The 56313-nt window shown below is 66.4% G+C and carries 52 protein-coding genes and 6 tRNA genes (2 of these 58 running past the window's edge); 40 read left to right on the top strand and 18 right to left on the bottom strand.

The window, feature by feature from the left end; genetic code table 11:
* The 8 genes from PV764_RS03995 to miaB all read right to left on the bottom strand — a co-directional run.
* Positions 1–670 carry the 5' portion of a magnesium and cobalt transport protein CorA gene (locus PV764_RS03995; protein ID WP_019185854.1) on the bottom strand. Its footprint begins 329 nt before the window's first position, so only the first 670 of its 999 coding nucleotides appear in the window; its start codon is at positions 668–670; its stop codon lies beyond the left edge, outside the window.
* Positions 671–685: 15 nt separating this feature from the next.
* On the bottom strand, positions 686–1942 hold the full coding sequence (locus PV764_RS03990) for a DUF4105 domain-containing protein (protein WP_421116216.1): 1257 nt from the start codon (positions 1940–1942) through the stop codon (positions 686–688).
* Positions 1943–1950: 8 nt separating this feature from the next.
* Complete coding sequence (locus PV764_RS03985; RefSeq protein WP_019185852.1) at positions 1951–2832, bottom strand: HlyC/CorC family transporter; 882 nt, start codon at positions 2830–2832, stop codon at positions 1951–1953.
* A 64-nt stretch (positions 2833–2896) separates the two neighbouring features.
* Positions 2897–3490: a hypothetical protein gene (locus PV764_RS03980; RefSeq protein WP_046272008.1), complete on the bottom strand. Its 594-nt coding sequence runs from the start codon at positions 3488–3490 to the stop codon at positions 2897–2899.
* 82 nt (positions 3491–3572) lie between these two features.
* Positions 3573–4259 carry a hypothetical protein gene (locus PV764_RS03975; protein WP_019185850.1) on the bottom strand — a complete coding sequence of 229 codons (687 nt, stop codon included), beginning with the start codon at positions 4257–4259 and terminating at the stop codon, positions 3573–3575.
* 55 nt (positions 4260–4314) lie between these two features.
* Entirely contained in the window at positions 4315–4800 is a 486-nt protein-coding gene (ybeY, locus tag PV764_RS03970; RefSeq protein WP_019185849.1) for an rRNA maturation RNase YbeY, read from the bottom strand.
* On the bottom strand, positions 4797–5783 hold the full coding sequence (locus PV764_RS03965; protein WP_070426995.1) for a PhoH family protein: 987 nt from the start codon (positions 5781–5783) through the stop codon (positions 4797–4799). The genes ybeY and PV764_RS03965 overlap by 4 nt, the downstream gene beginning before the upstream one ends.
* 228 nt (positions 5784–6011) lie before the next feature.
* A complete protein-coding gene (gene miaB / locus PV764_RS03960) occupies positions 6012–7475 on the bottom strand; it encodes a tRNA (N6-isopentenyl adenosine(37)-C2)-methylthiotransferase MiaB (protein WP_026070191.1) in 1464 nt (487 codons plus the stop codon).
* A gap of 119 nt (positions 7476–7594) precedes the next feature.
* On the opposite strand from miaB, the gene PV764_RS03955 reads away from it, so the two are divergent.
* The 6 genes from PV764_RS03955 to PV764_RS03930 all read left to right on the top strand — a co-directional run bounded on the left by PV764_RS03955 (position 7595) and on the right by PV764_RS03930 (position 12749).
* Positions 7595–8551: a lytic transglycosylase domain-containing protein gene (locus tag PV764_RS03955; protein ID WP_319623842.1), complete on the top strand. Its 957-nt coding sequence runs from the start codon at positions 7595–7597 to the stop codon at positions 8549–8551.
* 171 nt (positions 8552–8722) lie between these two features.
* A complete protein-coding gene (petA, locus tag PV764_RS03950; protein ID WP_070426998.1) occupies positions 8723–9343 on the top strand; it encodes a ubiquinol-cytochrome c reductase iron-sulfur subunit in 621 nt (206 codons plus the stop codon).
* A gap of 2 nt (positions 9344–9345) precedes the next feature.
* Positions 9346–10605 (top strand): cytochrome b, encoded by a 1260-nt coding sequence (locus tag PV764_RS03945; protein ID WP_019186260.1) that lies wholly within the window; start codon positions 9346–9348, stop codon positions 10603–10605.
* 37 nt (positions 10606–10642) lie between these two features.
* Positions 10643–11344 (top strand): cytochrome c1, encoded by a 702-nt coding sequence (locus PV764_RS03940; protein ID WP_390328394.1) that lies wholly within the window; start codon positions 10643–10645, stop codon positions 11342–11344.
* Positions 11345–11504: 160 nt separating this feature from the next.
* Positions 11505–12140, top strand: coding sequence for a glutathione S-transferase N-terminal domain-containing protein (locus PV764_RS03935; RefSeq protein WP_019186262.1), 636 nt, complete (start codon positions 11505–11507; stop codon positions 12138–12140).
* A 165-nt stretch (positions 12141–12305) separates the two neighbouring features.
* Entirely contained in the window at positions 12306–12749 is a 444-nt protein-coding gene (locus PV764_RS03930) for a ClpXP protease specificity-enhancing factor (protein WP_019186263.1), read from the top strand.
* A 232-nt stretch (positions 12750–12981) separates the two neighbouring features.
* On the opposite strand, the gene PV764_RS03925 is transcribed toward PV764_RS03930, so the two are convergent.
* The 4 genes from PV764_RS03925 to PV764_RS03910 form a co-directional block, all read right to left on the bottom strand.
* Positions 12982–13338: a DUF3301 domain-containing protein gene (locus PV764_RS03925; protein ID WP_046273727.1), complete on the bottom strand. Its 357-nt coding sequence runs from the start codon at positions 13336–13338 to the stop codon at positions 12982–12984.
* Between the two features lie 84 nt (positions 13339–13422).
* A complete protein-coding gene (locus PV764_RS03920; RefSeq protein ID WP_046273719.1) occupies positions 13423–14538 on the bottom strand; it encodes a DUF2272 domain-containing protein in 1116 nt (371 codons plus the stop codon).
* Between the two features lie 95 nt (positions 14539–14633).
* Positions 14634–15491, bottom strand: coding sequence for a carboxylating nicotinate-nucleotide diphosphorylase (nadC, locus tag PV764_RS03915; RefSeq protein WP_046273718.1), 858 nt, complete (start codon positions 15489–15491; stop codon positions 14634–14636).
* Positions 15488–15757, bottom strand: coding sequence for a Trm112 family protein (locus PV764_RS03910; protein WP_019186189.1), 270 nt, complete (start codon positions 15755–15757; stop codon positions 15488–15490). Before PV764_RS03910 ends, nadC begins: the two co-directional genes overlap by 4 nt.
* A gap of 59 nt (positions 15758–15816) precedes the next feature.
* On the opposite strand from PV764_RS03910, the gene purE reads away from it, so the two are divergent.
* Complete coding sequence (gene purE, locus PV764_RS03905; protein WP_019186188.1) at positions 15817–16320, top strand: 5-(carboxyamino)imidazole ribonucleotide mutase; 504 nt, start codon at positions 15817–15819, stop codon at positions 16318–16320.
* Positions 16317–17465, top strand: coding sequence for a 5-(carboxyamino)imidazole ribonucleotide synthase (locus PV764_RS03900; RefSeq protein WP_046273717.1), 1149 nt, complete (start codon positions 16317–16319; stop codon positions 17463–17465). The genes purE and PV764_RS03900 overlap by 4 nt, the downstream gene beginning before the upstream one ends.
* Positions 17466–17590: 125 nt before the next feature.
* Here the strand turns inward: PV764_RS03900 and PV764_RS03895 are convergent, their stop codons facing one another.
* Positions 17591–18172 (bottom strand): superoxide dismutase, encoded by a 582-nt coding sequence (locus tag PV764_RS03895; protein WP_019186186.1) that lies wholly within the window; start codon positions 18170–18172, stop codon positions 17591–17593.
* 162 nt (positions 18173–18334) lie between these two features.
* Here PV764_RS03895 and grxD point away from each other — a divergent pair, with 162 nt between their 5' ends.
* The 11 genes from grxD (at position 18335) to PV764_RS03840 (ending at position 31929) form a co-directional block, all read left to right on the top strand.
* On the top strand, positions 18335–18655 hold the full coding sequence (gene grxD / locus PV764_RS03890) for a Grx4 family monothiol glutaredoxin (protein ID WP_019186185.1): 321 nt from the start codon (positions 18335–18337) through the stop codon (positions 18653–18655).
* Positions 18652–19392: an SDR family NAD(P)-dependent oxidoreductase gene (locus tag PV764_RS03885; protein ID WP_019186184.1), complete on the top strand. Its 741-nt coding sequence runs from the start codon at positions 18652–18654 to the stop codon at positions 19390–19392. The genes grxD and PV764_RS03885 overlap by 4 nt, the downstream gene beginning before the upstream one ends.
* A 431-nt stretch (positions 19393–19823) precedes the next feature.
* Entirely contained in the window at positions 19824–22982 is a 3159-nt protein-coding gene (locus PV764_RS03880; RefSeq protein WP_037554124.1) for a TonB-dependent receptor, read from the top strand.
* Positions 22983–23280: 298 nt separating this feature from the next.
* On the top strand, positions 23281–24669 hold the full coding sequence (gene ppnN, locus PV764_RS03875) for a nucleotide 5'-monophosphate nucleosidase PpnN (protein ID WP_421116215.1): 1389 nt from the start codon (positions 23281–23283) through the stop codon (positions 24667–24669).
* A 162-nt stretch (positions 24670–24831) separates the two neighbouring features.
* Positions 24832–25347 (top strand): GspH/FimT family pseudopilin, encoded by a 516-nt coding sequence (locus PV764_RS03870; RefSeq protein ID WP_026070246.1) that lies wholly within the window; start codon positions 24832–24834, stop codon positions 25345–25347.
* Positions 25344–25826 carry a type IV pilus modification protein PilV gene (gene pilV / locus PV764_RS03865; RefSeq protein ID WP_019186180.1) on the top strand — a complete coding sequence of 161 codons (483 nt, stop codon included), beginning with the start codon at positions 25344–25346 and terminating at the stop codon, positions 25824–25826. Before PV764_RS03870 ends, pilV begins: the two co-directional genes overlap by 4 nt.
* Positions 25823–26992 (top strand): PilW family protein, encoded by a 1170-nt coding sequence (locus PV764_RS03860; protein ID WP_019186179.1) that lies wholly within the window; start codon positions 25823–25825, stop codon positions 26990–26992. Before pilV ends, PV764_RS03860 begins: the two co-directional genes overlap by 4 nt.
* A gap of 1 nt (position 26993) precedes the next feature.
* Entirely contained in the window at positions 26994–27512 is a 519-nt protein-coding gene (locus PV764_RS03855; protein ID WP_046273716.1) for a PilX N-terminal domain-containing pilus assembly protein, read from the top strand.
* A gap of 10 nt (positions 27513–27522) precedes the next feature.
* A complete protein-coding gene (locus PV764_RS03850; RefSeq protein WP_421116214.1) occupies positions 27523–31332 on the top strand; it encodes a pilus assembly protein in 3810 nt (1269 codons plus the stop codon).
* A gap of 59 nt (positions 31333–31391) precedes the next feature.
* Complete coding sequence (locus PV764_RS03845; RefSeq protein ID WP_070427008.1) at positions 31392–31784, top strand: type IV pilin protein; 393 nt, start codon at positions 31392–31394, stop codon at positions 31782–31784.
* Between the two features lie 68 nt (positions 31785–31852).
* A tRNA-Asn gene (locus PV764_RS03840) sits at positions 31853–31929 on the top strand.
* Between the two features lie 69 nt (positions 31930–31998).
* On the opposite strand, the gene PV764_RS03835 is transcribed toward PV764_RS03840, so the two are convergent.
* Positions 31999–32529, bottom strand: a complete 531-nt coding sequence (locus PV764_RS03835; protein WP_019183382.1) for a GspH/FimT family pseudopilin — start codon at positions 32527–32529, stop codon at positions 31999–32001.
* A 154-nt stretch (positions 32530–32683) separates the two neighbouring features.
* Here PV764_RS03835 and uvrB point away from each other — a divergent pair, with 154 nt between their 5' ends.
* The 3 genes from uvrB to PV764_RS03820 all read left to right on the top strand — a co-directional run bounded on the left by uvrB (position 32684) and on the right by PV764_RS03820 (position 35628).
* A complete protein-coding gene (gene uvrB / locus PV764_RS03830) occupies positions 32684–34714 on the top strand; it encodes an excinuclease ABC subunit UvrB (protein WP_421116213.1) in 2031 nt (676 codons plus the stop codon).
* Between the two features lie 107 nt (positions 34715–34821).
* Positions 34822–34896 (top strand) — tRNA-Val (locus PV764_RS03825).
* Positions 34897–35163: 267 nt separating this feature from the next.
* A complete protein-coding gene (locus PV764_RS03820; RefSeq protein ID WP_037553184.1) occupies positions 35164–35628 on the top strand; it encodes a hypothetical protein in 465 nt (154 codons plus the stop codon).
* Here the strand turns inward: PV764_RS03820 and PV764_RS03815 are convergent.
* Complete coding sequence (locus tag PV764_RS03815; RefSeq protein ID WP_046273726.1) at positions 35571–37160, bottom strand: MASE1 domain-containing protein; 1590 nt, start codon at positions 37158–37160, stop codon at positions 35571–35573. The genes PV764_RS03820 and PV764_RS03815 overlap by 58 nt on opposite strands.
* 539 nt (positions 37161–37699) lie before the next feature.
* Here PV764_RS03815 and PV764_RS03810 point away from each other — a divergent pair.
* The 10 genes from PV764_RS03810 (at position 37700) to PV764_RS03765 (ending at position 48721) form a co-directional block, all read left to right on the top strand.
* On the top strand, positions 37700–39949 hold the full coding sequence (locus PV764_RS03810; RefSeq protein WP_421116212.1) for a DNA internalization-related competence protein ComEC/Rec2: 2250 nt from the start codon (positions 37700–37702) through the stop codon (positions 39947–39949).
* A 3-nt stretch (positions 39950–39952) separates the two neighbouring features.
* Positions 39953–40627: a MotA/TolQ/ExbB proton channel family protein gene (locus PV764_RS03805; protein ID WP_019183377.1), complete on the top strand. Its 675-nt coding sequence runs from the start codon at positions 39953–39955 to the stop codon at positions 40625–40627.
* A gap of 3 nt (positions 40628–40630) precedes the next feature.
* Positions 40631–41053 (top strand): ExbD/TolR family protein, encoded by a 423-nt coding sequence (locus PV764_RS03800; RefSeq protein ID WP_019183376.1) that lies wholly within the window; start codon positions 40631–40633, stop codon positions 41051–41053.
* On the top strand, positions 41050–42798 hold the full coding sequence (gene msbA / locus PV764_RS03795; RefSeq protein ID WP_070427011.1) for a lipid A export permease/ATP-binding protein MsbA: 1749 nt from the start codon (positions 41050–41052) through the stop codon (positions 42796–42798). The genes PV764_RS03800 and msbA overlap by 4 nt, the downstream gene beginning before the upstream one ends.
* Positions 42798–43820, top strand: coding sequence for a tetraacyldisaccharide 4'-kinase (lpxK, locus tag PV764_RS03790; protein WP_019183374.1), 1023 nt, complete (start codon positions 42798–42800; stop codon positions 43818–43820). The genes msbA and lpxK overlap by 1 nt, the downstream gene beginning before the upstream one ends.
* 66 nt (positions 43821–43886) lie before the next feature.
* Positions 43887–44660 (top strand): 3-deoxy-manno-octulosonate cytidylyltransferase, encoded by a 774-nt coding sequence (kdsB, locus tag PV764_RS03785; RefSeq protein WP_019183373.1) that lies wholly within the window; start codon positions 43887–43889, stop codon positions 44658–44660.
* A 46-nt stretch (positions 44661–44706) separates the two neighbouring features.
* On the top strand, positions 44707–46122 hold the full coding sequence (locus PV764_RS03780) for a nhl repeat protein (protein ID WP_046273708.1): 1416 nt from the start codon (positions 44707–44709) through the stop codon (positions 46120–46122).
* Positions 46119–47966 (top strand): excinuclease ABC subunit UvrC, encoded by a 1848-nt coding sequence (gene uvrC, locus PV764_RS03775; protein WP_019183371.1) that lies wholly within the window; start codon positions 46119–46121, stop codon positions 47964–47966. The genes PV764_RS03780 and uvrC overlap by 4 nt, the downstream gene beginning before the upstream one ends.
* Before the next feature lie 9 nt (positions 47967–47975).
* On the top strand, positions 47976–48599 hold the full coding sequence (pgsA, locus tag PV764_RS03770) for a CDP-diacylglycerol--glycerol-3-phosphate 3-phosphatidyltransferase (protein ID WP_019183370.1): 624 nt from the start codon (positions 47976–47978) through the stop codon (positions 48597–48599).
* Between the two features lie 46 nt (positions 48600–48645).
* Positions 48646–48721, top strand: a tRNA-Gly gene (locus tag PV764_RS03765).
* Between the two features lie 89 nt (positions 48722–48810).
* On the opposite strand, the gene PV764_RS03760 is transcribed toward PV764_RS03765, so the two are convergent.
* Positions 48811–49155: a hypothetical protein gene (locus PV764_RS03760; protein WP_421116211.1), complete on the bottom strand. Its 345-nt coding sequence runs from the start codon at positions 49153–49155 to the stop codon at positions 48811–48813.
* A 207-nt stretch (positions 49156–49362) separates the two neighbouring features.
* Between PV764_RS03760 and PV764_RS03755 the strand changes: the two genes are divergently transcribed.
* The 7 genes from PV764_RS03755 (at position 49363) to PV764_RS03725 (ending at position 54626) form a co-directional block, all read left to right on the top strand.
* Positions 49363–49438 (top strand) — tRNA-Gly (locus PV764_RS03755).
* Between the two features lie 146 nt (positions 49439–49584).
* Positions 49585–49660, top strand: a tRNA-Gly gene (locus tag PV764_RS03750).
* Positions 49661–49737: 77 nt separating this feature from the next.
* Positions 49738–49811, top strand: a tRNA-Cys gene (locus PV764_RS03745).
* A gap of 132 nt (positions 49812–49943) precedes the next feature.
* Positions 49944–51443, top strand: coding sequence for an ATPase domain-containing protein (locus tag PV764_RS03740; protein WP_102788285.1), 1500 nt, complete (start codon positions 49944–49946; stop codon positions 51441–51443).
* Positions 51433–53487 carry an ATP-binding protein gene (locus PV764_RS03735; protein ID WP_421116210.1) on the top strand — a complete coding sequence of 685 codons (2055 nt, stop codon included), beginning with the start codon at positions 51433–51435 and terminating at the stop codon, positions 53485–53487. Before PV764_RS03740 ends, PV764_RS03735 begins: the two co-directional genes overlap by 11 nt.
* A 151-nt stretch (positions 53488–53638) precedes the next feature.
* A complete protein-coding gene (locus tag PV764_RS03730; RefSeq protein ID WP_284128100.1) occupies positions 53639–54100 on the top strand; it encodes a BLUF domain-containing protein in 462 nt (153 codons plus the stop codon).
* 277 nt (positions 54101–54377) lie between these two features.
* Positions 54378–54626: a hypothetical protein gene (locus tag PV764_RS03725; RefSeq protein ID WP_019183363.1), complete on the top strand. Its 249-nt coding sequence runs from the start codon at positions 54378–54380 to the stop codon at positions 54624–54626.
* Between the two features lie 54 nt (positions 54627–54680).
* Here the strand turns inward: PV764_RS03725 and PV764_RS03720 are convergent, their stop codons facing one another.
* Positions 54681–55766, bottom strand: coding sequence for a 4Fe-4S dicluster domain-containing protein (locus PV764_RS03720; protein WP_284128099.1), 1086 nt, complete (start codon positions 55764–55766; stop codon positions 54681–54683).
* 2 nt (positions 55767–55768) lie between these two features.
* Positions 55769–56062, bottom strand: coding sequence for a hypothetical protein (locus PV764_RS03715; protein WP_019183361.1), 294 nt, complete (start codon positions 56060–56062; stop codon positions 55769–55771).
* A gap of 182 nt (positions 56063–56244) precedes the next feature.
* On the opposite strand from PV764_RS03715, the gene PV764_RS03710 reads away from it, so the two are divergent.
* Positions 56245–56313: the 5' end (the start) of a group III truncated hemoglobin gene (locus PV764_RS03710; protein WP_019183360.1), read on the top strand. It continues 375 nt past the right edge of the window; 69 of the gene's 444 nt are visible here — the first part of the coding sequence; the start codon lies at positions 56245–56247; the stop codon falls past the right edge of the window.

The raw sequence follows: 56313 nt of genomic DNA, 5'->3' as shown, positions 1-56313 counted from the left end.
CCAGGTCACCCTGGTAGCGCTTGATCTGCGAGAGCATGTCCTGCAGCGGCGCCACGGCCATGCGCATCTTGTTGAGCTCGCGCTTGAGCTCGTACAGGCGCACCACGGTGTGGCGTTTGTAGTTGTCGGAGAAGATGTCCTTCTCCAGCAGTTCCAGCGTGTCGCGGTAGCGCTGGGTGATCGGCAGGTAGTTGTCGACCACGAAATCCAGCACCGCGTACAGGCAGTACGAGGGCCCCATGGTGCGCAGCAGCTCCGGCTCGCGCTCCACGCGGGCGCGCGGGGCGGCATAGGAGAGCGACGCGCCGTGGCGCACCGTGACCAGGAAGCGCGGGCCGAGAAAGGCGTGCGTTTCGCCGTAGCGGATCCGCTCGTCCACCATCTGCGCGGTGGTCACCACCACGAACAGCGAATTGCCGTAGGCCTCGACCTTGGGCCGCTGGTGCGCGTTGCGGGCGTCCTCGATGGCCAGCGAATGCAGGCCGAATTCTTCCTGCAGTTTCAGCAGCACGCTGTCATCGGGCTCGTACAGGCCGACCCAGACGAAGCCGTTGTCGCTGGCGATCACATCGCTGATCGCATCCAGGCTGATGTCGTGGCGTTTGCCCTGGTCATCGTAGTGAACGCAGTTGATGACGCAGGCGGGGTTATCGGGTGTGACGGTATCCATGGCGGGCATCGTGCGTCAGCGGCCCGTGACGGGCAGGTCACGGCGGCCCAGTGCCCATGCCAGCGCCACGTGGATCGGCAGCAGCAACACGATCCACTGCAGGTTGTACTGCGCCTGCAGGGTCAGCCAGTGCAGCACCAGCCCCAGCAGGGACAGCCCGGCCACCGCCCACAGCACGATCCGGAACCACGCGCGCGGCACGCGGCCACGCAGCAGGGTGACCGCGGCGGGGACAAGCAGCAGGCACAGCGGCGAGAGCTGCAGCAGGTTGCGGTTGGCCCAGGCGGCCTGGTGCGCGCTGAAGCCCCACAGGTAGGTCAGCAGTGCGCCGCCAATACCGCAGAACAGCCAGAACGGCAGCACGAGGCCACCAAGCAGACGACGCCGGCGCCGCAGTGCGACCACGCCTGCGGCAGCGATCAGGCCGCACAGCAGCCACGGCCACCAGCGGCGGGGAGACTCGCTCGGTTCCGGCGCGATCCGGTGCGGCAGCAGTTCCTGCTCGGCCTGCACCAGCGGGCGCCCTTCGCTGTTGCGGACCTGGCGCAGCGCATCGGCCAGGCGCATCGGGACGAACGCTTCCTGCCAGCGCGACAGTGGCTGGTCGGCAAACGGGCCCAGGCCGATATCGAAGCCCAGCCACATCCACGGCGAGGGCGAGGCCAGGCGTACCGATTCACTGCGGTAGGTGTTGCCGCGCGAGCGCCCCGACAGCTGCGAATGCAGGCCGCCACCGAGGGCACCATCGATCGCATCGCGGACCATGGTGGCGCAGTTGGCGGTGTAGTAATCGTAGTGGTAACGCGCGTTTTCCGGCTTGGCGCGCTCGGCCAGCGATTCGGCCAGGGTGCGCGCCTGCACGGGCGTCAGGTCCAGCCACTGCACGCTCGCGCCGCGGCCGCTCTCCTGGTAGTAGGACAGGTCCTGCCCGAGTGGCAGCGCGACCAGGTAGTACATCATGTCGCCGCGCACGAAGTTGCCGATGAAATCGGACTCGCTCGGGTCGAAGTAACCGAAGTTGTAGGAGGTTGCTTCGCCAGTGACCGGATCGACCACCACCAGCGCGTCATGCCCGAAGCGTTCGAAGAAAATCTCGCCCGGCTGCATGGTGACCACGCCGATGCGCGGCGCCCCGCCGGCAGGTGCCGCGGTGGCGGGCGCGGGCGCGGCATCCCGCGCGGCCAGCGCCCCGAACGGCAGGCTCGCCATCGCAAGCAGCGACAACACGAACAACAGGCGGCACAGCGACCACCGATTCAAAGGGGGCCGCATGGCGTGGGTCAATCCTCGTTTTGGGTGTCGGGCGGCAGCACGGTCACGTGGAACGCCTGCACGCGGCGGGCATCGGCACGCGCCACCCGGAACACGAAGCGATCCAGGGTGAGCTCATCGCCGGTTTCGGGCAGGTGCCCGATCGCCTCGGTGACCAGGCCACCGATGGTGTCGTAGTCATCGTCGGGGAAGGTGGCACCGAAGCGCTCGTTGAAATCCTCGATCGCGGTCAACGCGTCGACCACGTACTGGCCATCGGCCTGGATCGCGATCTGCGAGGTGTGGTCCTCGGCCTCGTCATGCTCGTCGTCGATCTCGCCGACGATCTGCTCCAGCACGTCCTCGATGGTGACCAGCCCGGCGACACCGCCGTATTCGTCCACCACGATGGCCATGTGGTTGCGCGAGAGCCGGAACTCCTTCAGCAGCACGTTGAGCTTCTTGGCCTCGGGGATCAGTACCGCCGGGCGCAGCAGCTCACGGATGTTGGCCGGCCCGTTGTCGGCGACCACGCCACGCAGCAGGTCCTTGGCCAGCAGGATGCCGAGGATGTCGTCCTTGTTGTCGCCGTGCACCGGGAAGCGCGAATGGCCGGATTCGACCACCTGCTTCATCAGTTCAAGGAAGGGGGCTTCGACCGGCAGGGAGACCATCTGCGAGCGCGAGATCATCACGTCGCCAACGGTGAGCTCGGCCACCGAAATGGCGCCTTCCATCATCCGCAGCGTGTCCGCGGCGATCAGGCCGTCTTCGTGCGCGGTGTGCAGTACCGCCACCAGCTCGTCGCGGGTGTGGGGTTCGCCGGAGAAGGCAGAGGTCAGGCGTTCGAGCCAGCTGCGCTTCTTTTCATTGTGCTCCTGCGCGGAGCTACTACTGTCGTCTTCAGACATCTCTGGAAAAAAGGCACCCGGCAGGCCGGGCGTTGGATTTAGTCTATCAGGATGCGAGGGCCTGTCAGCGCCTCGCCGCCGCCGGGTTCACGCCCGGCGAGGGGGCCGCGGTGGGGCTGGCCGGCGGTGTTTCCTCCTCCGGCGGCAGGTCCAGGCTGTAGGTGCAGCCGGCCAGGGTCTTGCCCGGGTGGGAGTTGACCGTGGACAGGCTCAGGATCACCGATTCGATCAGGGCCTCGCCGGTCCGCGGGTCGGTCACGTCGCGGCTGACCAGCTCGCGCCCGGCCATGAATTTCCGGGGGGTGTCCACGCCGTCTTCCAGGGCCAGGCGCTTGGCCAGCGGGCGCGGGTCGGCCAGGTCCAGGATGGCCATGATGCTGGCCCCGGCGACGGCGATGTACTCGGCGCGCTCGCCGAACACCGTGATCGGCGCGGCCAGGCGGAATTCGGTCATGAACTGGTTGGTCTGCGGCAGCGGCTGCAGGCCGTTGGCGACTGCCTTGAGCGGGTCGGCCACGACCGGGGCGACCGCCTCGTAGTCGCTCACGCGCTGGCGGCATTCGATCAGGGCGGGCAGGTCCAGCGGTGGCGCTTCGGCGAAGGCCGGGGCGGAAAGCACGGCCAGCAGGGCCAGGCAGGCAGATCGCAACGGGGTCATCGGAACAGGTCCATCAACAAAGGCGTGCAGCGCACGGACGCGGCGTCGATCATAGCGGGGGGCGGCCCGCCATGGCAGGCCGTCAGCGACGGCGCAGCAGCCAGCGCACGGTGGCGGTGAAGGTGACCACCGCGATCCCCGCCGCACACAGCAGCAGCACCACCGCACCCAGGTGGATCAGCGCGGGGGCGCCGGCGGTGGAGGCGACCAGTCCGCGCCCGAATACCAGTGCGAAGGCGGCGGCAAGCACGAACAGCAGGGCGACCTGCACCGGCCGGGCACGGAAGGTCGCCGATTGGGCCGGTCGGGCACCATCGCGCCGCGACCAGGCATACAGCGTCCGCCACCCCAGGGGAGCGGCCAGCGCGGCCGCCAGGCCTGACCAGGCCACCACGCTGAAGCCGGTGGCGGTGAGCGTTGCCCCGCCCGGGTCGGCCAGCAGATGGGGCAGGGTCAGGCCCGCGAACAGGCACGTGAGGGTGCCACCGATGAACACGGCCGCTGACAGCGCCGCCAGCCGGCGGGTCCAGCTCGCGGACAGCGGCGCGCGCCGCTGCCGGGCCGCCCACCAGCTGCGTGACGGCGCCAATGACAGCAAGGCGATCACCGCCGACAGCGCCAGCATGCCCATCCGGATGGCGCCGGGATCACGCCCCGCCGGGGCCAGCGCGGTCAGGCCTGGCGCGCCCAGGGCGGAATACACCCCCGCCAGCAGGGACAGGGCGAGCAGTACGGGGCCCAAGGCGGAGCGTCGATCAGGCATCGGCATGGCGGCATACATCCTTGTATGGCGAAGACATCAGCAAGCGCAGCGCAGGGGGGACTCAGCGCTCGCCGGCATACGGATCGGCGATGCCGAGTTCGGCCAGGATGTCGCGCTCGAGCTGTTCCATGGCATCGGCTTCCTTCTCGTCCTCATGGTCCCAGCCGAGCAGGTGCAGCACGCCGTGCACGGTCAGGTGCGCGTAATGGGCGTTGAGCGCCTTGCCCTGTTCGTCGGCCTCGCGGGCAACCACCGGGGCGCAGATCACCAGGTCGCCCAGCAGCGGGAACTTCACGCCCTTGGGCAGGCCCTCCGGCAATTCAGCGGGGAAGCTGAGCACGTTGGTCGCGTAATCCTTGCCGCGGTAATGCCGGTTCAGGGACTGACCTTCCTTGGCATCGACCAGGCGGATGGCCAGATCGGCCTCGCGGATGCGGCCTTTCAGGGCCGCGGCCACCCATTTGCGGAAGCTCACCGCCGACGGCAGACCCGCGCGGGGCAGGGCGTAATTGATGGCGACGTCCAGGCGTACGGGACCACGGGTCATGGGTTCGCTCCGGGTTGGACCTGTTGCAGATCGCGGCGATCGTAAGCGCTGACGATGCGCGCCACCAGCGGATGACGGACCACGTCGCGCGCTTCGAAGAAGGTGAAGCTCACGCCCTCGACATCGCGCAGGACCTCGATGGCATCGCGCAGGCCGGATTTCACGTGCTTGGGCAGATCGGTCTGGGTGAGATCGCCGGTGACCACCGCAGTGGAGCCGAAGCCCAGGCGGGTCAGGAACATCTTCATCTGTTCGACCGTGGTGTTCTGCGCTTCATCCAGGATCACGTACGCATCGTTGAGGGTGCGCCCGCGCATGTAGGCCAGCGGCGCGATCTCGATGACGTTCTTCTCCAGCAGTTTGATCACTTTTTCCACGCCGAGCATTTCATACAGCGCGTCGTATAGCGGGCGCAGGTACGGGTCCACCTTCTGGCTCAGGTCGCCGGGCAGGAAGCCGAGCTTTTCGCCGGCCTCCACCGCCGGGCGGACCAGGATCAGGCGCTGCACGCGCGCTTCGTTGAGCGCTTCCACCGCACTGGCCACGGCCAGGAAGGTCTTGCCGGTACCGGCCGGGCCGATGCCGAAGTTGATGTCATGGGTGGTGATCTGGTGCAGGTAACGGGCCTGGTTGGCGCCCCGACCGCGCACGGTGCCGCGCTTGACCTTGATCGCCACCTCCTGGGCCTCGTAGGCGCGTTCTGCCACCTGCTCCACGTTGGCCTGGTTCAGGCGCAGGTGGATGGCATGGCTGTCGAACACCACGTCGCCGGCTTCGGCGTACAGCGCTTCGATCAGGGCCTGCGCATCGGCGACGACGGCCTTGGGGCCGGTCACGCGGAACACGTGCCCACGGTTGGCGATTTCCACGCCGAGTTTGAGTTCCACCTGACGGAGATGTTCGTCGAACGGGCCGGCCATGTTGGCCAGGCGCTCGTTGTCTTCCGGGGTGAGGGTGAAGTCGCGTTGTGCGAGTGCGGTCATTGCGTCCGGCGGCCGCCGGTCCAGCCGACCGGGCCGCAAGCTGGGAAAGGGAGAACAGGGTAGCGCGGGTGTCGGGCCGCCGCTACTTTTCCACATCGCCTGTGCAGTGCCGGTGCAGCAAGCTGTGGATAGCTGCGCGCAGCCCTAGTGCGGCAACGGGTCTGATGGCGTGATCAAAAAAGCATCACGCCGGGGGCGCGCCGTGGTCCGGCGCGCGCGATGCCTTGCTCAGTCCGCCGTCACCATCCGCGCGCGCAGCGAATTGCTGTACGCCTCGGTGATCACCACATCGACGAACTGGCCGACCAGGCGCGGGTGCCCCGGGAAATTCACCGAGCGCATGTTCTCGCTCTTGCCGGTCAGCTCGTTCGGGTTGCGCTTGGAGGGGCCTTCCACCAGCACGGTCTGCACGGTGCCGACCATCTTTTCGGAGATGGCCGCGGCCTGCTCGTTGATCCGGGCCTGCAGGCGCGACAGGCGCGCGTGCTTTTCCGCATCGGGGGTGGTGTCTTCCAGATCGGCAGCCGGCGTACCCGGGCGGCGCGAATAGATGAAGGAGAAACTCTGGTCGAAGCCCACGTCTTCGATCAGCTTCATGGTCTTTTCGAATTCGGCATCGGTCTCGCCCGGGAAGCCGACGATGAAGTCCGAGCTGATCGAGATGTCCGGGCGCACCGCGCGCAGCTTGCGGATCTTGGACTTGAATTCCAGCGCGGTATAGCCACGCTTCATCGCCGAGAGTACGCGGTCGCTGCCGGCCTGCACCGGCAGGTGCAGGAAGTTGGCCAGCTGCGGCACATCGCGGTAGGCATCGATCAGCGAGTCGCTGAACTCCAGCGGGTGCGAGGTGGTGAAGCGGATCCGGCCGACCCCGTCGATCTCGGCGATGGTGCGGATCAGCAGCCCGAGGTCGGCGAACTCGCCGTCGCCATACGGGCCACGGTAGGCGTTGACGTTCTGGCCGAGCAGGTTGATTTCCAGCACGCCCTGCGCGGCCAGCTGCGCCACTTCCACCACCACGTCCTCGAACGGGCGGCTGACCTCGGTGCCGCGGGTGTAGGGCACCACGCAGAACGAGCAGTACTTCGAGCAGCCTTCCATGATCGACACGAATGCGGAGGCCCCCTCGGCACGCGGCTCGGGCAGGGCGTCGAACTTCTCGATCTCCGGGAAGCTGATGTCCACCTGCGACCGGCCCGATTCCCGGCGCTGGCGGATCAGCTCCGGCAGGCGGTGCAGGGTCTGCGGGCCGAACACCAGGTCAACGTGCGGGGCACGCTTGATGATCGCTTCGCCTTCCTGCGAGGCCACGCAGCCGCCGACGCCGATGATCACGCCACGGCCGTTGTTCTTCAGCGCCTTCCAGTAACCGAGCTGGCTGAACACCTTCTCCTGGGCCTTCTCGCGGATGGAGCAGGTGTTCATCAACAACACGTCGGCCTCGGCCGGGTCGTCGGTGAGTTCCAGCCCTTCGGCGGCGGCGAGCACGTCGGCCATCTTGGTCGAGTCGTACTCGTTCATCTGGCAACCGTGGGTCTTGATGTACAGCTTGCCGCGCACCGGACCGTTCACCTGCGGCTTGGTGCCGGGCAGGGGGAGCAGGTCGGGGCGGGGGGCGGAGCTGGGCGGAGCGGAGGCAGGCAAGGCAGAACCGGCCGAAGTCGGCGCGGTCGAAGCTGGCGTCCCGGTCATGGCGCTTATTCCAGTCGGGTGGGCGGGCAGGCAGCCGGTTGGCTGCGGTGAGCAGGCCATTGTAGCCGGGTCGGGCGCCCCCCTTGGCAATCCCCGGGGAATTGGGGACACTCCCGCTCATGAAGGGGATGTTGGGGATCGCTGCGCTGGCCTTGGCTGCGCTGACCGCTATGCCGGCCAGTGCGGGCACCCTGTACAAGTGTGTTGGCAGCGACGGCATTCCCAGCTATGTGAGCAAGCGCGTGGCCGGGGCCAGCTGCAGTGTGATCAGCAGCTACCGGCCCGACCGCGGCGCGGCGCCTCGCCGGGCCGTGGCAGCGCCGCCCGCGCCGGCCCCGGCGGCCCCGATCGCCCGCGCGGCGCCAGCGCCGGCCCGGGCCGATACCGCCACCGCGGCGACCGCGATCAACCCGGCCCCGGCACCGTCCCCCGTCCCGGCCACGGTGCTGACCGCGCCCTCCGCCCCGGCGGCGGCTGGCAACAAGGCTGGAAAGGTCCGCAGTGGCCAGCTGTACGCCTATATGAAAGACGGCGTGCGCCATTACACCAGCGCACGCCCGAGTGGGGTCGCCAGCCTTGGCCAGGTCCGCACCATCCACTACAGCTTCATCGAGCGCTGCTACGCCTGTGGCGCCAACCCGGCGGTCAACTTCGGCTCGGTACGGCTCAACACCACGGCCTACCAGAGCGAGATCGCCGCTGCGGCCCGCGAGTTCGGGGTGGAAGAGGCGGTGGTCCGCGCGATCATCCATGCCGAATCGGCCTACAACCCGACCGCGCTCAGCCGGGCCGGCGCGCAGGGGCTGATGCAGCTGATGCCGCCAACCGCGCGCCGCTTCGGGGTCAGCGATTCCTTCGATGCCTCGCAGAACATCCGCGGCGGCGTGCAGTACCTGTCCTGGCTGCTCAAGCGCTTCAACGGCGATCTCACCCTGGCCGCGGCGGGCTACAACGCCGGCGAGGGCGCGGTCGACCGCCATGGTGGCGTGCCGCCTTACAGCGAGACCCAGTATTACGTGAAGCGGGTGGCTCTGTTGGCCGACCGCTACCGCGGCGCCGTGGCCAGCCATCAATGACCCATGGCGCCGGTGGTGCCTGATGCCGTACTGTCGGGGTAATGTCGTTCCGTAGGACCGCGTTGTGTGGCCGACTTCGGTTCAGCTACACTCGCGGCTGATTCAATGTGGACTGGCCCCCACCGGTCTGCTGGCAGCCTCAAGCTACCTAAATCAATATCGGAGTGCCGGATGGCCAACGATGGGGTAAACGATCCAGTCAACACTGGACGTCGGCGGTTTCTCTCAGCAACCACTGCGGTGGTCGGAGCGGTCGGCGTCGGATTTGCAGCGGTACCGTTCATCAAGTCCTGGAATCCCAGCGCCCGCGCCAAACTGGCCGGTGCCCCGGTGATTGCCGACATCAGTGCGCTCCAGGAAGGCCAGCGTCTGGTCATGGAGTGGCGTGGACAGCCGATCTGGATCGTCAAGCGCTCCAAGGCCATCCTCGATGCGCTGCACGGGCTGGACGGCCGCCTCAAGGATCCCGGATCGGGCGAGAAAGAACAGCAGCCCGAGTACGTGCTCAAGCAGAATCCCGAATTCCGCTCGATCAAGGCCGAGGTCTCGGTGCTGGTCGGGCTGTGCACCCATCTGGGCTGTTCGCCGGAAATGGTCGCCGAGATCCGCCCCGAGCCCTACGACCCCCAGTGGAAGGGAGGCTACTTCTGCCCCTGCCACAAGTCGCGCTTCGACATGTCCGGTCGCGTGTTCAAGGATGTTCCGGCACCGATCAACCTGCTGGTGCCGCCGCACCATTACCAGGACGACAACACCATCATCATCGGCGTTGATCCGCAGGGGGCGGCTTGATCATGGCCAATATCCTTTCCCGCACCGCCACCGGCGTCGCCGACTGGGTCAACGCACGCGCGCCGGGCCTGATGCCGGTCTACCGCAAGCACGTCACCGAGTACTACGCGCCGAAGAACTTCAACATCTGGTACTACTTCGGCTCGCTCGCGCTGCTGATACTGGTCAACCAGATCGTCACCGGCATCTTCCTGACGATGCACTACAAGACGAACGCGGCCGAAGCGTTCGCCTCCATCGAATACATCATGCGGGACGTGGAGTGGGGCTGGCTGATCCGCTACATGCACTCCACCGGTGCCTCGCTGTTCTTCATCGTGGTCTACCTGCACATGTTCCGCGGGCTGCTCTACGGCAGTTACCAGAAGCCGCGCGAGCTGGTCTGGATCCTCGGCATGCTGATCTACCTGGTGCTGATGGCCGAAGCCTTCATGGGCTACGTGCTGCCATGGGGCCAGATGTCGTTCTGGGGCGCGAAGGTGATCATCTCGCTGTTCGGCGCGATCCCGGTGATCGGCACCGGCCTGACCGAATGGATCATGGGCGACTACCTGCCCAGCGACGCCACCCTCAACCGCTTCTTCGCCCTGCACGTGATCGCCCTGCCGCTGGTGCTGTTGCTGCTGGTGGTGCTGCACCTGGGCGCGCTGCACGAGGTGGGCTCCAACAACCCGGACGGCGTGGAGATCAAGAAGGGACCGAAGGGCAACCGCTGGTCGGCCATCGCGCCTACCGACGGCATCCCCTTCCACCCGTACTACACGCTCAAGGATGCGGTCGGCGCCGGCTTCCTGCTGATCATCGCCGCCTTCATCATCTTCTTCGCGCCGGCCTTCGGCGGCCTGTTCCTGGAGCACGACAACTTCACCGAGGCCAACCGCCTGGTGACACCCGAGCACATCAAGCCGGTCTGGTACTACACCCCGTACTACGCGATGTTGCGCGTGGTGCCCAACAAGCTCGGCGGCGTGATCGTGATGTTCTCGGCGATCGCCATCCTGTTCCTGGTGCCGTGGCTGGATCGCGCGCGGGTGAAGTCCTACCGCTACCGCGGCCTGCTCTCGCGCGGTCTGCTGGGCATGTTCGCGGTGTGCTTCGTGTGGCTGGGCGTGATCGGCTCCGGCCCGGGTACGGATGCGCACGAGACCTACATCGGACGCGTGCTGACCTTCCTGTACTTCGCCTTCTTCATCACCATGCCGCTATGGACCAAGCTGGACAGGACCAAGCCGGTACCGGACCGGGTGACCACGCATGACTGACCACTGGATTGTCCGGCTGGCCTGCGCGGCCGCCCTGATGCTCGGTGTCGCGGTGGCCGATGCCGCCGAGGGCGCCAAGACCCTGCAGGCCGGCAACGACCTCAGCGACCGTGCGTCGCTGCAGCGTGGTGCACAGCTCTACATGAACTACTGCTCGGGCTGCCACGCGCTGAAGTACCTGCGGTACTCGCGCATGGCCGCCGATCTCGGGCTGAGCGAAGAAGAGGTCATGAACAACCTCAACTTCACCGGTACACCGGTCGGTGAGCCGATCCCGGTGACGATGCCCAAGGCGCAGGCGGAAAAGTGGTTCGGCAAGATGCCGCCGGACCTGAGCCTGATCTCGCGGGTGCGGGGCAGTGACTGGGTCTACACCTACCTCAAGTCGTTCTACCTCGATCCCACGCGTCCGCTGGGGTGGAACAACACCGTGTTCCCGAATGCCTCCATGCCCAACCCGCTGTGGGAAATGCAGGGGCTCCAGCACGCCGTGCACGGCAAGCCGGAGAACCCCGGCGAAGACCCGCCGGTGGTCGGCCTGAAGATCGAACAGCCCGGCAACATCGATGCCGGCCAATACGATCAGGCGGTGCGCGACATCACCAATTTCCTGGAGTATGCCGGTGAGCCGGCCGCCCTGAAGCGGCAGAAGCTGGGGGTATGGGTGATCCTGTTCCTGGCGCTGCTGACCTTCCTGGCCTATCTGCTCAAGAAGGAATACTGGAAGGACGTCCACTGAGCGGTCGGGCGCCTTCCCGCGGCGATCGTTCCCCACGTGGGACGATCGACCTATTGGCTTTTGTGATGTGCGGTTGCACACTCGGGTACTGTGACGACCGTCAGCAATGGGCTGGCGGCGCCGATACGACCGGCGGTTACCGGACGTTGGAGAGCCTTTGATGGCGGCGAGCGTACGCATGCGGAATACCCTGACGCTGTTTTCCTCGAACGACGATGTCCTGTGCCATCGCGTACGGCTGGTACTGGCGGCCAAGGGCGTCACTTATGACTCCGTGCCGGTCGACCCGCAGAACCCGCCCGAAGATCTCATCGATCTCAATCCGTATCACTCCGTGCCCACCCTGGTGGAACGCGAGCTGGTGCTGTACGCGGCCTCGGTGGTCAGCGAGTACCTGGACGAGCGCTATCCGCACCCGCCGCTGATGCCGGTCGATCCGCTCTCGCGGGCCCGCATCCGCCTGGCGATGCTGCGCATCGAACACGACTGGGTGCCGCAGGTACAGGCCATCCAGCTGGGCAACAAGACCCAGGCCGAGGCCGGGCGCAAACGTCTCAAGGAACTGCTGACCAGCGCGGTGCCGCTGTTCAAGGCCAGCAAGTTCTTCCTCAATCCGGAAATGAGCCTGGCCGACTGCGCGATGGCGCCGATCATCTGGCGGCTGCAGGCGCTGGACGTGCCGTTGCCGAAGGATGGCAAATCGATCGAAGACTACGGCAACCGCATTTTCCGGCACCCGGGCTTCATCCGCAGCCTGACCGATCAGGAAAAGAAGCTGCGCGATCTGCCGGTCTGATTTGCCGGTCTGATCGGCAGGGGCGAGTGCCGCGTGCGGCACGGCTGTACTGAACGAAATCGCGGTGCCGGTACGCGCCATGGCTGACCTGCGGGTGGGCGGGCGCGTACACTTGCATCAGGCAATCCGGATCAAGAGCAGCCGAGCACGGCTCGGCTCTACCACATGACAGAAGACACTTTTCGCATGACCAGCCACCGCCCGTACCTGTTGCGGGCCCTGGTGGAATGGATCAATGACAACGACCTGACGCCGCACATCCTGGTCGACGCCGGCATGCCCGGCGTGCAGGTTCCGCAGAGCGCGGTCAAGGACGGTCGCGTCGTGCTGAACATCGCCGAGCGCGCCGTGGTACGCCTGCATATCGACAATGAGAGCGTGAGCTTCTCGGCCCGTTTCTCCGGCACCAGTTACCCGGTGCAGGTGCCGATCTCGGCCGTGCTGGCGGTGTACGCCCGCGAGACCGGGCAGGGCATGGCGCTGCCCGATGACATCCCTGGCCATGAGCCGGGCCCGGACGACGAGCTGCCGCCGGACGATTCACCGACCCCGCCGGACGACGCACCGCCCAAGCCCAGCGGTCGCCCGCATCTGCGGGTGGTCAAATAAGACACACGATGGCCGCCGCAAGGCGGCCATTTTCATGGGTAGAGCCGACCGTTGGTCGGCTGCTCTCCGCGCCCATCAACGGCAACGACCCGGTAGAGCCGACCGTTGGTCGGCTGCTCTCCACGCCCATTGACGGCGACGGCCTAGTAGAGCCGACCGTTGGTCGGCTGCTCTCCACGCCCATTGACGGCGACGGCCAACCGCAGCCGACCAACGGTCGGCCCTACCGGGGTCAGACGTCTTCGGCGTCGCGGGTATCGATGTCGCGCCGGATCTCGCTGATCCGCGCCGCCGACGGCCCCACGAAGGTGATCAGCTGATCGCCGCGCAGCACCATGCGCCCGCTGTGGCGGGCCACGCCATCGTGCGAGTACTCGAACTTGAAGGTGCGCTCCCAGCCCAGCCAGCCATTGTCCTTGCGGCATACGCGCAGGCCGGTGGCATGCACGCTCTGGTCCAGCCACTGCACGTCGGCTGCGCGGCAGGCGTTGCGCCCGAGCACGCCGGCGCGTTCGGCGGCGGCACGCGAGGAATTCCAGAAGGCGTAGGCGAACGCGCCGGCAATCATCAACAGGATCAAACTGGGCATCGGTGACTCGGCGCGGTCAGGGAGGTCGGTCATCCCAAGATGGCGACGAACGCGGCGCGGATCAAGCCATGCGCCTGATCATGATCAGGGTGTGCGGGGTGGCGGGACCGGAAGGGGCGTTGGCGTTGGCGTTGGAGTTCGAGTTGGATTGGAATTCGGATCCGCGTTCGGGACCGGCGGGCGGGGCGGCACCACGGTGGGGGCCCGCATCGGTGACTGGGAAGCCGGCGATGCCATCGGCGGTGCCGTGGCACCAGTACCGGCAGCGGGCGGGGTCACCGGGTCCGGGGTGACCGTCGGCAACGGCGCGGGCGCGGTGGCCACCAGTTTCAGCAGGGCGGCCCAATCCTGGCGATTGAAGCTGCACTCCTCTTCGCGGCCGGGCGTGCAGCCCAGGTCCATGCCGTCGCTCGCCGTGGCTTTGGCCGGCGGCAGCTCGATCCGGCCACTGCGGTCCAGCGAGAGCTTGCGCATCGCCACGGTGTTCATGACGTTGCCGCCGATCAGATACAGCGTGCGGTCACCGCCCATGTTGGCCGCGATGACCACTTCGCAGTGCGATTTCCAGTGCGTGACCGAGCCGTTGGACAGCGACTGGACCAGGCCGCTGTAGCTCAGCGTTTCGCGCCGGTCGCGGAGGTAGCACAGCAGGTCGCCGGGCGCAGGCTTCTCCTGCGCGGGATCGGCCATGCGGTACGGACCACTGTTCTGGAAGGCGGCCCGGATATAGTCGATGTGTCGGGGCGAACGGGTAAAGCCGGGTACCGAGGCGCGGGTCATCACCCATGAGATGAAGGCCGCCGACCATGGGTTGTCGATCAGGAAAGCACGGCAATCGGTATCGGTATAGCGCGTACCCGGCGGGGCCATGCAGCTCGATGCGCCGGGTTGGCTCCCCATCGGCGACAACGTGCCGCTCTGCCGCCAGTAGCCGACCACGCGCTGCCAGGCGACCAGGCCGTTGTCGGCCAGGTGGACGTCCTCGGCTTCAGTGACGCTCAGGCTGGCCGCGCGTCCATCGCGGTCGATGAAGGGCCGATACCAGAGGCGATGTTCAGTGCAGGCAGTCCGGACGATGTTGATCGCCACCGGGCTGAGCCCGAAGCGCGGTGGCACATCGCAGACCTCGGCTGCGGATGCCTGGAGCGGCAGCAGCGCGAGCAGGGGAGACAGGCAGGCGAGAAGCGGCAGGCAGCGCATGCGTGCAATCCAGATGGGGGCAGACGCAGCCTCGCAGACCGCATCTGCCCATACCGTGAAAGCGGGGAGGCATCGCCCGCGGATCGGCACGCGCTTCAGCCGGGGGGCGGGCCCAGTTTCAACGACAGGTCGATCGCCTGCACGTGCTTGGTCAACCCACCGATCGAGACGCAGTCCACGCCGTCCTCGGCGATCGCGCGCAGCCCGTCCAGGCCGACGCTGCCGGAGACTTCCAATGGAATCCGCCCGGCCGCGATGCGCACGGCCTCGCGCCGGGTGGCGGCATCGAAGTCATCGATCAGGATGCGGGTGCAGCCCACCTCCAGCGCCTCGCGCAGCTGGTCCAGGTCTTCAACCTCGACCACCAGCGGCAACGCCGGCCACTGCAGGCGCGCTGCCTGCACCGCCGCGGTCAGCGAGCCGGCGGCGCGGATGTGGTTTTCCTTGAGCATGACCGTGTCGAACAGGCCCAGGCGGTGGTTGTCACCGCCGCCACAGCGCACCGCGTACTTCTGCGCGACGCGCAGCCCGGGCAGCGTCTTGCGGGTGTCCAGGATCCGCGCGCCGGTGCCGGCCACCGCCGCGACGTACTGCGCGGTGGTGGTCGCCGTGCCCGACAGGGTCTGCAGGAAATTCAGCGAAGTGCGTTCGGCGCTCACCAGGCTGCGGTTGCGGCCCTGCAGGAGGGCCAGCACGGTGCCGGCGGCGACACGGTCGCCCTCGGCCACGTGCCAGTCGATCCGCACCTGCGGATCCAGCGCCCTGTGGGTCGCATCGAACCAGGGGCGGCCGGCGATCACCGCGTCCTGCTTGCACAGCAGGTAGGCAGTATCGGGGCGGTCCGGGAGCAGGGCGGCGGTGACATCACCGCTGCCGATGTCCTCGGCCAGTGCACGGGCCACATCGGCGGCCACCAGGGCGGCCTCGGGGGCCGGCACGGGGAGGTGGCTCATTTTTCCGGGAAATCGGCGATCTGGGCGGTGGCAATGGCCTCTTCGGCCAGCAGCACCGGGATGCCATCGTCCACGCGGAACACCTGCTTGCGGTCGCGGGTCAGCAGGGCCTCGCGCAGCGTCTGCGCCTGCGGGCTGCCATCGGCCTTGAGCACGGCGCCGCTGCCGATCGCGCGGTTGAGCGCGTCCAGGCCGGTGGCATCGAGCAGGGACAGGGGCTGGCGCGTATCGGGCGAGCACAGGAGGTCGAGCAGCTTGCGATCCATGGATTCTTCGTCTTGCGTGGAAGACGGCTAGAATACGTCTTTAAGGCAGGTGACGGCCAATGACCCTCAACCAAACCGCGCCGCTCGTCGGCATCGTCATGGGTTCCCGCTCGGATTGGGAAACCATGCAGCACGCCGCCCAGAAGCTGGATTCGCTGGGTGTTCCCTATGAAGTGAAAGTGGTCTCGGCGCACCGCACGCCGGACGTGCTGTTCACCTACGCCGAGCAGGCGGGCCAGCGTGGCCTGCGCGCGATCATCGCCGGTGCTGGCGGGGCCGCGCACCTGCCGGGCATGATCGCCGCCAAGACCGCCGTGCCGGTGCTGGGCGTGCCGGTGCAGTCCAAGGCCCTGAACGGCATGGATTCGCTGCTCTCGATCGTGCAGATGCCGGCCGGCATCCCGGTCGCCACCTTCGCCATCGGCAACGCCGGCGCCTCCAACGCGGCGCTGTTCGCCGCGGCGATGCTGGCCTCGGACCAGCCGGCGATCGGCGAGGCGCTGGAGGCCTTCCGCGCCCGCCAGACCGAAGACGTCATGGCCCACGACGACCCGCGTCAATGAGCGTCAGGACCGTTGGCATTCTGGGCGGCGGTCAGCTGGCCCGCATGATGGTCCTGGCCGGTGCGCCGATGGGGCTGCGCTTCGAGCTGTTCGACCCCGCCACCGATGCCTGTGGCGGCCAGGTCGCGCCACTGCAGGTGGCCGCGTTCGAGGATGAGGCGGCCCTGGCCGCGTTCGCCGCCCGCGTGGACGTGGTGACCTTCGATTTCGAGAACGTGCCGGCGCGCAGCGCCAAGTTCCTGGCCGAGCGCGTGCCGGTGCATCCCCATCCGGATGCGCTGGCCGTGGCCCAGGACCGGCTCAGCGAGAAGACCCTGTTCCAGTCGCTGGGCATCCCGCTGCCAGCCTTCGCCGATATCCGCAGCCGTGACGAACTGGCCGCCAAGGTCGCCGAGTTCGGCATGCCCTGCATCATCAAGACCCGCCGCCTGGGCTATGACGGCAAGGGCCAGTTCCGGATCCGCAGCGCCGCCGATATCGACGCGGCCTGGGACACCCTCGGCAGCCAGGTCGACAAGACCGGGTTGATCCTGGAGGGTTTCGTCGCCTTTGATCGCGAGGTCAGCGTGGTGGCGGTACGGGCGCAGGATGGCGAGTTCCGCGCCTGGCCGATCACCGGCAACTGGCACGTCAACGGCGTGCTCTCGGCCAGTCTGGCCCCGGCGCAGCTGTCAGCGGCGCAGCACGAGGCGGCCATCGGCTACGCGCGCACCCTGGCCGAGCGGCTGGACTATGTCGGCGTGTTCGCGCTGGAGCTGTTCTGCCGTGGCGATGAGCTGCTGGCCAACGAGATGGCCCCGCGCGTGCACAACTCCGGCCATTGGACCATCGAAGGCAGCGAGACCTCGCAGTTCGAAAACCACCTGCGCGCCGTGCTGGGCCTGCCGCTGGGCGATACGCGCATGCTGGGTCATGCCTGCATGCTCAACTGGATCGGGCAGATGCCGGAGGCCAACGCCGTGCTCGCCCAGGCCAGCGGCCATTGGCACGATTACGGCAAGCAGGCCCGGGAGGGGCGCAAGGTTGGCCATGCCACGCTGCGTGATGACGATGCGGCGGTGCTGGCCGATGCATTGGAACGTGTCGGTGGGCAGCTTGATCGCGGCGAGCAGGTCGCGCCGGTGATCGAGATCCTGCGCGGTTAAAGGTCCTGTAGTGCCGGCCGCTGGCCGGCGCTGGCGGTGCAAGGTACAAGGGGAGCCGGCCAGCGGCCGGCACTACCTGCCAGGGTGACCGGGACGCACGACCAACGGCCGTGCGCTGCCGGGCATCAGTCGCGCAGCTGCGCGGTAACGAAGTCCCAGTTCACCAGTTTCCAGAACGCCTCCAGATAGCGCGCGCGCTCATTCTGGTAGTCGGTGTAATACGCGTGCTCCCACACATCGCAGGCCAGCAGCGGGGTGCTCTCGCCGGTCAGCGGCGTGCCCGCATTGCGCGTCACCTGGATCGCCAGCGCGCCGTTGGGATGCTGTACCAGCCACACCCAGCCTGAGCCGAACAGGCTCAACGCCGCCCGGTCGAACGCCTCGCGCAGCCGTTTGGCATCGCCGAAATGACGGGTCACCAGTTCGCCCAGCCGACCCTGCGGCTCGCCACCGGCGCGCGGGTGCAGGCAGTGGAAATAGAACTGGTGGTTCCAGGCCTGGGCCGCGGCATCGAACAGGCTGCCCTGGCTCTGGCGGACGATGTCCTCCAGCGGCAGCTCGGCCAGTTCCGTGCCTTCGATACGTGCGTTGACCGTGTCCAGATAGCCGCGCAGGTGCCGCCCGTGATGCAGGTCCAGCGTCTGCGCCGACAGGTGGGGTTGCAGGGCAGTGCGGTCGTAGGGGAGGCGAGGCAGTTCGAGGGGCATGGGCACGACAGATTGGGAAGGGAAAGCGGCGCGCGATCGCGGATCGGCAACAGTGTGGCCGATGGCAGGGTGCCCACCACGCGAAGGTAGGGCATACAATGGCGGCCAGGGAAGTCTATCCGACCGGTGAGGCCGGGTTGTCCCATTGGAGGGAGAGTCGTTGTGGCGGTGATGCAGCAGATCCAGTCCGAAGTCGAACGTTACCCCCTCGTGTTGTTCATGAAGGGCACTCCGCAATATCCCATGTGCGGCTTTTCCAGCCGTGCCATCCAGGCATTGATGGCCGCCGGCGCGATCGCGCTGCGCACGGTCAATGTGCTGGAAGAACCCGAGATCCGCGCCAACCTGCCGCGCTTCTCCAACCTGCCGACCTTCCCGCAGCTGTTCATCCACGGCGAGCTGATCGGTGGCTGCGACATCGTGCTGGAGCTGTTCGAATCCGGCGAGCTCAAGCGGATCGTCGAAGAGGCCTCCCAGCCGTGAGCGCGGTCCCGTCCGTGGTGGTCGGGACCGGATCGCTCGCCGATCGCGTCATTCTCATCGCCGGGGCCGGGGGAGGCTTTGGCAGCGCCGTGGCCGTGGCCTGCGCGCAGGCCGGGGCAACCGTGGTCCTGCTGGGGCGCAAACCGCGCCGCCTGGACCGGGTCTATGCCGCCGTCGAGGCGGCCGGTCCCGAGCCGCTGCTGTATCCGCTGGATCTGGAAGGGGCTACCCCCGACGATTACGCGACCCTGGCCGAGCGCCTGCAATCCGAACTTGGCCACCTGGATGGGGTGCTCTACTGCGCGGCCGATTTCGCCGGGCTGACCCCGTTCGAGCTGGCTGACCCGGCCGCCTTCGCCCGCGCCGTGCACGTGAACCTGACCGCGCCGGCCTGGCTGGCCCAGGCCTGCCTGCCGCTGCTGCGCCAGAGCGACGATGCCGCGCTGGTGTTCACCGTGGACGACCCGGCGCGGGTGGGGCAGGCCTATTGGGGGGGCTACGGCGCCGCCCAGCACGGCCTGCGTGGGCTGATCGCCTCGCTGCATGACGAACTCGGCCGCAGCCCGGTCCGGGTCAGTGGCCTGCAGCCGGGCCCGATGCGCACGGCCCTGCGCGCGCGTGCGTTCTCGCTGGATGAGGACCGCACCGCCCGTGACCCGGCCGAGTGTGCCGCCGCCGCGGTCCTGCTGTTGTCCGCTGCCGGCGCGGCGTATCGCGGCCAGATTCTCGACGCCTGAGCGCGGCAAAGGCGTCACCGCTGGCGCGAACGTGCCCAGAGCCTCCTGAATGTGCCCAGGGCCTCCTAAACGTGCCCCGGGCCTCCTACAGGTAGTGCCGGCCGCTGGCCGGCTCCCCAGCCAACCCGCAGAACGCCAACCAGACACCGCTGAGGCGCTCAGTAGCCCGCATTCAGCCGGTCACAATCAAATGTGAAGATGGCGTCATGATCCCGTTGTGATGGCGTGTGTTTTGTCGCCAAACCGTCACAATCCGAGGCTATCGTGTTAATCTAGTGTTAACCGTTGCGGCTGAAACCAGCTCGCGGCTAGGGAACCCAGATAAAAGTCCAGTCAGCCGCCAGCAAGGCTGCTTGGGCGCGTTTTTTTCTCCGCCATCGCCAATCTCGCATCGAGGCTACTCCCCAATGACCCACTCCCGTTGTCTCCGGATGTCCAAGCTCACGCTTGGTCTCGTGGCCGCACTTGCCGCCGCTCCCGCCTTCGCCCAGAGCACCTCTTCCGGTGTGGGCGGTCAGGTCACGTCGGCTGCAGGCGCGCCTGTCGTCGGTGCAGAAGTCACCATCACGCACACCGAGTCGGGCACCGTCAGCCGCGCCACGACCGATGCATCGGGTCGTTACAACGCGCGCGGCCTGCGCGTGGGTGGTCCGTACACCATCACCATCAACAAGCCGGGTGAAGGCACCAAGACGGAAGAGGGTGTGTACCTCGGCGTCAACCAGATCGGTACCGTCAATGCGGCACTGACCGGCGACCTCGCTGCAACGAACCTCGATGCCGTGCAGGTCACCGCCGTGGCCGCAGGCTCGGAAGTGTTCAGCGCCACCAAGATGGGCTCGGGCACGTCGATCAGCCAGGAAACGATCGAAGCCATGCCGTCCGTCGGCGGTAACATCCAGGACATGATGCGCCTGGACCCGCGCGTCGCTTTCGTTGACCGGGCTTCGGGCAGCATCAGCGCCGGCGGCCAGAACCCGCGCTACAACGCCGTCCGTATCGATGGCGTGTCCGCCAGCGACACCTTTGGCCTGGAAGGCAACAGCTTCCCGACCCGTCGCCAGCCGGTTTCGATGGAGGCCATCGAAGCCATCAACGTCGACCTGTCCAGCTACGACATCACCATCACCGGCGCCACCGGCGCTGTGGTTGATGCCGTGACCAAGTCGGGTACCAATGAGTTCCACGGCTCGGTCTACGGCTACATGCGTGACGGCAGCTGGTTCGGTGACAACCCGGGTGGCGGCAAGTTCAACGGTTTCGAAGACGAGAAGACCTACGGCTTCACGCTGGGTGGCCCGCTGGTGAAGGACAAGCTGTTCTTCTTCGCCAACTATGAGAAGTTCGAGCAGTCCGCCCCGGGCGCCGACATCGCCGGCAGCGCCATCGGCGCCGGTACCATCACCGATGCCCAGATCGCGCAGGCCCAGCAGATCTTCCAGGAGCGCTATGGCGTGTCGGCGGGCAGCTACGACGCCGCTTCGGACACCAACCTCGAAGAGTACGCGCTGAAGCTGGACTGGAACATCACCGACAATCAGCGTGCGAGCTTCCGCTACAGCAAGCTGGAGCAGGACAAGCTGCGCATCAACGGCTACGGCCAGACCACCGGTGCCTCGATCAGCTCGTACTGGTACCAGCACGACAAGAAGATCGAGTCCTACGTCGGCCAGCTGTTCAGCGACTGGAGCGACAACTTCTCGACCGAAATCAAGGCCAGCTACCGCGATTACTCGGCCATCCGTAATCCGTCGGCTCCGGGTACTCCGGCGATCCTGATCGGTTTCGGCGGTCTGAACTCGAACCGCGAGTCGGTCGCCAACCCGACCCTGTACCTGGGTACCGAAGCCAACACCCAGTACAACGAGCTGTACACCAAGACCTGGAACTACTTCGCCTCCGGCACGCTCACCCTGGGCGACCATGACGTGAAGTTCGGTGCGGATTACAGCAAGAACGAAATCTACAACCTGTACGCACCGAACATTGACGGTTACCTGGTCTACAACGGCATCGAAGGCTTCCGTAACAACACGCCGGTGGTCAGCACCTGGCGCAACCCGGTGGACGGTGGCGTGGAGAGCCTTGCGGCCGACTACGACTACACCACCCTGGGCCTGTTCGTGCAGGACACGTGGTACGTCAACAACAACCTGACCCTGACCCTGGGCGTGCGTGCGGACAAGTACGACACCAACAAGGACACGGCCTACAACCAGCGCGCCAGCGAGTTCTTCGGTTACGACAACCGTTCGATCGGCGACAACGGCTTCTTGGTGCAGCCGCGCGTGGGCTTCAACTACACCTTCGACAGCGATCGCCCGACGCAGCTGCGCGGTGGCGTTGGCCTCTTCCGTGGTGAAGCGCCGCAGGTGTGGCTGGGCAACATCTACGCCAACAACGGCGTGAACTTCACCCAGGGCACCGATTACCCGTACAACAACCGCAACCGTCCGGCACAGCAGGTCGTGAACTTCGTCTCCGACGATTTCCGCACCCCGTCCGTGTACAAGGCCAATCTGGCGTTCGATCACGAACTGCCGTGGAACGGTCTGGTCGCATCGGCCGAGCTGCTGGTGACCAAGGTCAAGGATGGTCTGTACTTCAAGCGCCTGGAACTGATGCAGCCGAGCTACACCGGCGGTCCGGACGGTCGCAACTTCTACTGGGGCAACGTTGCCAACGCCTCGACCTCCAAGTCGACCACCCCGAGCTGGGTGAGCGATGCCGTGCTGCTGGACAACACCGACAAGGGCCGCACCGCGCAGTTCACCGTGTCCCTGGCCAAGCCGTTCAGCCCGGACAGTGACTGGGCCTGGAACCTGGGCTACACCTATACCGATGCGAAGGAAGTTGCCAGCAACACCTCCTCGGTGGCGACCTCGAACTGGAACAACAACTACATCTTCCAGGCCAACGAGAACGCGCTTGCGCGCTCGCGTTACGAGATCCGCAACCGCATCTCGGGTTCGGTGAACTGGAAGCATGCGTTCTTCGGTGACTACGAGACCCAGGTCGGCATGTTCTATGAAGGCCGTACCGGTCGTCCGTACAGCTTCGTGTACTCCAACGACATGAACGGCGACGGCCGCACCTACAACGACCTGTTCTATGTGCCGAAGGGTCGTGGCGACGTGCTGTTCACCGGCGGTGCCGCCATGGAAGAAGCCTTCTTCGCATGGATGGAGAACAATGCGCAGCTGAACCGTTACGCCGGCCAAGTGACCCCGCAGAACTCGGCTCGCGCCGGTTGGGTCAACACCTTTGACGTGCGTATCACCCAGCAGTTGCCGGGCTTCATGAAGGGCCACAAGTCCGAAATCTGGCTCGATATCCAGAACGTGGGCAACCTGCTCAACAAGAAGTGGGGTCGCATCGACGACTTCGGCTTCTATGCTGACCAGGGCATCGCCAACTTCCGCGGCATCGACCCGACCACTGGCAAGTACCTGTACGAGTTCCGTGCAGAGCGCCAGGGCAACACGAGCGCCACCGTGACCGACAGCGCCTTCGCCAACGCGGACGCCGACGGTTTCAACACCGGTGTGTCGCAGTGGTCGCTGCAGCTGGGCTTCCGCTACAAGTTCTGATGCGTCGGACCTAGTGGATGATTGAAAAGCGGCCGGGGCAACCCGGTCGCTTTTTTTTGTCTGTCAGGGCGGGGGCGGCTGGAGCGCCCCGGTCTCCATCGGCCGCCCCACTGAGTGTTGTGCTGGGTAGTGCATACCTGTATATTCAGTTGGTTGCGCGGAAATCAGCGCAATTGCGACGGCCCAGTGCCCCTGTCGCGGTCAGGACACATCCAAACGGTCGGGTTTCCCGGCCGTTTTGCTTTTTAAGGGGGCAGCGGTACAGTCGGTAACCTTGAGGAAAGCGAACAAGATGGACATGACGATCAACGAAAAGCCGGCGCGTACGCTGCCGGTGCAGGACGCGCGGATCTACCCGCGCGGTGGGCTGGATGTGTTGTCGCGTGCTGAAGTGGCACGCCTGCGCGACGCCTCCGGCGGCGGCATGCACGAGCTGCTGCGCCGCTGCGCGCTGGCCGTGCTGACCAGCGGCAGCGCCTCGGACGATCCGCGCGCGGCGCGCGATCTGTATCCCGATTTCGATATCCAGGTGGCCCAGCAGGACCGCGGCGTGCGCATCGACCTGGTCAACGCGCCGGCGATGGCCTTCGTGGATGGCGAGATCATCCGCGGTGTGGCCGAGCTGTTGTTCGCGGTGGTCCGCGACCTGGCCTACATGGCCATCGAGATGGGCCCGGCCTACGCGGCCGAGCTGGAATCTTCGGAAGGCATCACCAACGCGGTGTTCGGGCTGCTGCGCAATGCGCGCATCCTCAACCCCGGCGACCCGAATCTGGTCGTCTGCTGGGGCGGTCATTCCATTGGTCGCGATGAGTACCTGTACACCAAGCAGGTCGGCTACGAGCTGGGCCTGCGCGGGCTGGATATCTGCACCGGCTGCGGTCCGGGTGCGATGAAGGGCCCGATGAAGGGCGCCACCATCGCCCATGCCAAGCAGCGCAAGACCACCACGCGCTACATCGGCCTGACCGAGCCGGGCATCATCGCCGCCGAGTCGCCGAACCCGATCGTGAACCATCTGGTGATCATGCCGGACATCGAGAAGCGTCTCGAAGCGTTTGTGCGCATCGGCCACGGCATCACCGTGTTCGCCGGTGGCGTCGGCACCGCTGAGGAGATCCTGTACCTGCTGGGCATCCTGCTGCGCGAAGAGAACAAGGACCTGCCGTTCCCGCTGATCCTGACCGGCCCGACCGTGGCCGCACCGTACTTCGAGCAGATCGACCGCTTCATCCGTCTCACCCTGGGTGAAGAGGCCGCCAGCCGCTACGAGATCATCATCGGCGACCCGGTCAACGTCGCCCGCAAGATGGCCCAGGGCATCAAGCGCGTGCGCGAGCACCGCCTGGCGCAGAAGGATTCGTTCTTCTTCAACTGGTCCATCGAGATTCCGTGGGAGTACCAGCAGCCGTTCGTGCCGACCCACGAGGCGATGGCGTCGCTGGACCTGCACCACGGCCGTCCGCCACATGCTCTGGCGGCCGACCTGCGCCGCGCGTTCTCCGGCATCGTGGCCGGCAACGTGAAGGAAGACGGCATGCGCCGCATCGAGGAGTTCGGCCCGTTCGAAATCCACGGCGATGCGGACATGATGCAGGCCCTGGACGAACTGCTGCGCGCCTTCGTCGAGCAGCGCCGGATGAAGATCTCCGGCGAGTACCAGCCCTGCTACAAGGTCATGGCCTGAGGGTCTGACCGGACCGGCGGCGGGCAGGGGGCCGCTGCCGGTTCTCGATCTGCGTCAACCCATTGACGCCTGTCGCCTCCGGGCGACCGTTCGTCCTGCCGCCGCTTGCTGATCGGCGGCGGGACGTTCATCTTCTGTGTCATCAACGCTGGGGAGCGTTTCATGTCTTTGCGCCGGTTCAACGGCTTCACATTGATCGAGCTCATGGTGACCATGGCGGTGCTTGCCGTGCTGGTCGCGGTGGGGTTCCCGAATTTCCTGAGCGTGATCCGTTCCAACCGGGTGGTCGCGGCCAACAATGAAGCGCTGGGCCTGCTGTCGCTCGCGCGCAGCGAGGCGATCCGCAACAACAAGGGCGGCGGTGTCTGTGGCAGCGCCACCGGCACCAGCTGCGACGGGGACTGGAACAGCGGCATCCTCGCCTTCGCCGACCCCGACGGTAGCGGTACCCTGGAAACCGGCGAAACGGTCCTGCGCTACAGCCAGGGCCACCCCAGGCTGGTCGTGGACGGGCCGGACAACGTGGCCATCAGTTTCGACGGGCGAGGTCGCCGCCAGGCGCCTGCCGACCAGACGCTGACCCTGCGGCCGGACGAATGCAGCGGCCAACCGATGCAGCGCACCGTGACCATCAATTCCTCCGGCCAGGCACGCAGTGCCCAGGGAGCGTGCCAATGAAGCGCAAGCATCCTCGCCGCCTGCGCGCAGCGCCGGGTGGCTTCACGTTGATCGAGGTGCTGGTCGCCATTGTCGTGCTTGCTTTCGGCCTGCTCGGCTTCGCGCTGCTGCAGACCATGAGTGTGCGCTTCACCCAGAGCGCCAACTACCGCACCCAGGCGACCAACCTGGCGTACGACCTGATCGATCAGATGCGCGCCAATCGCTTTCAGGCGGCCTGGTACAGCACGGCGTCGTTCTCGCCCGGGACGGTGGCCGTTGCCGGGGCCTGCGGCCGGCCGACCGGCAATGCGGTCACCATCCAGCAGAACGTTGCGCGGTGGCAGTGCCAGGTGGCCAAGGCATTGGGCGAGACCGCCAGTGCCAACGTGGCCTACGAAGATGGCAGCGTCACCGTCCAGATCGCCTGGGGCGACCAGCGCTGGGACAAGGACAAACCCGATGAAAAGACCACCTTCACCGTGACATCGCAGCTATGAGCCCTTTCCCGAACACACGGCGCAGGCAGTCGGGTCTGTCGCTGATCGAGCTGATGGTCGCGGTGGTGATCGGCACCGTGCTGATGCTGGGCGTCATCCAGGTCTTCATCGCCTCGCGCACCGCCTCGAGGTTGGCTGAAGGCGTGGCACGCACCCAGGAAAACGCCCGGTTTGCGATCGATTTCCTCGAGCGCGACATCCGCATGGCCGGCCACTACGGCTGCGTCAACGATCAGGCGCATTTCATCAAGGACGAGGGCGACCCGCGCCATCACTTCACGGCCGCATCCGGGGCCGGCAGTCCGCTGGATTTTTCGGTGGCGGTGCAGGGCTATGAAGCGGGAGGTACCGCGCCGGGCGATACCCTGACCCTGGGCGAAGCCTGGAGTGACGCAGGCAACCTGCCGTCCGAGATCGCCGGGCTGAATCCATTGGGGGGCAGCGATGTGCTGGTACTGCGCTTCCTGGCCGGTGAAGGCGTTCCGGTCACGGCCATTACCGCGGACAGCGGCGGCAGCGAATTGACGGTGGACACCGAGCGCGCCGCCCGGTTGAGCCAGGGCACGCCCGCTGCGCCGACCATGTTCGGCATCGCCGATTGTGCCCATGTCGACATTTTCCCGGGAAGCGTCGCCGGCGGCATCGTCACGGCGACCAATGCGGACCTGTCCAGGTATGCGCCGCCCAATGGGCAGACGCTGGTCTACCGCGCCGAGTCCATCGTGTACTACATCGGGGCCGGCGCGTCCGGCGAGCCAGCGTTGCGCCGTGCCCGCGCCAATGCGGCCGGCGCGTATCCGGCCGAGCTCAATGAGGAGCTGGTGGAAGGCATCGAAAACCTGCAGGTTCTGTTCGGCCTGGATTCGACCCCGGACATCAGCGTCGATGCCTCGCCCATCGGCAACATCACCGTGCAGGCAACCGCCAGTGGCGTCTCCACGGGCACCGATGCGGCCGCGGCCGGGCAGTGGCGACGCGTGGGTCTGGTGCAGGTCGGCGTGCTGGCGCGCAGCCCGCAGCCGGCCGATGCGCTGCAGGCCCAGCAGAAGGTGGCTCGCCAGGGCGCACTGGGCGTGGAGTTCGCGCCGTCCGATACCCGTGATACCCGCTACCGGGCCAGCTATGAAGTATCCGTGGCCTTGCGCAATCGACTCTATGGGAACTGACATGCACGCCTCCGTCCGCCCCGTCGTTCGTTCTCCGGCCCCACATCGCCAGCGTGGCGCCGTGCTGTATGTGGCGCTGGTGATGTTGATCCTGCTGGCGCTGATCGGTATCGCGGGCATGCAGGTCGCCGGCATGCAGGAGAAGATGTCGGCCAATTATCGTGCGAGCAATCTGTCCTTCCAGAACACCGAAGCGACCGTGCGCACTGCCGAGCATCTGGTGGAGAAAATCGCCAATCGTCAGGAGCTGCCCGATGGCAGCCTGATTGTCGCCGGCGACATCGATGCCGGCTGCGATGCTGCCTTCGACCCGTCAGAGTGGGGCAGCGAGCAGAGTTCCGATGCGGTTCCAGCGGTAACGGTCAGGCAGATCGATACCTGCGTGCCCTTCGGCACCGGCGTGGGCCTGGGCGGGCCGCGCGATACCCCCATTCCGATCTATCAGATCACCGGCTACGCCGCCGATGACGCTGAACATCCCACCTCTTCGACCGTGATCGACACGGTTTTCAAGCTCTGAGGACGCGCACATGGTATCGCGCAGGACCACACTCATTTCCGCGTCGGTACTGGCCGTTCTGGTCGGCGGCGGGGTGCTGACCTATCAGCTGATCGCCGCGCAGGGGCAGGGGACGCTGTCCCAGGTGCCGTTGAACAACCAGGTGCAGGCGCAGCCGGCCTTCATCATGACGGTCGACAACTCCGGCTCGATGACCTTCCAGACCCAGTTCCCCGGGGCGGATGGCCAGGCCTGCTGGAATACGTCGACCAAGAGTTTCTTCAGCGGCACCAAGACGCTCAGTACTACGGGTACCTGCGCCTTCTATTACGTGCTGCCGGGCACGCGCATTTCCGGCGCGTATTACGGCATTGCACCGCTCGACAAGTTCGGCTTCGCACGCTCCCCGACCTACAACCCGGCCTTCTACAACCCCACGATCAAGTATGAGCCGTGGATGCGCTATGACACCGCCCAGGAAAAGGTGGTCGATTACGCACAGGCAGCCACGTCCAAGACCCTGATAGATCCACGTCTGGCGGCGAACGCGTCCAATGCGGTGGATCTGACCGCGGCCACCACCGGTGTGTTCAACATGGTCGATGGAATGGTGGTGCCCCAGGGCACTGTCTTCGCGGCGAACGGGAAGGACGGAACGCCCTACGCGGCCAACAAGGACTACGTCTGGAACACCCAGGATTTCTACAAGGTCAACAAAAATCAACCAACGCGATACGACGCGACCTTCACCTACGTTCCAGCCACGTTCTTTCTTCCGTTCACGGGGAAGAGCGATCCGGTTCCGGAGTTGGCCGGGAGCCCCGGCGCCTACACGGCGGTAGCGCGCACGGAGGCCGCCAATGCCTGTGGCACGGGTTGCACGATGTGGAAGTACACGATCAAGAGCACCGACGGCGTCGCGCTGCAGAACTTCGCCAACTGGTTCTCCTACTACGGCAACCGCAACCGCTCCATGATCGCCGGCATGACCCGATCCATGGCGACGGTGGACAACCTGCGCGTGGGCTATTTCAAGATCAACGACAACGCCGACTACGACATGAGCGACAAGGGTGCGGCGTTGCCCATCCGCGATCTGGGTACCAAGGACGACAAGCGTGCGTTGTACGCCGACATGATCGCGTTGAACGCCTCGGGCAGTACACCCAATCGCCAGGCGGTGAAGGCGGCCGCCACCCAGTTCACCCGGACCGATGATCAGGCGCCGGTGCAGCTGGCTTGCCAGAAAAACGCCGTCATGCTGTTCACCGATGGCTACAGCAACCTTGATGGCCCGGAGGTCGCCAATGCCAATGGCGACGGCAACATGGGCATCCCGTTCAAGGATAGCCACGACAATACGATGGCTGATATCGCCGCTTCGTACTACATCAACAAGGATGGCAAATCGCCACTGCGTCCGGAACTCGCGCCCGGGCTGGTGCCGGTGCCGGAGGCCTGCAATACGGCCAACCCGGATCCGCGCCTGGATTGCCAGAAGAACCTGCACGTCAATTTCTACGGCATCACCCTGGGCGGGCGCGGCAAGCTGTTCAATCCCGATATCGTCCAGGACCCGTATACCAACGCCTCCATCTACAACAACTGGCCAAAGCGCGAGAACGGTGCGATCAGCACCATCGATGACATCTGGCATGCCGCCGTCAACACGCGTGGCGAGTTCATCAACGCGCGTACCCCGGCCGACATCACCCAGGCCATGCGCCGCGTGCTGTCGTCGGTGACGGCCGGTGCATCTTCCTCGGGCAGCTACGCGCAGTCGGGCGCGCGCATCGGCACCGGCTCGATGGCGGTGGCGCCGTACTACGAGATCGCCAACGAATCGACCGACTGGTTCAGCCGCCTCACCGCGAGCCAGATCACCGTGGACCAGGCCACGCGCAAAGCGGTGTACACCACCGCGTGGGAAGCCAGCGCCAAGATGCCGCAGCCGACCGCGCGCAACGTGTTCTTCGGTACGAACACCGACGTGCTTCCCTTCAGCAGCAACAGTGTCACGCTGGAGTCGTTGTGTGACCTGTCCCCGTCGTTGTACCCGGGCATGGCCCGGTGTTCGGCTGGTGAGCTGACCGATCTCGGCGCGACGCGCGCAAACGCGGTCAGCTACCTGCTGGGCGAAAGGAGTCTGGAAACGCGGCGAGGGGGGCGCTTCCGCGACCGCACCACGGTGCTTGGCGACATCATCAATTCGTCGCCGGTCATCAGTGCCCCCATCGATGACTACGGTTATCGCGGGCTGGATCAAGGCCTGGGCGCGAGCTACGCCACCTACCTGGAGACCAAGCGCAGTGGGCGTTACATGGTCTATGTCGGCGCCAACGACGGCATGCTGCATGCCTTTGATGGCGGCATGGGTGTAAGCGGCACGATGGATAGTAGCGGCGGCGCGGAAACGTTCGCCTACATTCCCGCCACCTCCATGGGGCACATGGGCAACCTGCTGTTCCCGCTCGATCCGAACAATCAGGCCTTCCAGAAGTTTTCTCATCGCTACTATGTCGATGGTCCGGTCGCCGTGTCCGATGCGCGTATCGGCACCAGCTGGGGCACCGTACTGGTCGGCAGTACCGGCGCGGGCGGCCGCGGCGTGTTCGCACTGGATGTGACCAAGCCGGGCAGCTTCGGCACCGGCAGCCGCCTGTGGGAAATCAACGACCTCAGCGGCTCTGATGGCGTGAAGGCCAATATCGGCCATGTGCTGGGCAAGCCGGTCATCGTTCCGTTCAAGGACGCGAACGGAACCGTGACCTGGAAGGCCATCTTCGGCAATGGTTATGGCAGTGCCAGTGGCAAGGTGGTGCTGTTCATGGTGGACATCGGCACCGGCTCCCCCAACATCACGATGATCGAAGCATCCGAGACGGCAGGAACCCCGCCGGCTGGCAAGAATGGCCTGGGCAACATCCTGGTGGTCGACCGTTGGACCGGCAGCGGCCGCAATACGCGCGGCCGTGACGGTTACGCCGATACGGTGTACGCGGCCGACCAGAAGGGCGCGGTATGGAAGTTCGATCTGCGCGATACCAGTGCGACGGTTTCCACGCCGCTGTTCACCACGCAGACCAGCACCAGGAATGGTTTGACCTACCGTCAGCCGATCACCGGCGGCATCAACGCCACCAATGGTGACCGCGGTGGGGTGATGCTGTTCTTCGGCACGGGCAGTTTCGTCTTCAACGAAGATGCCCGTGACGAATCGATCCAGTCCCTGTACGCGGTCCTGGATGCCTCCGACGAAACGCCTTCCCTGACGATGACCGCGGCCGATCTGCGTCCGTATACCGTCTCTGCCTCGGGTGATGTGCGGACGATGACGCCGGGCACGATCCCCGCCGATTCGCGCGGCTGGCATGTCGACCTGCCGGCGGGCGAGCGCTTCCTCGCGTATCCCGCGCTGGCGTCCGGTGTGGTCTTCATGCCCACCTATGTGCCCAATCCAACCACCAAGAGCTGTGCGTCGGATGGCTCCAACTGGCTGTTCGGGCTGAGTGCGCAGTCCGGTGCGCCGGCACTGTCGAAAATGCGCGCCGGGTCGCCGACCGGCACCAAGTTCGGCGCTGGCACGGCCGCGGTTCCGCTGTCGACCGGCGGCAACGCCCCGGTGAAGGATGTCGGGGTGCAGGTACTGCCGCGCCAGCAGCCACCCGGCAAGATTTCCGGCGACAGCCCAGGCGGCGGTGGACCGGGTTCACCTGGCGGCACGCCACCCCCGGTGGACCCGCCCGCCGAGCCCTGCCAGATGCTGGTCACCGCGGCAGGCGGCGTCCCCATGTACGTGCCGTATCCCTGTGGACGCCAGTCCTGGAGGCAGTTGCAATGAGTCGTTCGTTTCCCGCCCTGGCCCGCGCCGGACGCGTGCCGCCTGTCCCCGCCCGCGCGATGGGGGGATTCACGCTGATCGAGTTGATGCTGGTGGTGATCGTCATGGCGATCCTGGCCGGTATCGCATACCCCAGTTACGTCGAGCAGACGCGCAAGTCCAAGCGCGGGCAGGTCAAGGCCGACCTGGTCGAGTACGCGCAGCTGGCCGAGCGGTTCCATACCACGCAGAACACCTATGAAGGGTTCACGCTGCCCGGCGGTGGCGACTCGGTCAGCTCCCCGCGCGAAGGGGGTACGGCCGCCTACAGTGTCGGGTTCGTCGGCACCCAGTCCACGTTCACGCTGACCGCGACCGCACAGGGAAACCAGGCCAAGGACAAGTGTGGCGACCTCGGCATCAACCAGGCCAACGTCAAGACCAGTGGGGGCACGCTCTCCGAGTGCTGGTGACGTGACGGACGGCGGCATGCACAAGGGTGTTGCCCTCCGCGCGAGTGCCCCGTACAATGCGCCTCCCCGCCCGAATAGCTCAGCCGGTTAGAGCACTTGACTGTTAATCAGGGGGTCGTTGGTTCGAGTCCAACTTCGGGCGCCAGATTCTGCAGAAGCCGCGAGCAATCGCGGCTTTTGTCGTTTTCGTGCCGGCATTTCCGGCGGGCCTGCATCAGCAGGGCGCGCGGTCGCGCAGTCGCTCCGAGCGGGCGCGCCCGGCATTGTTGACAACCACCTTGCTGTGTCTTTGTCCTCGGGTGCAGATGGTGACCGTCAGGTTGACGCCCATGCTGCTGCCATCCGGACGAAACCGCAGGCGAGGGCGCCCGGCAGAGGCCGGAGCCCGCAGGGTCAGGCCGGTCTGCCCCGGGTAGTACTGGAGGATGTCTGCCTCGGCCGGTTGTGGCTGGCGACGGGGATCGCGATACGTCAGCCACCCGGTGCTCCATTCCGACGCGCAGCGCCGGCCATCGTCACTGGGGCAGATGGTGACGATCTCGCGCCGTGTCACCGCGGCCATGCGAGCGCCGGCGAATGCCGAGTTCAGTTGCAGCCGCAGGGCATCGGCGCGCAGGCTGGAGACGGTCTCGGCCAGGTTGGGTGCCGCCACGGCGACCACCAGCGCGAGGATCGCCAGGGTGGCCATCAGCTCCATCAGGGTGAGGCCAGCGCTTCGGTCACGCGGGCTAGGCCGGAGGCGCATGGGGCAGGTCATCCGTCAGCGGGGAGCTCTGAGCTTGCGCGCCGCTGCCGAGGCTGAATATCAGCCTGACCGGGCCCCAGGCATCGGTGGATTCCTCAACCGGCCGTCACCAACCCGGCCGTTATACTGAAGGCTTCCCGGCAGTGGCGGCACCATGAGCGATCGTTTCCAACTTGTATCCCCGTATTCGCCGGCGGGCGACCAACCGGCGGCCATCGAGAAACTGACCGCCAACTTCGAGGCGGGCATCGCCAAGCAGACCCTGCTCGGCGTCACCGGTTCCGGCAAGACCTACACGATCGCCAACGTGATCCAGCAAGTGCAGAAGCCGACCCTGGTGATGGCGCCGAACAAGACCCTGGCGGCGCAGCTGTACGGCGAGTTCAAATCGTTCTTCCCGCACAACGCGGTGGAGTACTTCGTCAGCTATTACGATTACTACCAGCCCGAGGCCTATGTGCCGTCGTCGGATACCTTCATCGAGAAGGACAGTTCGATCAACGAGCACATCGAGCAGATGCGGTTGGCGGCGACCAAGACGCTGCTGTCGCGCCCGGATGCGATCGTGGTGGCAACCGTCTCGGCGATCTACGGCCTCGGCGCGCCGGAGGACTATCTGTCGATGCGCCTGATCCTCTCCACCGGCGAGCGGATCGACCAGCGCGACCTGATCAAGCACCTGACCCAGCTGCAGTACACGCGCAACGAGTTCGAGCTGCATCGCGGCACGTTCCGCGTGCGTGGCGAAGTGGTGGACGTGTTCCCGGCCGAATCGGACAGCGAAGCGGTGCGCATCGAGCTGTTCGAGGGCGAGGTCGAGCAGATCAGCATGTTCGATCCGCTCACCGGTGAAAGCCTGCGCAAGATGATGCGCTACACGATCTACCCCAAGACCCACTACGCCACCACGCGCGAACGCGTGCTGTCGGCCGTGGATACGATCAAGGCGGAACTGAAGGTCCGCCTGGAGCAGCTGTACGAGCAGAACAAGCTGGTGGAAGCGCAGCGCCTGGCGCAGCGCACCCAGTTCGATCTGGAAATGATGGCCGAGGTCGGTTACTGCAACGGCATCGAGAACTACTCCCGGCATCTCACCGGCAAGAACGCCGGCGATCCGCCACCGACGCTGTTCGACTACCTGCCGCCGGATGCATTGCTGGTGATCGACGAATCGCATGTCACCATTCCGCAGATCGGCGCGATGTTCAAAGGCGACCGTTCGCGCAAGGAAACGCTGGTCGAGTTCGGCTTCCGCCTGCCGTCGGCGCTGGACAACCGCCCGCTGCGTTTTGAAGAGTGGGAGGAGCGCTGCCCGCGCAGCATCTATGTTTCGGCCACGCCGGGCCCATATGAGCTGCGCGAGACCGAAGGCGAGATCACCGAACTGGTGGTGCGTCCGACCGGCCTGATCGATCCGGTGGTCGAGATCCGCCCGGTCGGCACCCAAGTCGATGACCTGATGAGCGAGGTCAACGAGCGCATCAAGCTGGGCGACCGTGTGCTGGTCACCACGTTGACCAAGCGCATGGCCGAGAACCTCACCGAATACCTGACCGAACACGGCATCCGCGTGCGTTACCTGCACTCGGATATCGATACCGTCGAGCGCGTGGAGATCATCCGCGATCTGCGCCTGGGCAAGTTCGACGTGCTGGTCGGCATCAACCTGCTGCGCGAAGGCCTGGACATGCCCGAGGTCTCGCTGGTGGCGATCCTGGATGCGGACAAGGAGGGCTTCCTGCGCTCCACCGGCTCGCTGATCCAGACCATCGGCCGCGCCGCACGCAACCTGCGCGGCAAGGCGATCCTGTACGCGGACAAGATGACCCGTTCGATGCAGGCCGCGATCGACGAGACCGACCGCCGTCGTTCCAAGCAGGTCGAGTACAACGAGCTGCATGGCATCATACCCAAGTCGGTCCTGCGCCCGATTACCGATGTGCTCGAAGGCGCGCGTTCGGAAGCGGCCGAGAAAGAGGCGCGCGGCAAAGGGAAGGGCAAGGGCAAGGGCGGTCGCGTGGCCGAAGAGGCGACCGATTACCGCACCATGGACCCGGCCCAGATCGCCAAGCGCCTGCAGGCGCTGGAGCAGCAGATGTACCAGCACGCGCGTGATCTGGAGTTCGAAGATGCCGCCCGGGTACGCGACCAGATCCGCCAGTTGAAGGAGGCCAGTCTGGGCTGAACAACACATCGTGAAATATCTTCACAAAAGTGTTGCGCTTTCCGGGGGGCATCCGTAATATACGCGGCCTGCACCGACGCATTCGCAGCGGGGCAGGGAAGCAAAACGGGCGGTTAGCTCAGCGGTAGAGCACTACCTTGACATGGTAGGGGTCACAGGTTCGAACCCTGTACCGCCCACCACTTCAGTACCTGGGAAACCACGGGAACAGGTGGAACAAGACGAAGCCGGCCAATAGGCCGGCTTTTTCGTTTTCTGGAACTTCTCCCTACGTTCTTTCCGCCTCGCCTCGCCTCGCGTGGCCTGGCCTGGCCATCGCCCTTGGTGCGAGCGAGGGCGGGTTGAGGCTGTCTCTTTCATGCCGTGTGTTAGCGTCGCGGGGCCGGTTGGCCAGACCTGCGGCCGGCCGGAACCGGTCCTGTGACCTAATCCCAATGGAAGGAGGCAAAATGGCAACGACGCATCGTCTTACGGTTTTGGCATACGCGGCGGCGACTTTCGCGACGGCGATTCTGGCGGCCCCATCGGCACAGGCGGCATCCTGCTGTGTGAGTGAGCCGCATGGAAGCTATATCGCAGCGAAGGGTCTCGGGGAGTCAGCGCCGCTTGCGTTGGACGTCAGTGAAGCAGCGGGCTGGCATGCATTCGAGTTCAAACGGGATGGGATCTGGTACATCCAGGTCAATGATCGCAATGATCAGGTCCGCGCGATTATCGGCAACATCGACACGGTGTTCTGGACACTGCCGGGCGGCGTGGATGCCGACCGTGTCTCGCTGCCTGGACGCACCCTGGATATCCCGGCAGGCGCAGGCAGGGAAGTGGTGTACCGCAAGCCGGGTCTGTGGCTGGTCGCTTACAGTACGGCGCGGGGCGTGATCTGGTCGATCGAAAGCCCTGACGGCACGCGGTAAGGCTGCCCAGGCTCGACAAGTACCAAGCGGAGTCGGTTTCGGCGGCAACCTGGGTTGCCGCCATAAGCCAGTGCCCGACCACCCAGCACCTCGTCGGCACGCGCAACGGTTTGCGCGCTCAGTGTGCGCTGCGGATCCAGTAGTGCGACGGTCATGACGATGCCCTGGTAGTCGCCGCGACGACCGCAGTGAGCACGGACCCGCAGAAATCCGGATTCGTGCTTCAGCATCAAGCTGACGGCGTCGACCAGGCTGCGGTAAGCCGCTAGTTGCAGCCCAAGGCTCAAGTGGCAGGGATTGCCACTGAACCGCGGTCGTGCCACGCGGTCTGTCGCGTCCCAAGCGCCGGCGACACCGCCGGACTGCAGGGCGACATATAAACCCGAGTATTCGATGTCACTCGGGTACACCATGCTGATCTGCTCGCGGAACAGGCGCGATTGCGATGCGCCACGGCGCAGCATGTCCATCGCTGGCGCCAGGTACCCCCGTTGCTTCAGCAGATCGGCTGCCATCTGAACCGATCGATCGATGTCTTCACCAATGGTTTGCATGCGCAGCGCCTGTTCCTTGCGGGTTTCCTCACTGGCTAGGTGGGCCGTGCGGACCAGGGCGGCGGCGCGGCTGCCCAGTCGGTCGTGCGCATTGAGCTGCCGGTAGTAGCGGGAAATGGTGGAGCCCAGCAGCAGTAATGCGGTACCGGTGACTGCCAGGACCTGCTGCGCCATGAAGGCCACTGGATCGAACGATCCTGGCAATCCGGAGCTGTCCAGGGTCAGCCCGACGGTGAGGTTCAATCCCGCTACGCTGATGGCGGCGCCGCGCCATCCGTACATGCAGGTCAGCGCTGCCGCTGGCAGCAGCATTGCAACCCGTAGGCTGCTCTTCGCCAGCAGCTCATTGGCGGGGAGCTGCATCGCAGCCACGCCCAGCACGCCGATCACGGCCAATGTCGCTGCGGCCATCATCCCTGCCCGAATGGTGGGGCGAGGCAGATGGTAACGGTGTTTCCACAGGAGCGCAGCAGGCGCGAAAATCAGGATGCCGAGGTAGTCGCCGATGATGTACTTCGCCACTCCCATCCAGGATACGGCGTCGTGCAGGGTGGGCATCAGCAGATAGGCCAAGCCTTGATTGAGTGCCGTGATGGCGACTGCGGAAAGTGCAGCAACGGAAAGCAGCCAAGCGGGATTGCCCGCAGCCATGCGGCGGCGATGGAGATACACGATCGCTGCGACCGTCGGCATCAGTGACGCGGATGCCAGCACGACCCACGCGAGGCCATACTGATCGATGAGGTGAAAACGTGCCTGCGCGAAGAATGCGAACTCACCAATGATCAGGTAAGGCCATTTCCGGGGTGGGCACAAAAGCAGCGCAGCGACGCGGATTCCGGCAGGCAGGTAGAACTGATCCACCGACATTTGCCGCATTGCCCAGAACACCATCGCGTAGACCAGTGCCAGCAAAACGCCACTAGAAGAAATGCGCAGATCGAGGTGAAACTCCCTTTTCAACCATTCCAGCTGCACGTGCACCCCCTTTCCCCTGTGGTGGCCACGGGCTGGAACAAGCGCCCGGCGCAGCTTGGACACTATCGGGCAATGCCCCCGCGTGCAATGGCGCGCCGGCGGGTCACGTTTTCGTCGACGGCGCTTGATTCTGCCGCCTCGAAGGTCTTTGTTTGAACTGTGTCACATATTGCCCCGCGACTTTCCGTCGCCGCTTTCCATCCAGGCCGACAGCCAAGATGAAGACATGGGGCTCCAGAGACGCGGTGAAACGTCAGCGTTTCCTCATGCGCAGCGCATGGTCAACAGGCCAGCGTTACCTGACAGTACGCCAAGGCCGCGACTGATGGCGGTTCCGCGGTGGCCAGGCGAGCCTTGGATTTTCATCGGGTGCGATTGGCATGGCACTGGCCCCGCGTCGCCTGGCTACCTCCGGACGCGCGCCGCTACCCATGGTGGGGAAGGCCTCTGCGGCAGCTCTCCTGTCAGGCGTGAGCGCGACGGTATTCGCACCATTTCTACTGCCGCGTCAGTGGATGTGGACCTCGATAGCGGCTGGCTTGGCGATCTGGATCCTGCCCTCCCGCCTGCGCCTCCTTGGCGCGGCCCTCTTCGGTCTAGGCTGGGCGGCCTTCCACGGCCACGCCGGGCTCGCCCAGCAGCTGACACCCGGCAGCGCCGCCGTCGACCACGTGCTGCACGGGCGGGTGGTCAGCCTCCCCGACCATGGTCCCGGGGGAACCCGCTTCCGCTTCCGGGTGGACGAAGATCCGGCGATGCCCACCAGACTCCGCGGTCGCGACCTGGCGCTGGGCTGGTACGACGGATTCCGTGGCGCCGCCGATGATCGCCGGCGCACGCTGCGGGCCGGCGAGCGCTGGTCGCTCAACGTGCGGGTCCGGCCGCCGCGTGGCCTGGTGAATCCGGGCGTGTTCGACGCCGAGGGCTATGCATTGCGGCAGCGGGTGGCGGGCAGTGGGTACGTGCGCGAGCCCGCCCGTGCGCATCCACTGGGCGAGCCGGCCGGCTTGCCGGCATGGCGCGAGCGGATGGCCGACGCGATCGCCCGCGCGGTCCAGGACGACGGCCGCCGCTTCGTCCAGGCGCTGGCACTGGGCGATACCCGTGGTCTTGGCCAGGCCGATTGGGACGACCTGCGTGCGCTGGGGGTGACCCACCTGGTAGCGATTTCGGGTTTCCATGTCGGCGTCGTGGCTGGCGTGGCCGCACTGCTGGCAGGCGGGCTCTGGCGGTGCCTGCCGATAGTGGGCCTTTACCTGCCGCGCCCGATGGGCGCCGCAGCCGCGGCGGTCGCAGGTGCGGCGCTGTACGCAGCAGCGGCCGGTTTCGCGCTGCCGACGGTGCGCACCGTGCTGATGATCGCGGTTGTGGCAACGGCGCGTTGCAGCCGGCGACGGGCGACGGTCGCCCAGTCGCTGTCGCTGGCGGCACTGGCGATGCTGTTGTTCGATCCGCTTGCGGTTCTGGCCCCCGGCTTCTGGCTGAGCTTTGCCGGCGTGCTGTGGCTGATCTGGTGCCTGCCGGGGCGCGAGCAGGGCTGGCTGCGGGGATTCCTGAGTGCCCAGGGCGTGGCCACCGTGGCGTTGCTGCCGCTGACCGTGGCGCTGTTCGGGCAGGCTTCGCGCGCCGGTCCGCTGGTGAACCTGGTGGCGATTCCGTGGTGGACCATGGTGGTGGTGCCGCTGGCACTGCTCGGTACCGCCCTTGAGGCGCTGATCGAGGGGGCGGGGCGCTGGCCCTGGCAGCTGGCGGCATGGTGCTTCGACGCGAGCTGGTGGCTGTTCGGCTATGCCGCGCGCAGCGAGCTGTCGCTGTGGTGGCTGCCACAGGCCAACCGCTGGGCGTTGCTGGCGGCGGTGTCCGGCGTGTTCTGGCTGTTGTTGCCGCGCGGCAGTGGCGGGCGGGTGGCGGCGCTGCTGTTGTGCCTGCCGCTGCTATGGCCGGCGCGTCACGGGCCTGGCGAGGGCGAGGTGGAGCTGCTGGTGATGGACGTGGGCCAGGGCCTGGCGGTGGTCGTGCGCACGCGCCGCCACACGCTGCTGTACGACACCGGCCCCGGGACCGACGATGGCTTCGATGCCGGTGAGCGGATCGTGGTGCCCACGCTGCGTGCGCTGGGCCAGGGGCGGCTGGACCGGATCATGATCAGCCACGACCACCGCGACCACACCGGTGGCCTGCGCGGGGTGCGCCGCACTTTTCCCGATGCGGTCGTGCAGGCACCGCAGGGCGCCCTGCGTGGCCGCGCATCGGCCTGCCATGCCGGACAATCCTGGGCGTGGGACGGGGTCACGTTCCGGGTGCTGCATCCCCTTCCCGGCGAAGCCCGGTCGATCAACGACAGCAGTTGCGTGCTGCGGCTGGAAACCGCCCGGGGGGCGATCCTGCTGGCCGGCGACATCGAAAAAGGCAGCGAAGCGCGGCTGCTCCAGCAGGCAGGTGCGCTGCTGGCGGCCGAAGCAGTGGTGGTGCCGCACCATGGCAGTGCCAGCTCGTCCACCCCGGCCTGGGTGGATGCCGTCGCGCCGCGCCTGGCGATCGTCTCGGCTGGCCATCGCAATCGCTTCGGCCACCCGCGCGCCGAGGTGGTGTCGCGCTGGCAGGCGGTGGGGGCGGAGGTGCTCAACACGGCCGAGAGCGGCGCGGTCCGTATCTGGCTCGGGCGTGAAGGCCTGCAGGTGCGTGAACAACGGGTTTTCGAGCGGCGTTGGTGGGATGCCGCGGAGCGGAGCCGGTCGGCTGCTATCCTATCGGCGATCAAACAGGCGGCCGCTGGGCCGGAGGATTGAAACGTGTGGGAACTGGTCAAGGCCGGTGGCTGGCCGATGCTGCCGCTGCTGCTGTTGGGCGTACTGGCTTTGGCAATTGTCCTGGAGCGCTTCTGGACCCTGCGCCGCAATGAAGTCCTGCCCCCGGGGCTGGGGCAGGAAGTGCGCAACTGGGCCGCACGCGGCAAGCTCGACCCGAGCCACATCCAGTCGCTGCGCGGCAACTCGCCGCTGGGCGCGCTGCTGGCCACCGCGCTGGAAGCGCGCAATCGCCCGCGCGACCAGATCCGCGAGCGCATTGAAGACGCCGGCCGGCACCTGGTTCACCGCATGGAGCGGTTCCTGAACGCCCTCGGCACGATCGCCTCGGCCGGCCCGCTGCTGGGCCTGCTCGGCACGGTGGTCGGCATGATCCAGATGTTCATGGGCATCCTCGACCACGGCGTGGGCGATGTGAACCAGCTGGCCGGCGGTATCGGCAAGGCACTGGTGTGCACCGCCACCGGCATGATCGTGGCGATCCCCGCGCTGATGTTCCATCGCTACTTCAAGGGCCGCATCGCCGGCTACGTGATCGAGATGGAGCAGGAAGCTTCGGCCCTGCTGGACGCGCTGGATGGCCGCCCGGGCGTGATGAACACGGCCCCGCGTGCCACCGGTGCCCCCGCCGGCGCCGCACCGGTCACGGTCAAGGGCTGACGGATGCGTATCCGCAATGACCGGATCCAGGACGAACCGCATATCGATCTGGTCCCGCTGATCGATGTGATCCTCGTCCTGATCATCTTCTTCGTGGTCACCACCACCTTCGACGCGCGCTCGACGCTGCAGTTGCAGTTGCCGACCGCCAGCCAGCAGGACACCACCGAGCCGCCGCGCTCGCTGAGCGTGCTGGTCAATGCCGAAGGGCGTTACTTCATCAACGATCAGGAAGTGCTGCGCACCGACGTCGAGTCGGTCAAGCAGACGATTGCCGCCGTCGCCGGCAGTGATCGGGAACAGACCGTGCTGTTGCGCGCCGACGCGCGTACGCCTTACCAGGCCGTGGTCACGGCCCAGGATGCCCTGGGCCAGCTGGGCTTCCGCCGCATCGCCATCGCTACCGCGCCGGAGGTGCGTCCATGAGCAAGAAACATTCTTCCGTCTGGCCGATCTACAAGCGGCTGCTCGGGTACACCGGGGCGTACTGGGTGTTCATGGTCGCGGCCGTGATCGCGATGGTGGTCGAGGCGCTGGCCGGCTACAGCTTCACCAAGCTGATGGAGCCGCTGGTCAACCGGGGGTTCGTCAACCCGGAGCCGCGCATGGCGGTGATCCTGCCGCTGACCATCCTCGGGTTGTTCATGATGCGCAGCCTGGCCACCCTGGTCAGCGACTACGCGCTGGCCCGCACCGGGCGCAGCGTGGTGCGCGACCTGCGTGAGCAGGTGCTGGAGAAGTACCTGCACCTGCCGTCCTCGCACTTCGATGCCGAGGCCACGCCGGTGATGGTCAGCCGCCTGAACTTCGATACAGAACAGGTCACCCAGGCCAGTGCCGATGCGCTCAAGACCCTGGTGGCCGATACCCTCACCATCATCGCCATGCTGGTGGTGATGCTGCAGATGAGCGTCAAGGTCACCATGGCGATGCTGGTGGTGGTGCCGTTGATCGGCGTGATCGTCTCGATCGTCGGCAAGCGTTACCGCCGGATCAGCCGGGGCATCCAGGACGGCATGGGCGGCATGGCGCAGACCGCCGAACAGTCGTTGGCCGCGCAGCAGGAAGTGAAGGTGCATGGCACCCAGGCGCACGAGATCTCGCGCTATTCCCGGCTGGCCAACCGCATGCTCGGCCTGAACATGAAGGTCGAAACCACGCGCGCACTGGCCTCCAGCACGGTGCAGTTCCTGGCGGCATTGGCGCTGGCGGTGATCGTGTGGGTGTCCACCCGCGAGGCGCTGGCCGGCAAGCTCAACGCAGGCCAGTTCATGGGCCTGATGACCTCGATGATGGCGATCATTCCCTCACTGCGTCGCCTGACCAGTGTGCAGACCTCGATCTCGCGCGGTGTCGCTGCGGCCGAGCGCCTGTTCGGGATTCTGGACATGCCGGTCGAGCGCGACGAAGGCCTCCAGCGCATCGGCCGCGCGCGCGGCGAGCTCGCGTTCGAGCACGTGATGCTGCGCTATCGCGAGGACACCGGCATCGCGCTGGACGACATCAGTTTCGTGGCCAAGCCGGGCACGGTGACGGCGATCGTCGGCCGCTCCGGCAGCGGCAAGACCAGCCTCATCCGCCTGGTGCCGCGCTTCTATGAACCCAGCGGCGGCCGCATCACGCTCGATGGCGTGGCCCTGGACGACTACCCGCTGGCCGACCTGCGTCGCCAGGTGGCGATGGTCGGGCAGAAGGTCATGCTGTTCGATGACACCGTGGGCGCCAACATCGCCTACGGCATGGATGCCACTGAAGACCAGATCCGCGCGGCGGCCGAAGCGGCCAATGCGTGGGAGTTCATCGCGCGCATGCCGCAGCAGCTGCAGACGCCCGTTGGTGAGAATGGCGCGTTGCTCTCCGGTGGCCAGCGCCAGCGCTTGGCGATCGCCCGCGCGATCCTGCGCGACGCGCCGATCCTGATCCTGGATGAAGCCACCGCTGCGCTCGACAACGAATCCGAACGCCTGGTGCAGGACGCCCTGCAGCGCCTGATGCCCGAGCGCACCACGCTGGTGATCGCGCACCGCCTGTCCACCATCGAACATGCCGACCAGGTGCTGGTGATGGACCACGGCCGCATCGTTGAACGTGGCACGCACAACGAACTGCTGGCGCTGGGTGGCCTGTACGAGCACCTGCACAGGATGCAGTTCCGCGAAAGGCAGCCTTGATGGCAGGCAAGGGCACGCAAACCCCGTCGTACTGGTATGACGGCAGCACCATTCCGTTCCTGGCGCGCCTGGCGTCACCGCTGTATGGCGCGGCGATCGCGCTGCGGCGGATGGCCTATCGCCGCCGTTGGCTGAAGCGGCATTCGCTGCCGGTGCCGGTGGTGGTGGTCGGCAACGTCACCGCCGGCGGCACCGGCAAGACCCCGCTGACGATTGCCCTGGTCAACCGCCTGCGCGACGCGGGCTGGAAGCCGGGGGTCGCCAGCCGTGGCTATGGCCGCGAGGAGGCGGGCACGCCGCGCTGGGTGCTGGCCAGTACCGATACCTCGGTCGGTGGCGACGAGCCGGTGCTGATCGCCTGGAAAACCGGCGTGCCGGTGCGGGTGGATGCGGACCGCGTCGCGGCGGGCAAGGCGCTGGTCGAGGCGGGCTGCGACATCATCGTCTGCGATGACGGCCTGCAGCATTACCGGCTGGCGCGCGACATCGAAATCGAAGTGGTCGATGCCCAGCGTCGCTACGGCAACGGCCGCCTGATTCCCGCCGGTCCGCTGCGCGAGCCGGCCAGCCGTGCGCGCGACTGCGATTTCCGCGTGGTCAACATGGGCCAGGCCAGTGACGGCACCGAAGCGCAGACCGCCTGCGGCTTCGGCGAATGGCCGATGCAGTTGCGCATCGACAGTGCGCAGCCGCTGCAGGGCGGCCGTGCGCGGCGCCTCTCGCATTTCCAGGGCCAGCGCGTGCATGCCGTGGCCGGCATCGCCAACCCGCAGCGCTTCTTCGACATGCTGCGCGCGCACCGCATCGGCGTCGTGCCGCATGCCTTCGCCGATCACCATGCCTACCAGCCCGCGGACCTGCGTTTCGGGAGCGAGTTGCCGGTGCTGATGACCGAGAAGGATGCGGTCAAGTGCAAGGCCTTCGCGACCGAGTGGCACTTCGCGGTGCCGCTGTCGGCGGAGTTGCCGGCCGCGTTCTGGATCAGCCTGCTGGATCGCGTCGAGAAGCTCGGCAAGCGTTGACGCCTCCGGTGCCGCTTGCGGCACACTGAGGCCCTGATTGCCTTCCTTTCGTACAGGTCATCCCCCATGAGCGCTTCCGTCGAGTTCGTCGTCGCCATTCCCGCCCGTTACGCCGCCTCGCGGCTGCCGGGCAAGCCACTGCGCCTGCTGGGCGGCGAACCGCTGGTGCTGCGCGTGGCGCAACGCGCGCTGCTCGCCGGCGCTCGCGAAGTGTGGGTGGCCACGGATGACCAGCGCATCGCCGATGCGTTGCAGGGCCTGGCCGAGGTGCGTGTGGCGATGACCTCCACCGATCATGCTTCCGGCACCGATCGCCTGGCCGAGTGCGCCGCACAGGCGGGCTGGTCGGACGACACCCTGGTCGTGAACCTGCAGGGCGATGAGCCGTTCGCCCCGGCCGAGGGCATCCGTGCCGTGGCCGAAGCGCTGGTCTACAGCGGTGCGGAGATGTCCACGCTGGCCACCCCGGTGGAAGACGCCGAAACGCTGTTCGACCCGAACGTGGTCAAGGTCGTGCGCAAGCAGAATCTGGACGCGCTGTACTTCAGCCGCGCGCCGATTCCGTGGCACCGCGACGCCTTCGCACGCTCGCGCGACACGCTCGCCGGCCCACACTGGCTGCGCCACATCGGCATCTACGGCTACCGCGCCGGCTTCCTGCGCCGGTTCGCCGCGCTGCCGCCGGGCACGCTCGAGCAGCTGGAGTCGCTCGAGCAGCTGCGCGTGCTGGAAGCAGGGCACCGCATCAGCGTGGCCCTGACCCCGGCCGAGTTCCCGCCCGGCATCGACACCCCGGACGATCTGGCGCGCGCCGAGGCCTGGTGGGCCGCCCACCCGTGACCGTGGCACGACGGCTGCATGACGCGTCCTCCGGCATAATCGGGGCATGAACGTCCAGCCCGTCCAGGATCTGCCCGAATTCGCCACCTGGCTCAACGCCACGCCCACCACGCTGGGCGAGCTGCAGGGGCGGCCCGTGGTGCTGGCCTTCGTCAACGCAGCCTCGGTGTGGTGCGCGCAGCGGCTGGCCGAGCTGGCCCAGTGGCAATCGCGCAACCCCGGCAAGGTGCAGCTGCTGGTGCTGCAGGTGCCGCGTTTCGATGGTGAGCGCGATCCTGCCCAGTCCCTGAAACTGCTGCGCCGCCAGGGGCTGAACGCCCCGGCCCTGCTGGATGCGGACTGGGATGGCTGGCGCCGGTTCGGCGTGACCGCGTGGCCGACCCTGGTGCTGCTCGATGCGCAGGGACGCGAGCGTGAGCGGCTGGTCGGTCTCGGCGGGGAGCTGGAGCGTTCACTCACGGCGCTGTGCGAGGGCAGTTCGCGCCCATCCGATGAAGACCTGCACGGCGCCCGCGAGCTGAGCCCCGAGCCCCGCCTGGCGCTGCGCTTCCCGACCGGGCTGGCGGTGACCACCGAGCGCCTGTACATCGCCGACACCGGTCACCACCGCGTGCTCGAGTGCAGCCATGGTGGCCGTGTGCTGCGCCAGTTCGGCATGGGCACAGCCGATTTCATGGATGGCGACCAGGCCCAGGCGGCCTTCCATCATCCCCAGGGCCTCGCGCTGGAGCGCGAATGGCTGTACGTGGCCGATACCGGCAATCACGCACTGCGCCGGATCCATCTGCTCTCCGGGCAGGTCGACACGCTGTGCGGCACCGGCCGCCCTGGCGAGCCGGTCGAAGGGCCGATCGCCGAGCCGCGCCGTACCGCACTGAACCACCCGCAGGGGCTGGCGGTCGCTGACAACCAGGTCCACATCGCCATGGCCGGCGACAACCGGATCTGGAGCTACCACCTCGGCCAGCGCAGCCTGCAGTGGCGCGCCGGCAGTGGCGCCATCGACGAACGCGACGGCAGTGGTCATATGGCCGCCTTCGCGCAGCCGTGCTCGGTCGCCGCGGTCCAGCAGGTGCTGTACGTCTGCGACGCGCTGGGCTCGTCGATCCGCGCCATGCAACTGCGTGGCGATCTGGTCCAGACACTGGTCGGGCAGGGGCTGTGGAGCTTCGGCGACCAGGACGGGCCGCGCGCCTCGGCACTGCTGCAGTACCCGCAGGCGATCGCGCTGAGTCCGGATGCGCCGCTGTTGTGGATCGCCGATGCCGGCAACGGCCGCCTGCGCACCCTGCGCCTGGGCGGTGGTGAGCTGAGCACGCTGGAGCTGCCGCGGCGCCTGCATGGTCCGGCCGGCCTGGCGCTGGGCGGTGGTGCGGTCTGGATCGCCGAGACCGATGCCCATGCCGTGCTGCGGTTCGACCCCGTCAGTGGTGTCCTGAGCGACGTGCCGATCAACGAATGACTGTTTCTTCCGCCCCCGCCTTCGATGGCAAGGCATTTGCGGCCCACTTGAGCACCGCCCCCGGCGTGTACCGCATGTACGCCGCTGACGACACGCTGCTGTACGTCGGCAAGGCGCGCGCGCTGCGCAACCGCGTGGGCAGCTATTTCAACGGCACGCCCAAGACCACCCGGATCATGTCGATGCTGTCGCAGGTCGCGCGCATGGACGTGACCGTGACCCGCTCGGAGGCCGAGGCGCTGCTGCTGGAAAACCAGCTGATCAAGTCGCTCTCGCCACGCTACAACGTGTCACTGCGCGACGACAAGACTTACCCGCACGTGCTGCTGACCCGCGAGCAATGGCCGCGGATCGCGTTGCACCGCGGCCCGCGTGCGGTGCCGGGGCGTTACTTCGGTCCGTACCCGGGCGTCACCGCCGTGCGCGAAACGCTCAACCTGATGCACAAGCTGTTCAAGCTGCGCAGCTGCGAAGACAGCGTGTTCCGCAACCGCTCGCGGCCCTGCCTGCAGTACCAGATCGGTCGCTGCAGCGCGCCCTGCGTGGATCTGGTGGCGCCGGAGGATTACGCCGAATCGGTGCGCCGCGCCTCGATGTTCCTGGAGGGCAAGAGTGACCAGCTCGCCCGTGAGCTTGGCACCCAGATGCAGACCGCCAGCGAAGCGCTGGAGTTCGAGCAGGCCGCGCGCCTGCGCGATCTGATCGCCTCGCTGCGCAGCATGCAGACCCGCCAGTACGTGGATGGCCGCGCGGCGGATCTGGACGTGCTCGCCTGCGCGACCCAGGGCGCCAGTGCCTGCGTGTTGCTGCTGGCCTTCCGTGACGGCCGCAACATGGGCACGCGCCCGTTCTTCCCGCGCACCAATGGCGAAGAAAGCGCCGATGAAGTGCTGGGTGCATTCGTCTCGCAGTACTACGCCGAGCACGCCCCGCCGCGCGAGATCCTGCTCGACCGCGAAATTCCCGACGCGAGCCTGATCGAGTCGGCGCTCAGTGCCTCGGCCGAGCACAAGGTGCAGTTGCGATGGAACGTGCGCGGCGAGCGCGCCGGCTATGTCGAGCTCGCCGCACGCAACGCGCAGATCACCCTGGTCACCGAGCTGGGCAGCCGCAACGCGCAGCACGCCCGCAGCGAGGACCTGCGGCAGGTGCTGGGCCTTGCCGAACAGGTCAAGCGCGTGGAGTGCTTCGATATCAGCCACACCATGGGCGAAGCCACCGTGGCCTCGTGCGTGGTGTTCGATGCGGCCGGTCCGGTGCGCAGCCAGTACCGCCGCTTCAACATCAGTGGCATCGAGCCCGGCGATGACTACGCGGCCATGCGCCAGGCGATCGAACGGCGCTTCCGCCGCGCGGTCGAGGAAGACGGCGTGCTGCCGGACCTGCTGCTGATCGATGGCGGCGCCGGCCAGTTGGCCCAGGCGCAATCGGCGCTGGCCGACCTGGGCGTGGAAGGGGTGATGCTGGTCGGTGTGGCCAAGGGCGTGGAGCGCAGGGCAGGGCATGAAGCCCTGGTGCTGCCGGATGGTCGCGAGCTGCGCCCGGGCGCTGCCTCGCCCGCCCTGCAGTTCATCCAGCAGGTGCGTGACGAGGCCCACCGCTTCGCCATCACCGGCCACCGCGGGCGCCGCCAGAAGGCCCGTATGACCAGCAAACTCGAAGATATTCCCGGCATCGGACCGCGCCGGCGGGCCAGCCTGCTCAAGCATTTCGGCGGCCTGGTCGGCCTGAAAGCCGCCGGCGAAGCGGAAATCGCGAAAGTGGACGGCATCAATGACGCCCTCGCTGCGCGTATCTACGCTAACCTTCATGGACTGCCTACGCCCGATGCGGCGGGCGAGTAGAGAGACGCAATGAAGTTGACCCTCCCCACCTGGCTGACCCTGCTGCGGATCGTGATGATCCCCGTCCTGGTGCTGGTGTTCTATCTCCCCTACAAGTGGACCAATTTCGCTTCCGCGGCGATCTTCGGACTGGCCGCGCTCACCGACTGGCTCGACGGCTGGATCGCCCGCCGTTACGACCTGCAGTCCGCGTTCGGCGCCTTCCTCGACCCGGTCGCGGACAAGCTGATGGTGGCCGTGGCACTGTTCCTGATCGTGCAGGGCCATCCCACTGCGTGGATGGCGGTGTGGGCGGCGGTGATCGTCGGCCGCGAGATTGCCGTATCGGCACTGCGCGAATGGATGGCCGAAATCGGCCAGCGTGCGAAGGTGCGCGTGGCGGTGATCGGCAAGGTGAAAACCACCGCGCAGATGATCGCGCTGCTGTGCCTGCTGTACTCGGTGGCGCCGCACACCCCGATGCAGGACATCTGGATGGGTACCCAAGTCTTCCATATCGGTGACTGGACCCTGGCCATCGCCTCGATTCTCACGCTGTGGTCGGGCCTGCAGTACCTGCACGCGGCATGGCCGAGCCTGCGCGAGGACGAGCGCCTTGCGCGTGAGAACGCCAAAGCGAAAAAAAATGCATGAGGGCTGTTGACAGCCCCTCGTTTGGCTGTAGAATTTCGCCTCCCAAGCGGGAATAGCTCAGTTGGTAGAGCGCAACCTTGCCAAGGTTGAGGTCGCGAGTTCGAGTCTCGTTTCCCGCTCCAGATACTGTTTCCATCGCGATCCGTCGCGAAGGGAAACGCCGAAAAAAGCGACCTTCCGGGTCGCTTTTTTCGTATGCGCGTGTCTGCGGTCAGTGGCGCGTTCCGATCCGGACGTTGCACCACGTGCGGATGTTCTCGCGGTCGAACCGCGGGCAGCTGTTCTTGATGGGCAGGTACACGTAGAGCGCCTGCTCCGTGTGCACGAAGTGGTAATAGTTCGTGCGGTCCTTGCCGTACAGCCAATAGTTCGATGAGCCCGGGTTGATGACGTAGGGCTCGAACGAGAGGATCGATGATTCGGCCGGGATTACGTTGCTGCTGTCAGTCAGCATCATCCAGGCGTTGGAGAAGCCGTGGGTGGTCGCGCCGACGATGGCGAGCGCGCCGATCAGGGCGGCGATGGCGAGGCTGGCAATGCGGAGAGGGCGTGGCATGGGGTGATGATTGGGAATGACCGGGGGAGGGGCAGGCGAGGCCGGCACGCGCGCCGGGGCGGCCCGGGGCAACGCACGGAAATGCAGCAAAAAGGATGTTGACGACGTGAAGGAATTCCGACAGAATAGCGCTCCTTCGACGCAGGTCGAGGGGCTGACAGCCTCCAGCACCCCAGGGTGCGGTGCCGTCGGTGCAAGCGAAAGTCTGCGGGAATAGCTCAGTTGGTAGAGCGCAACCTTGCCAAGGTTGAGGTCGCGAGTTCGAGTCTCGTTTCCCGCTCCAGATTTCGACAGGGCCCCCTCGGGGCCTTGTTTTTCTCCGCTGTGGCACGCGGGCATCCGGTCCGGAAGCATTGGCCGGGATGTGAAAAAAAGTGTGAAAAAGCTGGTGTGTTTCGAGTGGTTTCGGTAACATGCACGCTTGATTTTGCGGGAATAGCTCAGTTGGTAGAGCGCAACCTTGCCAAGGTTGAGGTCGCGAGTTCGAGTCTCGTTTCCCGCTCCAAATCCTGACCAGACCCCGTTCTCGGGGTCTTGTTCTATCGGGGCATGCAACACGCCTCCGATGATCGTAGGGTCACCGGCCTGGTGGCAGAGTGGTCATGCAGCGGACTGCAAATCCGCGTACGCCGGTTCAATTCCGACCCAGGCCTCCAAATAGAAAGTAGCCCAGAGCCCGCGCATGCGGGCTTTGTGCGTTGTGGGCCTCCATTCAGTTTCGCAGGCGAGAGCCGACAGGGCCTACACAACCCGCTTCGTATGCTGCGCCCGTCCATATTGGCAGCCTTATGCAGACACAAAAAGCACGCGTAGCGACGGGTATCGAAGGCCTCGACAGCATCCTGGGCGGGGGCTTCCCGCAGGGGCGGCTGTATCTGCTCGAGGGTCCGCCCGGCTCAGGCAAGACCACGCTGTCCCTGCAGTTCCTGCTGCACGGGTTGAGCAAGGGGGAGCGCTGCCTGTACATCACGCTCTCCGAGACGGCTGACGAACTCCGGGAAGTCGCCAACGCTCACGGCTGGTCGCTGGACGGGCTGGACCTGTTCGAGCTGGCCTCGGCCGAGGAAGCGCTGGGCGACGGCCGCATGCAGTCGGTCCTGCACTCCTGGGAGGTCGAGCTGGATGAGACGGTCAAGCTGATCCTGGGCGAGGTGGAGCGCATCAAGCCGCACCGGGTGGTGTTCGACTCGCTCTCCGAGCTGCGATTGCTCTCGCAGGATCCGCTGCGCTATCGCCGGCAGATTCTGTCGCTCAAGCAGTTCTTCGCGCCGAAGAGCGCAACCGTGGTGCTGGTCGATGACATGACCGCCTCCGGCGAGGAGCGTGATGGCCAGCTGCACAGCCTGTGTCATGGCGTCGTATCGCTGGAACGGCTGACGCTGGATTTCGGTCCGGCCCGCCGGCGGATGCATGTGCAGAAGCTGCGCGGGGTGAACTTCACTGCCGGCTACCATGACATGACCATCCGCGAGGGCGGTCTGGAGGTGTTTCCGCGACTGATCGCCTCGGACCACCACGCCAAATTCAACGGTACCCCGATCAGCAGCGGGGTGGGCGAGATCGACAGCCTGCTCGGTGGTGGACCGCTACGGGGCACCAGCACGTTGCTGACCGGCCCGGCCGGCAGCGGCAAGACCAACGTGGCGCTGCAGTATGTGTGGGCCGCGTGCGAGCGCGGTGAGCATTGCTGCATCTTCGAATTCGATGAGCGCATCGGCACCTTGCTGGCCCGCGCGGAGTCATTGGACATCGACCTCAGCAAACATCTGGAGACGGGGCTGCTGGAGATCCAGCAGGTGGACCCGGCCGAGATCTCGCCGGGCGAGTTCGCCTGGAACATGCAGCGTGCGGTGGAAGAACGTCAGTGCCGCCTGCTGGTGATCGACAGCCTCAACGGCTACGTCACGGCGATGCCGCAGGAAAAGCAGCTGATGCTCCAGCTGCACGAGATGCTGTCCTATCTCAACCAGAAGGGCGTGGCGACCATCCTGATCAATCCGCAGCATGGCCTGGTCGGCACCATGTCCACGGGCAATCTCAACGTGTCCTACATCGCCGACTCGGTCGTGCTGTTCCGCTTCTTCGAGTCGCAGGGGCGGATCCGCAAGGCGATCTCGGTGATCAAGAACCGCGGCGGTGCACACGAGAACACGATCCGCGAGCTGAACATCGACGGCAAGGGCATTTCGCTCAGTGCGCCCCTCAACGAGTTCAAGGGGATCCTGACCGGCACACCGGAATTCGTGGGCAATACGGCGCATCTGCTCGGCCACACCCGTGCAGACTGACGCCACGTCCGGCGTGGTGCACATCGTTGCACCGTTCGGGCGTGATGCGCCGAGCATCGCTGCCGTGCTCAACGCCGCCGGGTTGCGGACCACGATCCAGGAGAGCCTGACGCGGTTGGCCGATGCGCTCGATGACGAGGTGGGCGCGGTGGTGGTCACCGAGGAGGCCGTGGCGAAAGGCACGGCTGCCCTGCTCGAGCCTCTGGCCCGGCAACCGTCCTGGTCGGATATACCCTTCATCCTGCTGCGGTCCCCGCGCTCGCAGAAGCGGCCGTTGGCCGACGCCGGCCTGCAGCTGGCGATCAACATCATCGAACTGGACCGGCCACTGGGCAGCAGCTCGCTGCTGAGTTCGGTGCGCAGTGCGCTGCGCGCGCGCGACAAGCAGTTCCTGGTGCGTGACCAGATGCGGGCGCTGGCCGATGGGCGTGCCGCGCTGGAGCGCAGCGAAGCCGAACTGCGCCTGGTGGCCGACGCGATGCCGGTGCTGATCGCCTTCATCGACCGTGACCTGAATTACCGTTTCGCCAACAAGGCGTATGAAGCCTGGTTCGAGCGGCCGGTTTCGGACGTGATCGGCAGGCGTGTGCCCGACGTGTTCGGGCAGGAAGTGTGGACCAGTCGCCGGCCGTTGATCGAACGTGCGCTGGCCGGCGAGCACATCGTGTTCGAGGCGAACTGGCCGTTCAGCGATGGCCGGCGGCGCGACAGTGAGATCCGCTACTCGCCACGCGTTGATGCGGGTGGAACGCCCGACGGGTTCCACGTGTTCGTCACCGATATCACCGCCTCCAAACTGGCCCTGGAGACCAGCCAGCAGCACGCGCTGGACCTGGAGGCGATGGTGGCCGAGCGCACCGCCGAACTGGAACACCAGATGGCCGCGCGCGAAGCCAGCGAAGCCGCACTGCGCCAGTCGCAGAAGATGGATGCGATCGGCCAGCTCACCGGCGGCATCGCGCATGACTTCAACAATATGCTGACCGGCATCCTGTCCTCGCTGGACATCATGCGCATGCGCGTGGAAATGGGGCGCATGGAAGGGTTGGAACGGTTCCTGGATGCCGCCACCGCCTCCAGCCAGCGTGCGGCCGCGTTGACCCAGCGCCTGCTGGCGTTCTCGCGACGGCAATCGCTGGATTCGAAAACCGTCGAACTCAACGCACTGGTGGGGTCGGTCCAGCACCTGCTGCGCAGCACCCTGGGGGAAACGATCCGCATCCAGATGGTGACCAGCGATACCCCGCTGCGCGCGAACCTGGACAGCAACCAGTTTGAAAGCGCGCTGCTCAATCTGGCCATCAACGCACGCGATGCCATGCCCGATGGTGGAGAGTTGCGGCTGCGCACCTCGCATGTGCATGTCGCCGAGGCGGAGGTGCCGACCATCCCGGCCGGCGAGTACGCCGTGGTGGCCGTGTCCGATACCGGCACCGGCATGCCGCCGGAGGTGGTCGAACGGATCTTCGAGCCGTTCTTCACCACCAAGCCGATCGGCAAGGGCACCGGGCTGGGCATGTCGATGATCTACGGCTTCATGCAGCAGTCCGGGGGCCACATCACCGTGGACTCCACGCCAGGGCAGGGCACGACGGTGTCCTTGTTCATGCCGGTGGTGCACGACCCGGCCGAGGATGAGGACACGCCGAACGCGCAGGCGGTATCGCTTGGCGCCGGGCAGTCGATCCTGGTGGTGGAGGACGACGAGCAGGTGCGGATGCTGGTGACGGTGGTGCTTGAGGATCTCGGGTATACCGCCGAGGTGGTCGGCGACGCCGATGGCGCCATTCCCATCCTTGGCTCGTCGAAGAAGATCGACCTGCTGATCACCGATGTCGGGCTGCCCGGTCTCAATGGGCGGCAGCTGGCGGAAATCGCGCGGCAGACGCGGCCATCCCTGCCGGTGCTGTTCATGACCGGCTACGCGGAGAAGGCGCAGGAACGCTCGGCGTTCCTCGACAACGGCATGGCGATGATCGCCAAGCCGTTCCTGCTCGATGCATTCAGTGAGGCAGTACGTAGTTCGATCGCCACGCGGCAGTGAGTGCGCGCGGCTGCCCGCAGCGGCCCGGGTGACGAAACCACCGCGCGATGGAAACTTTCGTTTGCGGCGGCATCTGAATGCTTCAGCCAGCGGCTTTATTTAGATACCTGAAAGTGCCAGCATAGTGCTTTGAGAATGTCGGAGTTTACCCATGCCCTTATGCGCGATCGCGTATGTCAGCGACGTTGCGGGCCCGCTGTCTGCGGCGCATCTTGACGCCCTTGTCGAGGATGCCATCCGCTTCAACAGCCTGGCGGGGGTAACCGGCGTACTGCTGTGCGACGGAAGTCGTTTCCTGCAGTACTTCGAAGGTCCCGATGACGGGGTGTCGGCGGTGCATGAGCGGGTGTTGCAGGCGCGCAGCCATCGCGCCATCCACAAGCTCGGCCACGCGCGCGTACCGCAGCGCTTTTTCCCGTACTGGAGCATGCGCTGGCTGGGCGTGGAGCCTGCCTTGATCGAGGTGCTCTCGGCAGGTGACTGGGAGGCTTTCGCAGACCGTATCGCCGGCGGCTCGCCGGCGGGCAGCGGGATGGAGCGGCTGCTGCAGTTCGTCGCCCCGCACCTGCCCGGGCAGGCCGCGTCACAGCCGGTGCGCTCGGCAGCGGAATGAGATGACGCCTGCAGCGTTTACCCGCAGGGGCTGATACCAGGAGCCGGCCAGAGGCGGAGTATCCGCCGCCGCGCTGACATGCTGCTGTCAATATGCGCCCTGCATGATGCAGATGCGGGCGCAGGCGCGAGATGAACCATTCATCAGGGGCGTGGCCTTTGGCCGTGTGGTAATTGACTTAATGCAAAGGAAGTGCAAATTTTAAGTGAACCCGAAGTGAATCCGCCCCTGAGGGGGTTTTGTCGTCCCTGAAGCAAGCAAGTCCCACGGAGGTCGTATGGAATACGGCGAACATGACTTGGCTGACGGAGTGCGAACCGAGCTGGAAGCCAGCTACGTGAAACATGGCTGCGGCCCGGAATTCTGGTCCACCTACCAGCGCGTGCTGGAGCGACTGGTCCCACCGGCGCAGGGCACCGCGCGAACCCGTGTCACCAATGAGCTGGCGTTGATCATCGAACAGTTGGGGATCGTGCGGCGCGCCCAGTTGGTGCCCCCACGCAGTGCGCGACCGCGCGCTCGCTGAAACCGGGTCGGGGGACCGGGAATCGGGACGGGGACAACCGCCAACGCGGCGCCACTACAGGTAATGGAGACCGATGCCCAGCAGGGCCAGCAGCGTGCTGGCCGCGGCAAGCGTGCGCGGGCGGATCCAGCGTGGCGGGCGTTGCTGCATGGCTGACGGGCTGGCACGGCGGATCAGACCGGTCGGGAACTGCCACGCACGCATGCGCGCATCGCAGGCGTCCTGGCAGTCGCCACAGCCGATGCAATCGGCATGCGGCCCGGCGCGCACGTCCAGCGCCATCGGACAGGCGGTGACGCAGTCCCCGCAATCCAGGCAATCGCCGAGCCGATCGGCGCTGAAGTGCGGCATGGGGCCGGCGATGTCCTCATGCGCGGCGCGGAACGCGTAATCGCTGGCGCTGGTGGGATCGAGCAGTCCGCGGCCACGGTCCTGCACGCCACCCAACCCCGCCACGCGCGGGCCACGTGGCTCACCGCGACGCGCGTGATAGTGCATGCGCGGCGTGTCGCTGTCGCAGAACACGCCGTGGACGCGCGCATACGGGCACAACTCGCGACAGACATGTTCACGCAGGAAGCCCGCGTTGCCCCAGGTGGCGGCGGCATAGAACAGGATCCAGAACGTTTCCCAGCCGCTCCAGGCCGGCGGCCACGGCGTGCCGACCAGACCGTGGATCGGGCTGAAAAAGCCCACGAAGGTGATGCCGGTCCACGCGGCCACCAGCAGCCACAGCAGATGCTTGGCCGCGCGCGCCGGTGCGGCCGGCAGGCAGTGCGCGGCGGCCTGTTCGATCCAGCGGAACAACCGGCTCCACAAGGTCTGCGGGCAGACATGGCCGCACCAGACCCGGCCAGCCAGGTTGGTCAGCAGCACCAAGGTGGTGGCCAGCACGGCGGCCAGCCCCAGCAGGATGCCCACGTCCTGCGGCCAGAGCGTCCAGCCGAACAGATCGAAACGGCGCGCGGTCAGGTCGAACAACAGTGCCTGGCGGCCCTCCCAGCGCAGCCACGGCAGGGCATAGAAGCCGGCCAGCAGCAGCGCCGACAGCAGCGGCCGCCAGCGCAGTGGCGCGCGGCGAACGGTGGGCGGCGGTGCCGGTGGTGGATCGACAAGATGCAGGGTGAGGCGGTCTGTCATGGTCACCCCAGCGGCAGATCGTCGTCGTCGCCGGGCATCGGCCGCAGCAGGTACCAGGTGATCGTGCTGGCGGCGGCGGTGACCGCCCAGAACATGAAGAACCCCAGTGTGTAGCCCAGTTCGCGGCTGATCTCGTGTTGCGGGAAGGTGATGTCGCGCAGGCGCAGCGGGTCGACGAACGCGAAGAACACCACGCTGGCCAGGCCGGCTGCGACGAAACTGGGCCACAGGATGGCGCCCCATTGCTGGATCAGCCGTCGGCGGCTGCCGTCGGGCGGGTCGTGCAGGTCGTTCATTGCGGCCACGGTCAGGAGGAGGGGGCAGGGCACGGCTATACTTCGCGCCGACCGGGGGCCGGGATCGCGGGTGCGCGCTTCCTGTCGAGCGCCCAGACTAGAAGGCTTCGCGACGGCCTTCATTGATTCTGATCAAGGCAGCGGCACCCGCTGCCGCCGATGCTGGGCGTTGCCGCCCGAGGATGTTCATGGCCGATCCCACCGACAACGCGCTGCCTCTCCCTGCGCCGGACCTGTGCAGCGAAGAGGAG

It is taken from the genome of Stenotrophomonas sp. AS1, assembly GCF_048957655.1.
Lineage (GTDB): Bacteria > Pseudomonadota > Gammaproteobacteria > Xanthomonadales > Xanthomonadaceae > Stenotrophomonas > Stenotrophomonas bentonitica_A.
This window is presented reverse-complemented; position numbering and strand designations above follow the sequence as displayed.

What these genes read in the sequence shown, in the direction of transcription:
- PV764_RS03990 (WP_421116216.1), bottom strand. Translation starts at nt 1,942, where the DNA reads ATGCGGCCCCCTTTGAATCGGTGGTCGCTGTGCCGCCTGTTGTTCGTG.
- PV764_RS03985 (WP_019185852.1), bottom strand. Translation starts at nt 2,832, where the DNA reads ATGTCTGAAGACGACAGTAGTAGCTCCGCGCAGGAGCACAATGAAAAG.
- PV764_RS03980 (WP_046272008.1), bottom strand. Translation starts at nt 3,490, where the DNA reads ATGACCCCGTTGCGATCTGCCTGCCTGGCCCTGCTGGCCGTGCTTTCC.
- PV764_RS03975 (WP_019185850.1), bottom strand. Translation starts at nt 4,259, where the DNA reads ATGCCGATGCCTGATCGACGCTCCGCCTTGGGCCCCGTACTGCTCGCC.
- ybeY (WP_019185849.1), bottom strand. Translation starts at nt 4,800, where the DNA reads ATGACCCGTGGTCCCGTACGCCTGGACGTCGCCATCAATTACGCCCTG.
- PV764_RS03965 (WP_070426995.1), bottom strand. Translation starts at nt 5,783, where the DNA reads ATGACCGCACTCGCACAACGCGACTTCACCCTCACCCCGGAAGACAAC.
- miaB (WP_026070191.1), bottom strand. Translation starts at nt 7,475, where the DNA reads ATGACCGGGACGCCAGCTTCGACCGCGCCGACTTCGGCCGGTTCTGCC.
- PV764_RS03955 (WP_319623842.1), top strand. Translation starts at nt 7,595, where the DNA reads ATGAAGGGGATGTTGGGGATCGCTGCGCTGGCCTTGGCTGCGCTGACC.
- petA (WP_070426998.1), top strand. Translation starts at nt 8,723, where the DNA reads ATGGCCAACGATGGGGTAAACGATCCAGTCAACACTGGACGTCGGCGG.
- PV764_RS03945 (WP_019186260.1), top strand. Translation starts at nt 9,346, where the DNA reads ATGGCCAATATCCTTTCCCGCACCGCCACCGGCGTCGCCGACTGGGTC.
- PV764_RS03940 (WP_390328394.1), top strand. Translation starts at nt 10,643, where the DNA reads ATGCTCGGTGTCGCGGTGGCCGATGCCGCCGAGGGCGCCAAGACCCTG.
- PV764_RS03935 (WP_019186262.1), top strand. Translation starts at nt 11,505, where the DNA reads ATGGCGGCGAGCGTACGCATGCGGAATACCCTGACGCTGTTTTCCTCG.
- PV764_RS03930 (WP_019186263.1), top strand. Translation starts at nt 12,306, where the DNA reads ATGACAGAAGACACTTTTCGCATGACCAGCCACCGCCCGTACCTGTTG.
- PV764_RS03925 (WP_046273727.1), bottom strand. Translation starts at nt 13,338, where the DNA reads ATGCCCAGTTTGATCCTGTTGATGATTGCCGGCGCGTTCGCCTACGCC.
- PV764_RS03920 (WP_046273719.1), bottom strand. Translation starts at nt 14,538, where the DNA reads ATGCGCTGCCTGCCGCTTCTCGCCTGCCTGTCTCCCCTGCTCGCGCTG.
- nadC (WP_046273718.1), bottom strand. Translation starts at nt 15,491, where the DNA reads ATGAGCCACCTCCCCGTGCCGGCCCCCGAGGCCGCCCTGGTGGCCGCC.
- PV764_RS03910 (WP_019186189.1), bottom strand. Translation starts at nt 15,757, where the DNA reads ATGGATCGCAAGCTGCTCGACCTCCTGTGCTCGCCCGATACGCGCCAG.
- purE (WP_019186188.1), top strand. Translation starts at nt 15,817, where the DNA reads ATGACCCTCAACCAAACCGCGCCGCTCGTCGGCATCGTCATGGGTTCC.
- PV764_RS03900 (WP_046273717.1), top strand. Translation starts at nt 16,317, where the DNA reads ATGAGCGTCAGGACCGTTGGCATTCTGGGCGGCGGTCAGCTGGCCCGC.
- PV764_RS03895 (WP_019186186.1), bottom strand. Translation starts at nt 18,172, where the DNA reads ATGCCCCTCGAACTGCCTCGCCTCCCCTACGACCGCACTGCCCTGCAA.
- PV764_RS03880 (WP_037554124.1), top strand. Translation starts at nt 19,824, where the DNA reads ATGTCCAAGCTCACGCTTGGTCTCGTGGCCGCACTTGCCGCCGCTCCC.
- ppnN (WP_421116215.1), top strand. Translation starts at nt 23,281, where the DNA reads ATGACGATCAACGAAAAGCCGGCGCGTACGCTGCCGGTGCAGGACGCG.
- PV764_RS03870 (WP_026070246.1), top strand. Translation starts at nt 24,832, where the DNA reads ATGTCTTTGCGCCGGTTCAACGGCTTCACATTGATCGAGCTCATGGTG.
- pilV (WP_019186180.1), top strand. Translation starts at nt 25,344, where the DNA reads ATGAAGCGCAAGCATCCTCGCCGCCTGCGCGCAGCGCCGGGTGGCTTC.
- PV764_RS03860 (WP_019186179.1), top strand. Translation starts at nt 25,823, where the DNA reads ATGAGCCCTTTCCCGAACACACGGCGCAGGCAGTCGGGTCTGTCGCTG.
- PV764_RS03855 (WP_046273716.1), top strand. Translation starts at nt 26,994, where the DNA reads ATGCACGCCTCCGTCCGCCCCGTCGTTCGTTCTCCGGCCCCACATCGC.
- PV764_RS03850 (WP_421116214.1), top strand. Translation starts at nt 27,523, where the DNA reads ATGGTATCGCGCAGGACCACACTCATTTCCGCGTCGGTACTGGCCGTT.
- PV764_RS03845 (WP_070427008.1), top strand. Translation starts at nt 31,392, where the DNA reads ATGGGGGGATTCACGCTGATCGAGTTGATGCTGGTGGTGATCGTCATG.
- PV764_RS03835 (WP_019183382.1), bottom strand. Translation starts at nt 32,529, where the DNA reads ATGCGCCTCCGGCCTAGCCCGCGTGACCGAAGCGCTGGCCTCACCCTG.
- uvrB (WP_421116213.1), top strand. Translation starts at nt 32,684, where the DNA reads ATGAGCGATCGTTTCCAACTTGTATCCCCGTATTCGCCGGCGGGCGAC.
- PV764_RS03820 (WP_037553184.1), top strand. Translation starts at nt 35,164, where the DNA reads ATGGCAACGACGCATCGTCTTACGGTTTTGGCATACGCGGCGGCGACT.
- PV764_RS03800 (WP_019183376.1), top strand. Translation starts at nt 40,631, where the DNA reads ATGCGTATCCGCAATGACCGGATCCAGGACGAACCGCATATCGATCTG.
- msbA (WP_070427011.1), top strand. Translation starts at nt 41,050, where the DNA reads ATGAGCAAGAAACATTCTTCCGTCTGGCCGATCTACAAGCGGCTGCTC.
- lpxK (WP_019183374.1), top strand. Translation starts at nt 42,798, where the DNA reads ATGGCAGGCAAGGGCACGCAAACCCCGTCGTACTGGTATGACGGCAGC.
- kdsB (WP_019183373.1), top strand. Translation starts at nt 43,887, where the DNA reads ATGAGCGCTTCCGTCGAGTTCGTCGTCGCCATTCCCGCCCGTTACGCC.
- PV764_RS03780 (WP_046273708.1), top strand. Translation starts at nt 44,707, where the DNA reads ATGAACGTCCAGCCCGTCCAGGATCTGCCCGAATTCGCCACCTGGCTC.
- uvrC (WP_019183371.1), top strand. Translation starts at nt 46,119, where the DNA reads ATGACTGTTTCTTCCGCCCCCGCCTTCGATGGCAAGGCATTTGCGGCC.
- pgsA (WP_019183370.1), top strand. Translation starts at nt 47,976, where the DNA reads ATGAAGTTGACCCTCCCCACCTGGCTGACCCTGCTGCGGATCGTGATG.
- PV764_RS03760 (WP_421116211.1), bottom strand. Translation starts at nt 49,155, where the DNA reads ATGCCACGCCCTCTCCGCATTGCCAGCCTCGCCATCGCCGCCCTGATC.
- PV764_RS03740 (WP_102788285.1), top strand. Translation starts at nt 49,944, where the DNA reads ATGCAGACACAAAAAGCACGCGTAGCGACGGGTATCGAAGGCCTCGAC.
- PV764_RS03730 (WP_284128100.1), top strand. Translation starts at nt 53,639, where the DNA reads ATGCCCTTATGCGCGATCGCGTATGTCAGCGACGTTGCGGGCCCGCTG.
- PV764_RS03725 (WP_019183363.1), top strand. Translation starts at nt 54,378, where the DNA reads ATGGAATACGGCGAACATGACTTGGCTGACGGAGTGCGAACCGAGCTG.
- PV764_RS03720 (WP_284128099.1), bottom strand. Translation starts at nt 55,766, where the DNA reads ATGACAGACCGCCTCACCCTGCATCTTGTCGATCCACCACCGGCACCG.
- PV764_RS03715 (WP_019183361.1), bottom strand. Translation starts at nt 56,062, where the DNA reads ATGAACGACCTGCACGACCCGCCCGACGGCAGCCGCCGACGGCTGATC.